This is a genomic window from Sphingomonas sp. 8AM (assembly GCF_902506455.1).
In the GTDB taxonomy this organism is placed as follows: Bacteria; Pseudomonadota; Alphaproteobacteria; order Sphingomonadales; family Sphingomonadaceae; genus Sphingomonas.
The window spans coordinates 660,415-714,822 of the sequence record NZ_LR733844.1; the positions used below are offsets into that span (position 1 = coordinate 660,415).

At 67.9% G+C, this 54,408-nt stretch carries 59 protein-coding genes, 1 tRNA gene, 1 other RNA gene and 2 riboswitches; of the genes, 27 read left to right on the top strand and 34 right to left on the bottom strand.

The genetic code is table 11. From position 1 onward, the window contains the following. Positions 1-109 precede the first annotated feature (109 nt). A complete protein-coding gene (gcvH, locus tag BACI71_RS03360; RefSeq protein ID WP_159755032.1) occupies positions 110-481 on the bottom strand; it encodes a glycine cleavage system protein GcvH in 372 nt (123 codons plus the stop codon). 3 nt (positions 482-484) lie between these two features. Further along, positions 485-1,648 carry a glycine cleavage system aminomethyltransferase GcvT gene (gene gcvT / locus BACI71_RS03365; RefSeq protein ID WP_159755035.1) on the bottom strand — a complete coding sequence of 388 codons (1,164 nt, stop codon included), beginning with the start codon at positions 1,646-1,648 and terminating at the stop codon, positions 485-487. A gap of 61 nt (positions 1,649-1,709) precedes the next feature. Further along, positions 1,710-1,815: riboswitch (glycine riboswitch) on the bottom strand. Beyond that, positions 1,816-1,918: riboswitch (glycine riboswitch) on the bottom strand. Positions 1,919-2,034: 116 nt separating this feature from the next. Here gcvT and BACI71_RS03370 point away from each other — a divergent pair. Next, entirely contained in the window at positions 2,035-2,298 is a 264-nt protein-coding gene (locus tag BACI71_RS03370; RefSeq protein ID WP_159755038.1) for a hypothetical protein, read from the top strand. Here the strand turns inward: BACI71_RS03370 and BACI71_RS03375 are convergent. Then, the gene (locus BACI71_RS03375) at positions 2,291-3,484 is read right to left on the bottom strand and encodes an MFS transporter (RefSeq protein ID WP_159755041.1); all 1,194 of its coding nucleotides are present in this window, start codon (positions 3,482-3,484) and stop codon (positions 2,291-2,293) included. The two genes, BACI71_RS03370 and BACI71_RS03375, sit on opposite strands and share 8 nt — an antisense overlap. A gap of 247 nt (positions 3,485-3,731) precedes the next feature. After that, positions 3,732-4,922 (bottom strand): PQQ-dependent sugar dehydrogenase, encoded by a 1,191-nt coding sequence (locus BACI71_RS03380; protein WP_443018492.1) that lies wholly within the window; start codon positions 4,920-4,922, stop codon positions 3,732-3,734. Between the two features lie 198 nt (positions 4,923-5,120). Between BACI71_RS03380 and rimP the strand changes: the two genes are divergently transcribed. From rimP to BACI71_RS03430, 10 genes are read left to right on the top strand one after another with little or no spacing between them, the layout of a single operon-like run. After that, a complete protein-coding gene (gene rimP, locus BACI71_RS03385; RefSeq protein WP_159755047.1) occupies positions 5,121-5,693 on the top strand; it encodes a ribosome maturation protein RimP in 573 nt (190 codons plus the stop codon). Further along, on the top strand, positions 5,693-7,324 hold the full coding sequence (nusA, locus tag BACI71_RS03390) for a transcription termination factor NusA (protein ID WP_159755050.1): 1,632 nt from the start codon (positions 5,693-5,695) through the stop codon (positions 7,322-7,324). The genes rimP and nusA overlap by 1 nt, the downstream gene beginning before the upstream one ends. Beyond that, a complete protein-coding gene (locus BACI71_RS03395; protein ID WP_159755053.1) occupies positions 7,324-7,554 on the top strand; it encodes a tautomerase family protein in 231 nt (76 codons plus the stop codon). The genes nusA and BACI71_RS03395 overlap by 1 nt, the downstream gene beginning before the upstream one ends. Next, entirely contained in the window at positions 7,535-8,269 is a 735-nt protein-coding gene (locus BACI71_RS03400; RefSeq protein ID WP_159755056.1) for a DUF448 domain-containing protein, read from the top strand. The genes BACI71_RS03395 and BACI71_RS03400 overlap by 20 nt, the downstream gene beginning before the upstream one ends. Beyond that, positions 8,270-11,092: a translation initiation factor IF-2 gene (gene infB, locus BACI71_RS03405; protein WP_159755059.1), complete on the top strand. Its 2,823-nt coding sequence runs from the start codon at positions 8,270-8,272 to the stop codon at positions 11,090-11,092. Positions 11,093-11,095: 3 nt separating this feature from the next. Next, entirely contained in the window at positions 11,096-11,482 is a 387-nt protein-coding gene (locus tag BACI71_RS03410; protein WP_159755062.1) for a glyoxalase superfamily protein, read from the top strand. After that, complete coding sequence (rbfA, locus tag BACI71_RS03415; protein WP_159755065.1) at positions 11,475-11,861, top strand: 30S ribosome-binding factor RbfA; 387 nt, start codon at positions 11,475-11,477, stop codon at positions 11,859-11,861. The genes BACI71_RS03410 and rbfA overlap by 8 nt, the downstream gene beginning before the upstream one ends. A 21-nt stretch (positions 11,862-11,882) precedes the next feature. Then, positions 11,883-12,161 carry an AbrB/MazE/SpoVT family DNA-binding domain-containing protein gene (locus BACI71_RS03420; protein ID WP_159755068.1) on the top strand — a complete coding sequence of 93 codons (279 nt, stop codon included), beginning with the start codon at positions 11,883-11,885 and terminating at the stop codon, positions 12,159-12,161. Next, positions 12,158-12,550, top strand: coding sequence for a type II toxin-antitoxin system VapC family toxin (locus BACI71_RS03425; protein WP_159755071.1), 393 nt, complete (start codon positions 12,158-12,160; stop codon positions 12,548-12,550). Before BACI71_RS03420 ends, BACI71_RS03425 begins: the two co-directional genes overlap by 4 nt. Then, positions 12,550-13,134, top strand: a complete 585-nt coding sequence (locus BACI71_RS03430; RefSeq protein ID WP_159755074.1) for a thymidine kinase — start codon at positions 12,550-12,552, stop codon at positions 13,132-13,134. Before BACI71_RS03425 ends, BACI71_RS03430 begins: the two co-directional genes overlap by 1 nt. Here BACI71_RS03430 and BACI71_RS03435 read toward each other — a convergent pair. After that, entirely contained in the window at positions 13,106-13,390 is a 285-nt protein-coding gene (locus BACI71_RS03435) for a hypothetical protein (protein WP_159755077.1), read from the bottom strand. The genes BACI71_RS03430 and BACI71_RS03435 overlap by 29 nt on opposite strands. A 159-nt stretch (positions 13,391-13,549) precedes the next feature. On the opposite strand from BACI71_RS03435, the gene BACI71_RS03440 reads away from it, so the two are divergent. The 4 genes from BACI71_RS03440 to pnp all read left to right on the top strand — a co-directional run bounded on the left by BACI71_RS03440 (position 13,550) and on the right by pnp (position 18,013). Further along, positions 13,550-14,242 carry a site-2 protease family protein gene (locus BACI71_RS03440; protein WP_159755080.1) on the top strand — a complete coding sequence of 231 codons (693 nt, stop codon included), beginning with the start codon at positions 13,550-13,552 and terminating at the stop codon, positions 14,240-14,242. Then, positions 14,206-15,138 carry a tRNA pseudouridine(55) synthase TruB gene (truB, locus tag BACI71_RS03445; protein ID WP_159755083.1) on the top strand — a complete coding sequence of 311 codons (933 nt, stop codon included), beginning with the start codon at positions 14,206-14,208 and terminating at the stop codon, positions 15,136-15,138. The genes BACI71_RS03440 and truB overlap by 37 nt, the downstream gene beginning before the upstream one ends. A 20-nt stretch (positions 15,139-15,158) precedes the next feature. Beyond that, entirely contained in the window at positions 15,159-15,428 is a 270-nt protein-coding gene (gene rpsO / locus BACI71_RS03450; protein ID WP_022686230.1) for a 30S ribosomal protein S15, read from the top strand. A 215-nt stretch (positions 15,429-15,643) separates the two neighbouring features. Further along, on the top strand, positions 15,644-18,013 hold the full coding sequence (gene pnp, locus BACI71_RS03460) for a polyribonucleotide nucleotidyltransferase (protein ID WP_159755089.1): 2,370 nt from the start codon (positions 15,644-15,646) through the stop codon (positions 18,011-18,013). A 523-nt stretch (positions 18,014-18,536) separates the two neighbouring features. Here pnp and BACI71_RS03465 read toward each other — a convergent pair. Next, the gene (locus tag BACI71_RS03465) at positions 18,537-20,477 is read right to left on the bottom strand and encodes a sialate O-acetylesterase (RefSeq protein WP_201297281.1); all 1,941 of its coding nucleotides are present in this window, start codon (positions 20,475-20,477) and stop codon (positions 18,537-18,539) included. Between the two features lie 60 nt (positions 20,478-20,537). Next, the gene (locus tag BACI71_RS03470; RefSeq protein ID WP_159755092.1) at positions 20,538-21,308 is read right to left on the bottom strand and encodes a class II aldolase/adducin family protein; all 771 of its coding nucleotides are present in this window, start codon (positions 21,306-21,308) and stop codon (positions 20,538-20,540) included. Between the two features lie 157 nt (positions 21,309-21,465). Here BACI71_RS03470 and paoA point away from each other — a divergent pair, with 157 nt between their 5' ends. From paoA to paoC, 3 genes are read left to right on the top strand one after another with little or no spacing between them, the layout of a single operon-like run. Further along, positions 21,466-22,104 (top strand): aldehyde dehydrogenase iron-sulfur subunit PaoA, encoded by a 639-nt coding sequence (gene paoA / locus BACI71_RS03475; protein WP_159755095.1) that lies wholly within the window; start codon positions 21,466-21,468, stop codon positions 22,102-22,104. Then, the gene (locus BACI71_RS03480; RefSeq protein WP_159755098.1) at positions 22,101-23,054 is read left to right on the top strand and encodes an FAD binding domain-containing protein; all 954 of its coding nucleotides are present in this window, start codon (positions 22,101-22,103) and stop codon (positions 23,052-23,054) included. The genes paoA and BACI71_RS03480 overlap by 4 nt, the downstream gene beginning before the upstream one ends. Then, positions 23,051-25,246, top strand: a complete 2,196-nt coding sequence (gene paoC / locus BACI71_RS03485) for an aldehyde oxidoreductase molybdenum-binding subunit PaoC (protein ID WP_159755103.1) — start codon at positions 23,051-23,053, stop codon at positions 25,244-25,246. Before BACI71_RS03480 ends, paoC begins: the two co-directional genes overlap by 4 nt. A gap of 201 nt (positions 25,247-25,447) precedes the next feature. On the opposite strand, the gene BACI71_RS03490 is transcribed toward paoC, so the two are convergent. The 12 genes from BACI71_RS03490 to BACI71_RS03545 all read right to left on the bottom strand — a co-directional run bounded on the left by BACI71_RS03490 (position 25,448) and on the right by BACI71_RS03545 (position 34,995). After that, complete coding sequence (locus BACI71_RS03490; protein WP_159755107.1) at positions 25,448-25,783, bottom strand: (2Fe-2S) ferredoxin domain-containing protein; 336 nt, start codon at positions 25,781-25,783, stop codon at positions 25,448-25,450. After that, on the bottom strand, positions 25,759-26,307 hold the full coding sequence (locus tag BACI71_RS03495) for a J domain-containing protein (RefSeq protein ID WP_159755110.1): 549 nt from the start codon (positions 26,305-26,307) through the stop codon (positions 25,759-25,761). The genes BACI71_RS03490 and BACI71_RS03495 overlap by 25 nt, the downstream gene beginning before the upstream one ends. Before the next feature lie 54 nt (positions 26,308-26,361). Then, positions 26,362-26,756: RNase P RNA component class A (gene rnpB / locus BACI71_RS03500), an RNA gene on the bottom strand. A 126-nt stretch (positions 26,757-26,882) separates the two neighbouring features. Next, positions 26,883-27,572 (bottom strand): N-acetylmuramoyl-L-alanine amidase, encoded by a 690-nt coding sequence (locus BACI71_RS03505; protein WP_159755113.1) that lies wholly within the window; start codon positions 27,570-27,572, stop codon positions 26,883-26,885. Between the two features lie 82 nt (positions 27,573-27,654). After that, positions 27,655-28,479, bottom strand: a complete 825-nt coding sequence (locus BACI71_RS03510) for a CheR family methyltransferase (protein WP_159755116.1) — start codon at positions 28,477-28,479, stop codon at positions 27,655-27,657. Then, positions 28,479-29,540, bottom strand: coding sequence for a chemotaxis protein CheB (locus BACI71_RS03515; RefSeq protein WP_159755119.1), 1,062 nt, complete (start codon positions 29,538-29,540; stop codon positions 28,479-28,481). Before BACI71_RS03515 ends, BACI71_RS03510 begins: the two co-directional genes overlap by 1 nt. A gap of 29 nt (positions 29,541-29,569) precedes the next feature. Further along, entirely contained in the window at positions 29,570-29,935 is a 366-nt protein-coding gene (locus BACI71_RS03520; RefSeq protein WP_159755122.1) for a response regulator, read from the bottom strand. A 71-nt stretch (positions 29,936-30,006) separates the two neighbouring features. Continuing rightward, positions 30,007-30,441, bottom strand: coding sequence for a chemotaxis protein CheW (locus BACI71_RS03525; RefSeq protein ID WP_159755125.1), 435 nt, complete (start codon positions 30,439-30,441; stop codon positions 30,007-30,009). Further along, positions 30,438-32,726 carry a chemotaxis protein CheA gene (locus BACI71_RS03530; protein ID WP_159755128.1) on the bottom strand — a complete coding sequence of 763 codons (2,289 nt, stop codon included), beginning with the start codon at positions 32,724-32,726 and terminating at the stop codon, positions 30,438-30,440. Before BACI71_RS03530 ends, BACI71_RS03525 begins: the two co-directional genes overlap by 4 nt. Before the next feature lie 114 nt (positions 32,727-32,840). Beyond that, on the bottom strand, positions 32,841-33,698 hold the full coding sequence (locus BACI71_RS03535; protein WP_159755130.1) for a hypothetical protein: 858 nt from the start codon (positions 33,696-33,698) through the stop codon (positions 32,841-32,843). Positions 33,699-33,883: 185 nt separating this feature from the next. Next, positions 33,884-34,531, bottom strand: coding sequence for a histidine phosphotransferase family protein (locus BACI71_RS03540; protein WP_159755133.1), 648 nt, complete (start codon positions 34,529-34,531; stop codon positions 33,884-33,886). A gap of 8 nt (positions 34,532-34,539) precedes the next feature. Beyond that, positions 34,540-34,995, bottom strand: coding sequence for a Mov34/MPN/PAD-1 family protein (locus BACI71_RS03545; RefSeq protein ID WP_159760804.1), 456 nt, complete (start codon positions 34,993-34,995; stop codon positions 34,540-34,542). Between the two features lie 16 nt (positions 34,996-35,011). Here BACI71_RS03545 and BACI71_RS03550 point away from each other — a divergent pair, with 16 nt between their 5' ends. From BACI71_RS03550 to mtgA, 3 genes are all read left to right on the top strand, one after another. Continuing rightward, positions 35,012-35,959, top strand: coding sequence for an RluA family pseudouridine synthase (locus BACI71_RS03550; protein ID WP_159755136.1), 948 nt, complete (start codon positions 35,012-35,014; stop codon positions 35,957-35,959). A 71-nt stretch (positions 35,960-36,030) separates the two neighbouring features. Further along, positions 36,031-36,933 (top strand): RNA polymerase sigma factor RpoH, encoded by a 903-nt coding sequence (gene rpoH, locus BACI71_RS03555; protein WP_159755139.1) that lies wholly within the window; start codon positions 36,031-36,033, stop codon positions 36,931-36,933. Between the two features lie 62 nt (positions 36,934-36,995). After that, positions 36,996-37,670: a monofunctional biosynthetic peptidoglycan transglycosylase gene (gene mtgA / locus BACI71_RS03560; RefSeq protein ID WP_159755142.1), complete on the top strand. Its 675-nt coding sequence runs from the start codon at positions 36,996-36,998 to the stop codon at positions 37,668-37,670. 93 nt (positions 37,671-37,763) lie between these two features. On the opposite strand, the gene BACI71_RS03565 is transcribed toward mtgA, so the two are convergent. From BACI71_RS03565 to BACI71_RS03585, 5 genes are all read right to left on the bottom strand, one after another. Further along, positions 37,764-38,369, bottom strand: a complete 606-nt coding sequence (locus tag BACI71_RS03565) for an ATP-binding cassette domain-containing protein (RefSeq protein ID WP_159755145.1) — start codon at positions 38,367-38,369, stop codon at positions 37,764-37,766. Further along, positions 38,359-39,042 carry a molybdate ABC transporter permease subunit gene (gene modB, locus BACI71_RS03570; protein WP_159755148.1) on the bottom strand — a complete coding sequence of 228 codons (684 nt, stop codon included), beginning with the start codon at positions 39,040-39,042 and terminating at the stop codon, positions 38,359-38,361. Before modB ends, BACI71_RS03565 begins: the two co-directional genes overlap by 11 nt. Continuing rightward, positions 39,039-39,803, bottom strand: a complete 765-nt coding sequence (gene modA / locus BACI71_RS03575; RefSeq protein ID WP_201297282.1) for a molybdate ABC transporter substrate-binding protein — start codon at positions 39,801-39,803, stop codon at positions 39,039-39,041. The genes modB and modA overlap by 4 nt, the downstream gene beginning before the upstream one ends. A gap of 35 nt (positions 39,804-39,838) precedes the next feature. Next, positions 39,839-40,960: an NADH:flavin oxidoreductase/NADH oxidase gene (locus BACI71_RS03580; RefSeq protein ID WP_159755151.1), complete on the bottom strand. Its 1,122-nt coding sequence runs from the start codon at positions 40,958-40,960 to the stop codon at positions 39,839-39,841. Positions 40,961-41,036: 76 nt separating this feature from the next. Beyond that, positions 41,037-41,113, bottom strand: a tRNA-Pro gene (locus BACI71_RS03585). A gap of 119 nt (positions 41,114-41,232) precedes the next feature. On the opposite strand from BACI71_RS03585, the gene pnuC reads away from it, so the two are divergent. After that, positions 41,233-41,811, top strand: coding sequence for a nicotinamide riboside transporter PnuC (gene pnuC, locus BACI71_RS03590; protein WP_159755154.1), 579 nt, complete (start codon positions 41,233-41,235; stop codon positions 41,809-41,811). Then, positions 41,808-42,323, top strand: a complete 516-nt coding sequence (locus BACI71_RS03595) for an AAA family ATPase (protein WP_159755158.1) — start codon at positions 41,808-41,810, stop codon at positions 42,321-42,323. Before pnuC ends, BACI71_RS03595 begins: the two co-directional genes overlap by 4 nt. Positions 42,324-42,393: 70 nt before the next feature. On the opposite strand, the gene BACI71_RS03600 is transcribed toward BACI71_RS03595, so the two are convergent. After that, the gene (locus BACI71_RS03600) at positions 42,394-43,218 is read right to left on the bottom strand and encodes a hypothetical protein (RefSeq protein ID WP_159755161.1); all 825 of its coding nucleotides are present in this window, start codon (positions 43,216-43,218) and stop codon (positions 42,394-42,396) included. Between the two features lie 350 nt (positions 43,219-43,568). On the opposite strand from BACI71_RS03600, the gene lepA reads away from it, so the two are divergent. After that, positions 43,569-45,380, top strand: a complete 1,812-nt coding sequence (lepA, locus tag BACI71_RS03605) for a translation elongation factor 4 (RefSeq protein WP_159755164.1) — start codon at positions 43,569-43,571, stop codon at positions 45,378-45,380. Positions 45,381-45,598: 218 nt separating this feature from the next. Here the strand turns inward: lepA and BACI71_RS03610 are convergent, their stop codons facing one another. Genes BACI71_RS03610 through BACI71_RS03625 form a run of 4 tightly spaced genes read right to left on the bottom strand, consistent with a single transcriptional unit; the run spans position 45,599 to position 48,157 of the window. Beyond that, positions 45,599-46,324, bottom strand: coding sequence for a ribonuclease T2 (locus BACI71_RS03610; RefSeq protein ID WP_443018446.1), 726 nt, complete (start codon positions 46,322-46,324; stop codon positions 45,599-45,601). Continuing rightward, positions 46,321-46,824 carry a hypothetical protein gene (locus BACI71_RS03615; RefSeq protein ID WP_159755167.1) on the bottom strand — a complete coding sequence of 168 codons (504 nt, stop codon included), beginning with the start codon at positions 46,822-46,824 and terminating at the stop codon, positions 46,321-46,323. Before BACI71_RS03615 ends, BACI71_RS03610 begins: the two co-directional genes overlap by 4 nt. Further along, positions 46,821-47,666: a carboxylating nicotinate-nucleotide diphosphorylase gene (nadC, locus tag BACI71_RS03620; RefSeq protein ID WP_201297283.1), complete on the bottom strand. Its 846-nt coding sequence runs from the start codon at positions 47,664-47,666 to the stop codon at positions 46,821-46,823. Before nadC ends, BACI71_RS03615 begins: the two co-directional genes overlap by 4 nt. After that, positions 47,663-48,157 carry an SH3 domain-containing protein gene (locus BACI71_RS03625; protein ID WP_236552794.1) on the bottom strand — a complete coding sequence of 165 codons (495 nt, stop codon included), beginning with the start codon at positions 48,155-48,157 and terminating at the stop codon, positions 47,663-47,665. The genes nadC and BACI71_RS03625 overlap by 4 nt, the downstream gene beginning before the upstream one ends. Positions 48,158-48,231: 74 nt before the next feature. Here BACI71_RS03625 and BACI71_RS03630 point away from each other — a divergent pair, with 74 nt between their 5' ends. After that, a complete protein-coding gene (locus BACI71_RS03630) occupies positions 48,232-49,230 on the top strand; it encodes a 2-hydroxyacid dehydrogenase (RefSeq protein ID WP_159755170.1) in 999 nt (332 codons plus the stop codon). A gap of 101 nt (positions 49,231-49,331) precedes the next feature. On the opposite strand, the gene BACI71_RS03635 is transcribed toward BACI71_RS03630, so the two are convergent. After that, on the bottom strand, positions 49,332-49,508 hold the full coding sequence (locus tag BACI71_RS03635) for a hypothetical protein (RefSeq protein WP_159755173.1): 177 nt from the start codon (positions 49,506-49,508) through the stop codon (positions 49,332-49,334). A gap of 185 nt (positions 49,509-49,693) precedes the next feature. Between BACI71_RS03635 and BACI71_RS03640 the strand changes: the two genes are divergently transcribed. Both BACI71_RS03640 and BACI71_RS03645 read left to right on the top strand, forming a co-directional pair. Continuing rightward, positions 49,694-49,885 carry a hypothetical protein gene (locus tag BACI71_RS03640; RefSeq protein WP_028965436.1) on the top strand — a complete coding sequence of 64 codons (192 nt, stop codon included), beginning with the start codon at positions 49,694-49,696 and terminating at the stop codon, positions 49,883-49,885. 78 nt (positions 49,886-49,963) lie between these two features. Further along, positions 49,964-50,281 carry an STY0301 family protein gene (locus tag BACI71_RS03645; RefSeq protein WP_159755176.1) on the top strand — a complete coding sequence of 106 codons (318 nt, stop codon included), beginning with the start codon at positions 49,964-49,966 and terminating at the stop codon, positions 50,279-50,281. Positions 50,282-50,338: 57 nt separating this feature from the next. On the opposite strand, the gene bla is transcribed toward BACI71_RS03645, so the two are convergent. From bla to BACI71_RS03665, 4 genes are all read right to left on the bottom strand, one after another. Then, on the bottom strand, positions 50,339-51,199 hold the full coding sequence (bla, locus tag BACI71_RS03650) for a class A beta-lactamase (RefSeq protein ID WP_236552795.1): 861 nt from the start codon (positions 51,197-51,199) through the stop codon (positions 50,339-50,341). A 93-nt stretch (positions 51,200-51,292) separates the two neighbouring features. Beyond that, positions 51,293-51,742, bottom strand: coding sequence for a hypothetical protein (locus BACI71_RS03655; protein WP_236552796.1), 450 nt, complete (start codon positions 51,740-51,742; stop codon positions 51,293-51,295). Next, positions 51,742-53,145 (bottom strand): NAD(P)H-dependent flavin oxidoreductase, encoded by a 1,404-nt coding sequence (locus BACI71_RS03660; protein WP_159755182.1) that lies wholly within the window; start codon positions 53,143-53,145, stop codon positions 51,742-51,744. Before BACI71_RS03660 ends, BACI71_RS03655 begins: the two co-directional genes overlap by 1 nt. Before the next feature lie 75 nt (positions 53,146-53,220). Next, positions 53,221-54,339, bottom strand: a complete 1,119-nt coding sequence (locus BACI71_RS03665) for a glycosyltransferase (protein WP_159755185.1) — start codon at positions 54,337-54,339, stop codon at positions 53,221-53,223. Positions 54,340-54,408: the final 69 nt, after the last annotated feature.

A 54,408-nucleotide genomic window follows, 5' to 3' on the forward strand; every position in this document is an offset into this window, starting at 1 on the left:
GGGGTGGGTTCGGTCCGGGGGTACGGGTCACGGCATCGTGTGGCGCTTGCCATCTACGAGCACGCTACCCACCCCAACCCCTCCCTCGAACGGGAGGGGCGATGTTACATCACAGCTTCGCGACGAAGGCGGCGTAGGCGGTTTCGTCCATCAGCGCGTCGAGCTCGGACGCATCCGACAGCGTGATCTTGAAGAACCAGCCCTCGCCCTCGGGATCGCTGTTGACCAGCGCCGGCTCGTCGGTCAGCGCCGGATTGCCTTCCAGCACCGAGCCGGAGACGGGCGAATAGACGTCCGACGCGGCCTTGACGCTCTCGACCACCGCGGCCTCGTCGCCCTTGCCGAGCGAACGGCCTGCGTCAGGCACCTCGACAAATACGATGTCGCCGAGCTGGCTCTGCGCATAGTCGCTGATGCCCACCGTGCCGGTGTCGCCATCGACGTCGATCCACTCGTGATCCTCGGTGAAATAACGGCTCATCTTTTACTTCACTCCTCGGAAGTAGCGGTGGGGAACGAACGGCATCGCGGTGACGGTGGCGCGGTGCGCCTTGCCACGCTGCGACAGGGTAATGACGGTGCCGGGTGCGGCATCGGCAAGCGGGACATAGGCCATCGCGATCGGCGCGCCGACGGTCGGCGCGAAGCCTCCGCTGGTCACGCGGCCGATGACCGCACCTGACGCGTCGAGCACGTCGGCGCCCTCGCGGACCGGCTGACGCCCCTCGACGAGCAGCCCGACACGCTTGATCGCAGGGCCGTTCTCGCGCTCGGCTAGGATACGCGCGGCGCCGGGGAAGTCGGCGGCCTCACGGCGGCGCTTGAACAGCGCGAAACCGAGATCGGCCTGCACCGGAGTGATCGCGGGATCGAGGTCGTGGCCATAGAGCGGCAGGCCGGCCTCCAGCCGCAGCGAGTCGCGCGCGCCCAGGCCGATCGGCTTGATCTCGGGTTGGGCGACCAGCGCGTCGGCGAACGCCTCGGCAGCCTCGGCGGGTACCGATATCTCGACGCCATCCTCGCCGGTATAGCCCGAGCGGCTGATCCACAAAGCATGGCCGTTCCACTCGAACGCGCCCGCCTGCATGAAGGTCAGCGCGTCGACGCCGGGCACGAGCCGCGCGACCGCCTCGACCGCCTTCGGCCCCTGCACCGCGAGCAACGCGTGCTCTTCCATCATGTTGAGCGTGATATCGTCGGGCAGATGCTCGATCATATGCGCGACGTCGTCGTATTTGGTCGCGCCGTTGACGACCATGTAGATGCGATCCGCGGCTTGCGGTGTCAGCATCAGATCGTCGAGCACCCCGCCCTCTTCATTGAGCAGCAGCGAATAGCGCGCCTTGTTGAGCGGCGCGTCGCTGATCGCGGCGGGCATCAACGCCTCGAGCGCGGTGGCGACATTGTCGCCGGCGATCGAGAGCTGGCCCATATGGCTGACGTCGAACAGCCCGGCGTTCTCGCGCGTCCAGAGGTGCTCGGCCATGATGCCTTCATATTGGACGGGCATGTGATAGCCGGCGAACTCGACCATGCGGCCACCGTGCGCGCGGTGCCAGGCGTCGAGCGGGAGCGTAAGGATCTCCAGCGGCTCGAAACCGTCGTCTTCCTGGGTGGTGCCATGGTGGAGAATGGGCGTGTCGCTCATCACAGGTCTTCCGTCGCAAGAGGCCGGACGCACACGGAGCCGAAACCCGCTGGCGATCCGAATGTCCCCCTCTGTCACGGAACCTGAGAGCTTTCCCCGGGCGCGCCGGGTTACCCCTTCGGTGGGCGCGCGGGCAAAAGCCCGCATGCCGCTTTCCAGAGTGTCGATCGGCCGGCGCGGTCCCTGCTGCCTGAGAGATTCCGGGGTGGTTGCTCCTTCGGCGGCGGCTGATGACCTGAAAGGCCGGCCGCGCTCTCCCGCGCCTGCCCATGCCCCTTGCGCGGCATCGACTGTACTGCCGTCTACGCGCGCCGGAGCCGGAGTCAATCGTTCAGTGGAGCCGTTGCACGCGCGGCACGTTTACGGTCGAGGAGAAGGAGAACGCCATGGACACTGCCACCTCCCCGGTCGTCGAGCGGATCGCGCGCGTGCTGGCCGCGCAGCACCTCAGCGCCAACGGTCACGGCACCGTCGAGTCGCCCAGCGCGCTGGTCGATGCGCAATGGAAGGATCACCGCGACGACGCGATCGCGGTGCTGCACACGATGCGCGCACCCAGCCCGGCGATGGCCGCGGCCGGCGACGTCGCGGTATGGGAGCGCATGGTGCTGGCGGCGATCGCAGAGGCGAAGCCGGGCATCATCATGTAGTGGCTGGTGCGCTGCGGCGCTGCAGAAGCCACGAGGCAGCGAGCACCACCAGCCCGGCGACGCCCAGCGCCGCACCGACCGGACCGGTCGAGGTCCAGCCCCAGCCGGCCGCGATTGCCATCCCGCCTAGCCAGGGCCCCAGCGCGTTCGCGGTGTTGAACGCCGAATGATTGAGCGCCGCAGCCAATGCCTGCGCGTCGCCCGCCACGTCCATCAGCCGGGTCTGGAGCACGGTCCCCAGCGATCCGCCGATCCCGATCGCGACCATTGCCACCAGCACGGTCGCGAAATGTTGCGCCGCAAGCGGCCAGAGCAGCAGCGCGACGATGCTCCACACCAGCACGGCAGCCGCGGTTGGCAGCAGTGCGCGGTCGGCGAACTTCGGGACGATCAGATTGCCCGCGGTCATGCCGACGCCGAACGCGGCAAGCGCGAACGGCACCATGCGCGGGCCGACCTGCGTCACATCGGCCATCGTGTCGGCCAGATAGGTGTAGACCGCGAACAGTCCGCCGAAGCCGATCGCGCCGATGCCAAGCGTCAGCCACACCTGCGGCCGCTTGAGCGCGCGCAGTTCCGCCAAGGGGCTCGCCGCCGGATCGCCGCGGTCGCGCGGCGCAAAAACCGCGACCAGCGCGACGGTGATCGCGGCCAGCCCCGCGACGACGATGAAGCACGAACGCCAACCGAGCAGCTGCCCCATGAAATTGGCGAGCGGCACGCCGACGATCGTCGCGACCGTCAACCCGAGCATGACACGCGCTACCGCCTGCGTCCGCTTGCCGGGATCGACCAGCGACGCGGCGACGAGCATCGCGATCCCGAAATAGGCGCCGTGCGGCAGCCCGGCCATAAAGCGGAACAGCATCATCCAGCCATAGGTCGGTGCGAGCGCCGACAAGGCGTTGCCGAGCGCGAACAGGGTCATCAGCGCGATCAGCAGGTGCCGCCGCGCCAGCCGCGCGCCGAGCACCGCGAGCAACGGCGCGCCGACCACCACGCCCAACGCGTAAGCGCTGATGACGTGCCCGGCAGTGGGCGCATCGACGCCGAGATCGCGCGCCATGTCGGGCAGCAGACTCATTGTCGCGAATTCGGTGGTGCCGATCGCGAACCCGCCGACGGCGAGCGACAAATGGATAACGCCGACGGGTGCATTGCGCACGTCGGCGATGGCGGCGGCCATACGAATTCCCCGATTTCGGCTGTTCTGGTGAACCGCCTAGCTGGCGATGCTGCGGTGCAGCGTCAAGAGGCCCGGTCCTCCTGCGGAGGCAGGAGCCTACGGCTGTCGGTGGAGGCTTGGAAGGTCTGACACAAGGCGCGAGGTGCGTGGGTCAGCCCGTTCGCAACATTCGACAGACGTGGGCCCCTGCCTGCACAGGGGTGACAGCGTGGGCTGGATGCTCACATGCCCATCTGTCGTCCCTGACCTACGAAGCCGGCGTCAACCGCAACAACCGCCCCTGCGAATCGCCGCCATCCTCCAGCACGTAGATCGCGCCGTCCGGGCCCTGCTCGACCTCGCGGATTCGCGCGCCCACCGACCATTGGTCGCCCTTGCTCGCGTTCGTCCCGTTCAGGTCGACCCGCACCAGCGACTGTGACGACAGCCCGCCGATGAAGGCATCGCCCTTGTATTGCGGGAACAGATCGCCCGAATAGATCATCAGCCCGCCCGGCGAGATCACCGGGTTCCACCACGCCTTCGGCGCTTCATAGCCGTCGCCGGGCGCGTGATCGGGGATGTCGCTGCCGTCGTAATTCGAGCCGTTCGAGACGTTCGGCCAGCCGTAGTTGCGGCCCGGCAGCACCAGATTCAGCTCATCCCCGCCCTTCGGTCCCATCTCCTGCTGCCAGAGATTGCCCTGCGCATCGAAGGCGATCCCGAGCAGGTTGCGGTGGCCATAACTCCACACTTCGGGAAGAAAGCCCTGCGCCGCGAGCGGGTTGTTCGCCGCCGGCTTGCCATCCGGGGTGAGCCGCAGCACCTTGCCGAGCGAACCAGTCTTGTCCTGCGCGGGCGTGAACTTCTGCCGCTCGCCGTTGGTGAAGAACAGATACTGGCCATCGGGTGAGAAAGCGATCCGTCCCGAATAATGGCCATCGCCGGTCACGAGCGGGGTGGCGCGGTACAGGGTCTCGATCGACGCGAGCCGCTCGGGCCCCGCATCGCCCGACAACACGCCGCGCGCGAGCACCACGCCCTTGCCGCCCTGCCCGGCCGCCGAATAGCTGAAATAAACGCGCTTGCTGGTCGCGAAATCAGGGGCGAGCACCACGTCCATCAACCCGCCCTGCCCGGCGGAACCGACGTCGATCGTCGCGATCGTGCGCCGCGTCGCGCCATCGGCGGCGACGAGCAGCAGGTCGCCCTTCTTTTCGGTAACGAGCATTCGCCGGTCCGGAAGGAACGTCATCGCCCAGGGCGCATCGAAATCGGCGATCACCGCGCGGGCGAACGGCGTGCCGGCGACCGGCGTGCCGCTGGGCGAAGGCGACGGGCTGGGGGTCGGTGCGGGAGCGGCGGGGGCGTCCGCGATCGGCTGCACCGCGGCCGAATCCTCACCATTGCAGGCTGCCGCGGCGCTCAGCGCGACCGCAGCGAACGCGAGACGATACAGCAACCCTTCTCTCCTTGTTCATGCGAATTTCATTCAACAAATCCGCGTGATCGGCATTGTTCCACCCCCGCGGGCTAGGCGCTTGCGACACTGGTGAAGTGGCGCTATATGGACCGTGCTTTCTCTTACATCGTCAGGTGATAAGGGGCTGCGGGGCTTGCTCCGCGGCGGCAAGAAACGCATGTGCGGTAGGTGCTTTTGAACGACATCACTCCCCTCGTCCGGTTGATCGAGCCAGAGGCCGATGCGCTCGGTTTCGCGCTGGTGCGCGTTCGGTTGTTCGGCAAGGACGACGAGCGCACGCTACAGATCATGGCCGAGCGGCCGGACACGCGGCAGCTCAACATCGACGATTGCGCCGAATTGTCGCGCCGCATCTCGGACAAGCTGGACGCACTGGAAGAGGCCGGCAAGGACCCGATCGAGGGCGCGTACCGGCTGGAAGTGTCGTCGCCGGGCATCGACCGCCCGTTGACCCGCAAGCAGGACTTCGCTGACTGGGCGGGGCATGAAGCGCGAATCGTGCTGACCGAGGCGGTCGACGGGCAGAAGCAGTTCAAGGGCGACCTCGAGGGCATCGACGCCGACGGAATGATCGCGATCCGCCACCCGCGCACCGGCGTGGTCGAGCAGGTGCCGTTCGCGTTGATCGCCGATGCCAAGCTGGTGCTGACCGATCGCCTGATCGAGGCCACCGTCCCGCTCTCGATGGAGGGCGCGGAAGAAGAGATTCAGATAACGTCCACGGACGAAGAAGAGGAAACCCACTGATGGCCACCGGCGTCACCGCCAACCGTGCGGAGCTGATCGCGATCGCCAATTCGGTCGCTTCGGAGAAGATGATCGACAAGGCGATCGTCATCGAGGCGATGGAGGATGCGATCCAGCGCGCCGCCCGCACGCGCTACGGCCAGGAAATGGACATCCGCGCGAAGCTGGACGCCAATAACGGCGACCTGCGGCTGTGGCGCGTCGTCGAGGTGGTCGAGCTGGTCGACGACATCTACAAGCAGGTCGACGTCGACGGCGCGCAGAAGCTGCAGCCGGGCGCGAGCGTCGGCGACTATCTGGTCGACCCGCTGCCGCCGATCGAGTTCGGGCGCATCCAGGCGCAGGCCGCCAAGCAGACGATCTTTCAGAAGGTCCGCGATGCCGAGCGCGAACGCCAGTATGAAGAGTTCAAGGAACGCGCCGGCGAGATCATCACCGGCGTCGTCAAGCGCGTCGAATTCGGCCATATCGTCGTCGATCTCGGCCGCGCCGAGGGCGTCATTCGTCGTGACGCGCAGATCCCGCGCGAAGTGGTGCGCGTAAACGACCGTATCCGCTCGCTGATCCTGAAGGTGGTGCGCGAGAACCGCGGCCCGCAGATCTTCCTGAGCCGCGCGCACCCCGACTTCATGAAGAAGCTGTTCGCGCAGGAAGTGCCGGAAATCTACGACGGCATCATCGAGATCAAGGCCGCTGCGCGTGATCCGGGCAGCCGCGCCAAGATCGGCGTCATCTCGCATGACTCGAGCATCGATCCGGTCGGCGCGTGCGTCGGCATGAAGGGCAGCCGCGTGCAGGCGGTCGTGCAGGAGATGCAGGGCGAGAAGATCGACATCATTCCCTGGTCGCCCGACACCGCGACCTTCGTCGTCAACGCGTTGCAGCCGGCGAACGTCGCGCGCGTGGTGATCGACGAGGAAGAGGATCGCATCGAGGTGGTCGTCCCCGACGATCAGCTGAGCCTCGCGATCGGCCGTCGCGGGCAGAACGTGCGTCTCGCCAGCCAGTTGACCGCCAAGGCGATCGACATCCTGACCGAGACCGACGCCAGCGAGAAGCGTCAGCAGGAGTTCGTCAAGAATTCCGAGACCTTCCAGAACGAGCTGGACGTCGACGAGACGCTGGCGCAGCTGCTGGTCGCCGAAGGCTTCGGCGCGCTGGAAGAGGTCGCCTATGTCGAACTCGACGAGCTGGCCGGGATCGAGGGCTTCGACGAGGATCTCGCGCAGGAGCTGCAGAGCCGCGCGCAGGAAGCGCTCGACCGCCGCGAACAGGCCAACCGCGAAGAGCGGCAGGCGCTGGGCGTCGAGGATGCGCTGGCCGAGCTGCCGTATTTGACCGAGGCGATGCTGGTCACGCTCGGCAAGGCCGGGATCAAGACGCTCGACGATCTCGCCGACCTGGCGACCGACGAGCTGGTCGAGAAGAAGCGCGCCGAGCCGCGTCGCCGCAACGACGATGCGCCGCGTCGCACCGATCGCCCCGAGAACAAGGGCGGCGTGCTGGGCGAGTATGGGCTGAGCGACGAGCAGGGCAATGAGATCATCATGGCCGCGCGCGCGCACTGGTTCGACGACGAGCCGGCTGCCGAGCAGCCGGCCGAGCAGGCTTCGGAGGATCAGGACGCCTGATGCCGTTCGTATCGATCCGACTGGCCGGCGCGGCGACGCGTGAGCAGAAAGCGGCGATCGTGGCCGACGTCACGACGTCGCTGATCACGCGGCTGGGCAAGAACCCGGCCGCGGTGCAGATCGTGATCGAGGAAGTGTCGACCGAGAATTACGGTGCGGGCGGCCAGTTGCTGGCCGATCGCGATGCGCCTGCTGCCAAGGGAGACGCACATGCGGACCCCCGACAATGAGACGCTAGACGGCACCCCCGAACGGTCCTGCATCCTCACCCGCGAGCGCGCGTCGCCAGCGGCGCTGATCCGGCTGGCACTCGCCCCTGACGGGCGAGTACTGCCGGACGTGCGCGCCAAGGCGCCCGGCCGCGGGGCGTGGATCGGGGTCGACCGCGCCGAACTCGAACAGGCGATCGCCAAGGGCAAGCTGCGCGGTGCGCTCGCGCGCGCGTTCAAGACTGGCGAGGTCACGATCCCCGACGATCTGCCCGCGCTGATCGCCGCCGCGCTGGAGCGCAATGCGCTCGACCGGCTGGGGCTGGAATCGCGCGCCGGCACGGTGCTGACGGGAGCGGAACGGATCGAAACGGCGGCACGTTCGGGCAAGCTGCGTGCGCTCTATCATGCCGCCGACGCGGCCGAGGACGGCTGCCGCAAACTGGCGCAGGCATGGCGCGTCGGGTCCGATCGCGAAGGTTCCGACGTCAGGGGCTTGGCACTGCCGGTGGCGCGCCCCATATTGTCGTTGGCGCTGGGCCGCGAAAATGTGGTACACATCGGCGTCATCGACCGCGCTGCGGCCAAACGACTCAGCGAAGCGCTCGATCGTTGGCTGCACTTTATCGGCCCTGATCTGAATACAGCACCTTGCGCTACGGCCGCGCAAGGCGCATCGGCGCCCGGCATTGCCGAGGCGACCACTACCGGCCGTGAGACTGCACGAGGAATTTGAGTGAGCGAGACCGACAACGACAAGCCGAAACTCGGAATGCGCCAGCCGTTGGGGCTCAAGCGCACGGTCGAGACCGGCAAGGTGAAGCAGAGCTTCAGCCACGGCCGTAGCAATACGGTGGTGGTCGAGGTGAAGCGTCGCCGCGTGCTCGGTCCGCAAGGCGGTGCGCCCGAAGCGGCGACCCCGGCACCCGAGCCGACCCCGGCGCCCGCGGCGCCGGTCGCTGCGCCGCGCGCCGCGCCGCGCCCGCCGGTCTCGAACGAGAGCGCGCAGGAGCGTCAGGCGCGTTTGCTGCGCGAGGCCGAAGACCAGCGGATGCACACGCTGGAGGAAACGCGCCGTCGCGAAGACGCCGGGCGTCAGCGCGCCGCCGAAGAAGAGCGTCGCCGCGCCGAAGAGCGCGCGCGTGCCGAAACCGAGGCGACCGTCAAGGCAGCAGAACCGACGCCTGCGCCCGCACCGACGGCGCCGGAACCGGTCGCCGCACAGCCTGCGCCCGAGCCGGCTCCGACGCCCGCCCCGGCCCCTGCGCCGGTCGAAGCGGCAACGCCGGCCCCGGCTCCTGCCGCTACGCCCGCGCCGACCCCGGCTCCCGCTCCGGCGGCGGTAACAACCCCGGCGCCGGTCGCCGCGGCGCCGAAGCCGGCTCCCGCGCCGCGTGCCGCGCCGCCCCCTGCCCCGACGCTCGGGCTGGGTCGTGATCCGTCGATGCCGGCGCCGCGTCGTTTCTCGCCGGTCGCGCGTCCCGAGATCCCCAAGCCGCAGCCCAAGCCGGCTCCGGCGCCCGCCGCCGCTTCCGCTCCTGCCGCGACGACGAATGCGTCGGCGCCCGGCAGCAGCAATGCGCCGCGCAGCCTGCCGAGTGGTCAGGCGACCCCGCGCAACAACAGCCCGGCGCGTCCGCAGCAGCGGGATCGCAAGGGTGACGAGCGCCGCGGCGGCAAGCTGACCGTCACGCGCGCGCTCAACGAGGATGGCGCACGCGCCCGCAGCCTCGCGGCGCTGAAGCGCGCCCGCGAAAAGGAGAAGCGTGGCTTCGGCGGCCCGCGCGAGCCGCAGGCCAAGCAGGTCCGCGACGTGCAGGTGCCTGAGGCGATCACGGTGCAGGAACTCGCGAACCGCATGGCGGAGCGCGGTGCCGATCTGGTCAAGACGCTGTTCAAGATGGGCATGCCCGTCACCATGACGCAGACGATCGACCAGGACACCGCCGAGCTGCTGGTGACCGAATTCGGCCACAACATCGTCCGCGTGTCGGACTCGGACGTCGATCTGGCGATGGACACCACCGAGGACGCCGTCGAGACGCTGCAGACGCGCCCGCCGGTCGTGACGATCATGGGCCATGTCGACCACGGCAAGACCTCGCTGCTCGACGCGCTGCGCGGCACCGATGTCGTGCGCGGCGAGGCCGGTGGCATCACGCAGCACATCGGCGCCTATCAGGTCACGCTGAAGGACAAGTCGAAGGTCACCTTCCTCGACACCCCGGGCCACGAGGCGTTCACCGCCATGCGCGCGCGTGGTGCGGACGTGACCGACATCGTGGTGCTGGTGGTCGCCGCCGACGACGGGCTGATGCCGCAGACGATCGAGGCGATCAACCACACCAAGGCGTCAGGCAAGCCGATGATCGTGGCGATCAACAAGATCGACAAGCACGAGGCCAATGCCCAGCGCGTCCGCGAGCGTCTGCTCGAGCACAACATCCAGGTCGAGATGATGGGCGGCGAGACGCAGGACGTCGAAGTGTCCGCGCTCAAGAAGATCGGGCTGGACGAGCTGATCGAGAAGATCCAGCTCCAGGCCGAATTGCTCGACCTGCAGGCGAACCCGGATCGCGCGGCCGAGGGCAGCGTGATCGAGGCCAAGCTCGACAAGGGACGTGGTCCGGTCGCGACGGTGCTGGTCACGCGCGGCACACTGAAGGTCGGTGACGTGTTCGTCGTCGGCGCGGAAAGCGGCAAGGTCCGTGCGCTGGTCGACGACAAGGGACGGCAGCTCAAGTCGGCGGGTCCGTCGATGCCGGTCGAGGTGCTCGGCCTGTCGGGCACGCCGTCGGCAGGCGACCAGTTGCAGGTCGTCGAGAACGAGCAGCGTGCGCGCGAAGTCGCCGAATATCGTCAGAGCGTGGTGCTGCAGAAGCGCACGACGTCGGCGCCGACCAGCCTCGAGAACATGTTCTCGGCGCTGCGTGCGAACGCCGCGATCGAATATCCGCTGGTCGTGAAGGCCGATACGCAGGGCACGGTCGAGGCGATCGTCGCGTCGATCAACAAGATCTCGACCGACCTGATCCGTGCGCGCGTGCTGCACGCCGGCGTCGGCGGGATCACCGAGAGCGACGTGACGCTGGCGGGGGCCAGCGGCGCGCCGATCATCGGCTTCCACGTCCGCGCCAATGCCAAGGCACGCGAGATCGCCGAGCGGCAGAAGGTGGCGTTGAAATATTACGACGTCATCTACGACCTGATTGACGAGATCCGCGCCGGCATGGCGGGCGAGCTCGGGCCGGAGGCGTTCGAAACCGTCGTCGGTCGTGCGGAAATCCGCGAGGTCTTCTCGGCGGGCAAGCATGGTCGCGCCGCCGGTCTGCTGGTCACCGAGGGCGTCATTCGCAAGGCACTCAAGGCCCGCATCACCCGCAACGACGTCATCATCTACAATGGTGAGATCGCGTCGCTGCGCCGCTTCAAGGACGATGTGCCGGAAGTGCGTGCGGGTCTGGAGTGCGGCGTCACGTTCACGCAGAACTTCGTCGACATCAAGGCCGGGGATTATCTCGAAACCTTCGAGGTCGAGCTGCGCGAGCGCACGCTGTAAGGAATGACGACGCTCGGTACGGTCACCCCCGTCCTGCGCAGCTTCGATGCGGCGCGGACGCGGGCCTTCTATCTGGACTTCCTCGGCTTCGAACTGGTGTTTGAACATCGGTTCGAGCCGGGGATGCCGCTCTACATGGGCGTCAAGTCCGGCGATTGTACGCTGCATCTATCGGAACATTACGGTGATGGTGCGCCGGGATCGTCGGTGCGGATCGCGTGCGATGATGTCGTGGCCTATGCCGCGACGCTGCGCGCGCGCGGATTCGACAATGCGCGTCCGGGTGAGCCGCAGCGCATGCCCTGGGGTACGCTGGAGATCGGCGTGCACGATCCGTCGCATAACCGGCTGACCTTCTTCACCCCTGTCGACGGTGACGACGATGAATGAGCAGAGCGGCGAACGCTCGGTCCGCACGCTGCGCGTCGGCGAACAGGTCCGTCACATCTTGTCGGAAGTCCTCCAGCGTGGTGACGTGCACGACGAGACGCTCGCCAGCCATATGGTGAGCATCACCGAAGTGCGGATGTCGCGCGACCTGCGCCACGCGACGGTGTTCGTTAAGCCGCTGCTCGGCAAGGACGAGGAAGCGGTGCTGAAGGCGCTGCGCACCAACACGGCCTATCTGCAACGCGAGGTCGCGACGCGCGTGAAGATGAAATATGCCGCGCGGCTGAAGTTTCTGGCCGACGAGAGCTTTGACGAGGGCAGCCATATCGATGCGCTGCTGCGCCGCCCGGAGGTGGCGCGCGATCTTGACGGGGAATGAGGTAAGACGCATTTTACCGACATGAACGCTTTTACGAAGCTTTCCGCCAAGGGGCAGGTCGTAGTTCCGAAAGCGGTGCGTGACCGGCTCGGATGGGCCGCAGGTATTGATCTCGAACTGATCGAAACCCGGGACGGGGTGACATTGCGCCCGCGACGCTCCGGCAAGACATTGAGCCCGACCGAAGCCGTGGCAATTTTCCAGAGAGTGTATCAACACCAAGGTCCGCCTGTTTCAGTGGACGATATGACAGTTGCGGCGCGGCGCATGGCGTCGGGCGACGATCTCATCGGCGAATGAAGGCCGTCGACACCAACATCCTTGTGCGATGGTTGACGCGCGATGACCCCGTACAAACGCCTGCGGCCGACCGCGTGATGGCACAACCGGTCTTCGTGGCGCACACCGTCTTTCTCGAACTCGCCTGGGTTCTTGCCGGGCGCACGTATCGCCTTGATCGCGCGCGTCTGGCTGTCGCCTTGCGAGCCCTGATCGACACGCAGACCGTGCACATTGCTGACGAAGAAGCGGTTCGCCGGGCTATCGAGCGGTTCGCAGCGGGTGGAGATATCGCCGATATGCTTCATCTGACCGCCGTTCATGGCTGTAGCGCGTTCGTCAGCTTTGAACGTGGTCTCGACGAGCGTGCGGGTCCGCACGCGCCGGTACCCGTCGAGCAACCCGCCTGATGGCCAAGCTCTATTTCTACTATGCCAGCATGAACGCGGGCAAATCGACCAATCTGCTGCAAGCTGACTTCAACTATCGCGAGCGCGGGATGGCGACGATGCTGTTCACCGCGGCGGTCGACAATCGCTTCGCGGCGGGGACGATCGCGTCGCGGATCGGATTGTCCGCGCCCGCGACCATGTTCGATCCGGCGACAGACATCGCAGCACTCGCCCTCACCCGTCATGCCGAAGCGCCGCTCGCGTGCGTGCTGGTCGATGAGGCGCAGTTCCTTACAGCCGCGCAGGTCGATCAACTCGCCGCGCTGGCGGATCGCGCCGGGATACCGGTGCTCGCCTATGGCCTGCGCACCGACTTTCGCGGCGCATTGTTCGAGGGTTCGGCGCGGTTGCTGGCGCTGGCGGACTCGCTCGTCGAGATCAAATCGGTCTGCGAGTGCGGGCGCAAGGCGACGATGAATTTGCGCGTCGACGCCGAGGGTCGCCCGGTGGCGGAGGGGCGGCAGACCGAGATCGGCGGCAACGATCGCTACGTTGCTTTATGCCGCCGCCATTTCAGCGAGGCGTTGTGCGACCACGCTTGATGGCGACGCCTGATTGTTCACGTCGGTAGACTTGTACCAGAAGAAGATAATGGGCGCCTCGACCCTTAACATCGCCGGCTACACATTCGAAGCCGACACGTAATGCTTCACCTGCATCCATGTCATCGAGGGCGCCCCCGTTCTTCTTTTTCTTCATGAGGCTGACGGTGATCTGCAATGCATGTGCGGCGCTGATGATCATGACTTCAACGAACATTGCCGTTTCGTACATGCTGCGCACGTGATCGCGTGGCATCCGAATTTGTTGTCGCTTCCGGTCGTGGATCCGGGACACATCGCCGAAAGGGCAGGCACGCGATCGCCTTGGATCGTCCTGCCACTACCAGAAGGTCCGTTGGGCGACTGACCACCTCGCGCCTAGCCATCCCCCCGCCCTCGCCCTATCTGCGCGGGCATGAACCCCAATGGCATCATCTGGTCGGCGGCGATCTGGATCATTCCCCTCGTCATCGCGATCGTCTTTCACGAGGTGGCGCATGGCCTGGCCGCGCGCGCGCTCGGCGATCCGACCGCTGAGGAGCAACGGCGGCTGTCGCTCAACCCGCTGCGTCACGTTGACCCGGTCGGCACCGTCATCCTGCCGCTGATGCTCGCGATCGCCAAGGCGCCGGTGTTCGGCTGGGCGAAGCCGGTGCCGGTCGACTCGCGCCGCCTCCCCCACCCGCGTCGCGACATGATGCTGGTCGCGCTCGCCGGGCCGGGATCGAACCTCGTGCTGGCGCTGATCGGTGCGGTGTTGCTGGGGCTGTTCACGCGCGACATCTACGGCGTCGCGCCGGGCAGTCTCACCGCGTTCGTCGCCGCCAACCTGCTCAACTTCGTGTTCATCAACGTCTTCCTCGCCATCTTCAACCTGATCCCGCTGCCGCCGTTCGACGGGGGGCACGTCGTCGCCGGGCTGCTGCCGGAGCGGCTGGCGCAGCGCTGGGACCGGCTCGCGCGGTTCGGCTTTCCGTTGCTGATCGTGCTGCTGCTGGTTCTGCCGTCGCTGGTGCCGGGGGCGAACATCGTTCAGCGGCTTGTCCAGCCGCCCGCGCAGGCGCTCGCCGAATGGTATCTCGCGCTGGCGGGGGCGATCGGCGCGTGACGCTGCACGGATGGCTGATCCTCGACAAGCCGCTCGAACTCGGCTCGACGCAGGGCGTCTCGGCGGCGAAGCGCGCGCTGCGCACCGGCGGCTATGCCAAGGCCAAGGTCGGGCATGGCGGCACGCTCGACCCGCTGGCGACGGGCGTGCTGCCGATCGCGATCGGCGAGGCGACCAAGCTGGCGGGGCGGATGCTCGACAGCGACAAGGTCTATGATTTCACGATCCGTTTCGGCGAACAGACCGACACGCTGGATGCCGAGGGCAAGGTGATCGCGACCAGCGAGGCGCGCCCGACCGCGGCGGCACTGGCGGAGCTACTGCCGCGCTTCACCGGCCCGATCGCGCAGATGCCGCCGGTCTATTCGGCGCTCAAGGTCGACGGGCAGCGCGCCTATGATCTCGCGCGCGCCGGCGAGGAGGTGGTGCTGACCACGCGTAACGTGACGGTCCACGCGCTGACGCTCGCCACCGCGCCCGGCGACGCTCCGCTCGAAACCGCGACATTGACCGCGCATGTCTCCAAGGGCACGTACATCCGCAGCCTCGCGCGCGACATTGCGCTGGCGCTCGCCACCGTCGGCCACGTCACCTATCTGCGCCGTACGAAGGCCGGGCCGTTCACGCTCGATCAGGCGATTACGCTGGACAAACTGGACGAAGTCGCTAAGGCGCGCAGCCTTGAACACATTCTCCTGCCATTGAGCGCAGGGCTGGACGACATCCCGGCTCTCGCACTCACGCCCGACCAGGCAGGGGCGCTCCGTCAGGGGCGTGTACTGGCCGGGATCGCCGCCGACGACGGTCAGGCCTTTGCCATGCTGGGTGAAATGCCCGTCGCACTGGTGGAGGTGGAGCAAGGCTCCGTTCGCGTCGTCCGTGGCTTCAATCTGTAGAAGATGTCGTAGGAAAACACATGACGATCACCGCTGAACGCCGCCAGGAAGTCATCAAGGACCATGCCCGTGCAGAGGGCGATACGGGTTCGCCCGAGGTCCAGGTCGCGATCCTGACGGAGCGGATCAAGAACCTGACCGAGCATTTCAAGGGCCACGCCAAGGACAACCACTCCCGCCGCGGCCTGCTGATGATGGTCAACAAGCGGCGCTCGCTGCTCGACTATCTCCGCAAGAAGGACGGTGACCGTTACGTGGCGCTCATCGCCAAGCTCGGCCTCCGCAAGTAACATCAAGGGGCGGCCCGCACGGTCGCCCCTTTTGTCATCCACACTTTTGTCATTCCGGTGTAAGCCGGATCCAGCATGAACGGGCGCCAGACGGCGCTCCCCGGCCCGCTGGAGCCGGAACGGAAGAGACGGCAATACGGCCATATCTTCCCGGGCCACTACCGGTCCGTATGCAGGCCCCCCGCGCATCTGGTGCGGGGAGTGAAGGAAATCAGATGTTCGATACCAAGAAGGTGGAAATCCAGTGGGGCGGCAAGACGCTGACCCTGGAGACGGGCAAGGTCGCCCGCCAGGCCGACGGCGCGGTGATCGCGACGCTCGGCGAAACGGTGGTGCTGTGCGCCGTGACCGCCGCCAAGAACGTGAAGGAAGGGCAGGACTTCTTCCCGCTCACCGTTCACTATCAGGAGAAATTCTCCGCCAGCGGCCGCATCCCCGGTGGCTTCTTCAAGCGCGAGCGTGGCGCGACCGAGCGTGAGACTTTGGTCAGCCGCCTGATCGATCGCCCGATCCGCCCGTTGTTCCCGGAAGGCTTCTACAACGAGATCAACTGCATCGCGCAGGTGATGTCGTATGACGGCGAGAACGAGCCCGATCTGCTGGCGATGATCGCGGCCTCGGCGGCGATGACGCTGTCGGGCGTGCCGTTCATGGGCCCGATCGGCGCGGCGCGCGTCGGCTATCAGGACGGCGAGTATATCCTCAACCCGTCCGACGCGCAGGTCGTCGAGGGCGAGCTGGACCTGATGGTCGCCGCGACGCACGACGCGGTGATGATGGTCGAGTCGGAAGCCAAGGAGCTGTCCGAGGACGTGATGCTCGGCGCGGTGATGTTCGCGCACAAGGCGTCGCAGGACATCATCAACGCGATCATCGACCTTGCCGAGCAGGCGGCGAAGGAGCCGTGGGAGCTGAAGGTCCAGGCCGACAGTGCCGCGGTGAAGACCAAGCTCAAGAAGCTGATCGGCAAGGATCTTGAGGCGGCCTACAAGCTGACCGACAAGCAGCAGCGCCAGACCGCGATCAACGAGGCGCGTGCCAAGGCGCGCGACGGCATGGCCGATCTGAAGGACAGCGATCCGCAGGCGTATCTCGCCAGCCTGAAGCTGGTGAAGAAGCTGGAGGCGGACATCGTCCGCACCGCGATCCTGAAGACCGGTCGCCGCATCGACGGGCGCGACACCACCACGGTGCGTCCGATCGAGGCGGAAGTGCACTTCCTGCCGCGCGCGCATGGCTCGGCGCTGTTCACGCGTGGCGAGACGCAGACGATCGCGACCACGACGCTGGGCACCCGCGACGCGGAGCAGATGATCGATGGCCTGAACGGTCTGTCGTACCAGCATTTCATGCTGCACTATAACTTCCCGCCCTATTCGGTCGGCGAAGTGGGCCGCTTCGGCGCGCCGGGCCGTCGCGAAGTCGGCCATGGCAAGTTGGCGTGGCGCGCGCTGCACCCGGTGCTGCCGACCAAGGAAGAGTTCCCGTACACGATCCGCGTTACCAGCGACATCACCGAGTCGAACGGCTCGTCGTCGATGGCGACGGTGTGCGGCGGCTCGCTGGCGATGATGGATGCGGGCGTTCCGCTGAAGCGTCCGGTGTCGGGCATCGCGATGGGGCTGATCCTCGAGGGCAAGGACTTTGCGGTCTTGTCGGACATCCTCGGCGACGAGGATCACCTCGGCGACATGGACTTCAAGGTCGCGGGCACCAGCGAGGGCATCACCGCGCTGCAGATGGACATCAAGATCTCCGGGATCACCGAGGAGATCATGAAGGTCGCGCTGGCGCAGGCGCATGAGGGCCGCGCGCACATCCTGGCCGAAATGGCCAAGGCGCTCGACTCGACGCGCACCGAGCTGTCGGCGCACGCGCCGCGCATCGAGACGTTCACGATCGACAAGTCGAAGATCCGTGAAGTGATCGGCACCGGCGGCAAGGTGATCCGCGAGATCGTCGCCACCACCGGCGCGAAGGTCGACATCGACGACGAGGGCGTCATCAAGGTGTCGTCGTCGGATCACGCGCAGATCGACGCCGCGATCAAGTGGATCAAGGGGCTGGTCGAAGAGGCCGAGGTCGGCAAGATCTACGACGGCAAGGTCGTCAACATCGTCGACTTCGGGGCGTTCGTGAACTTCATGGGCGGCAAGGACGGTCTCGTCCATGTCAGCGAAATGAAGAACGAGCGCGTCGAAAAACCGGGCGACGTCGTGACCGAGGGCCAGGAGGTCAAGGTCAAGGTGCTCGAGATCGATCCGCGCGGCAAGGTCCGCCTGTCGATGCGCGTCGTCGATCAGGAAACCGGTGCCGAGCTGGAAGACACCCGCCCGGCGCGCGAGCCGCGCGAGCGTAGCGATCGCGGCGGTGACCGTGGTCCGCGTCGCGATGGTGGCAGCCGTGACGGCGGTGGCCGTGGCGGCGCCGGCGGTGGTGATCGCGGCGGCGATCGCGGCGGCGATCGCGGCGGTCCGCGCCGCGAAGGTCGCGGCCCGCGTCGCGAGCGCGGCGAAGGCGGTGGCAAGGAAGAGGGCGACGCCCCGGCTTTCGCCCCGGCCTTCCTGACCAACGATCGCGACTGATCCCAGGTCGCTTTGCGTGCAGCAAGCGAATGGCCCCGGCAGCAATGCCGGGGCCATTTTCGTTTGTGGTTTCGTTCATCGCCCCGGTCCTGCAGTCCTGAGCCGGGGTGTCGCTTCTCCTCCGCGGAGAAGCGAGCGCTGCTTAGAGTGTGATGACATCTGGTTAACCCGTCATTGCGAGCGTAGAGCGTGATGACGTCACCTTAATCGTCATTGCGAGCGTAGCGAAGCAATCCAGAGCCGGACCAAGACGCCCTGGATTGCTTCGCTGCGCTCGCAATGACGGACGAAAAATTCAACTCGATGTCATCGCGCTCTAATCAAGCCCCGTCGTCACCCCGGCGAAGGCCGGGGGGATCACACACGTCCGAAGTGGGGGCCCCGGATCAAGGCTCTCCTGAGCAGCGCCGACGGATCCGGGGTGACCGGCGGAGGGGCAGTTCGTCATTGCGAGCGGAGCGAAGCAATCCAGAGCCGGACCCGGACGCCCTGGATTGCTTCGCTACGCTCGCAATGACAGAGATTACTCCACCACCCGCTCGAAGGGTGCCGCCGGGAGGTCCGCACCGTCGAACAGGTTCGTGAACGGCGCGTCGCTCCACGCGTAGCGAACCTTCGTGACGCCAGCGGCATTCGCACCCGGCAACACGACCGTATCGCCCCGCGCCTCCGCCGGCACATAACGGCACGCATCTCCAGCGCACGCCTCGAAGCCGATCGCCTGCCCCGCGCTATACGTGTGCAGCCCGCCAGTAACGTTGCGATAGCGCACCACCAGATCGCTACCGCTCCGCGACACGCCGGCCACCTCCGGCCCACTGCGCAGACCCGGCTGGCCATAGGCGATCACTCGCGCCAGCCGCGCCAGCCGCTCGCCGACCACCGTCTTCTGCGTCGGATGGATGTCGAAGCGGTCGCCGACATCCAGCGTCACCGCTAGCCCCGCGTGCGCATCCTGTGCGACCGCCTGCGCCTGCGCTTCACGGAGTTCCGCCCAGCCCGACTGAAGGGGCGCGGTCGGCGGCTTGCCGTAGGAAGTGAGCTGGACGACGAAGAACGGCAGCTCCGGCGCCGCGAACGTCCGCCGCCAGTCCGCCATCAACAGCGTCATCAGCTCGCGATACGTCGACGCCTCCCCCGCGTTCGACTCGCCCTGGTACCAGGCGGCGAGCTTCAGCCCGTAGCCGGCAAACGGCGCGATCATGCCGTTGTGGAGCGTCGCGAGGCTGTTCGGCACGTCCCATGGCGCTGGCGCGATCTTCTCACCGGTCAGCGCACGCCCCCGATAATAGCGCCACGGTCCCGCGAACGGCACCAGGGTCCCATCAGCCAGTTCCAGCCCGCGCGGCGCGGCACCGGTCAGCCCGCCGCCGTTTGCGCCGCCCAGCACGCGCATCGCGACGACGTTGCGCCCGACCTTCCACGTGCCCTTCGGTGCGTCGTAATGCCGCCACGCCCAGTTGACGCTGCCGCCGCCGACATAGCGGCCGTTGACCCACGTCTCCTCATATTGATCGATCGGACCGAGTTGCAGCGTCTTCGCGGCGGCAACCTGCCCGGCGGTCAGGTCGATCGTGCCCCGCAGCCACATCACGCCCTCGAAGGCCGCGAGCGCGGGCACGCCCGCCTCCTTCCACGCCGCGGTCGGGATCGTCGCCCATTTCGCGTCGTCGAAGTCGGAACGCCGGAACGCCGCCTGTCGTGCGGCGGCCGGGTCATGCGCCTTCCACCACGCCTCGCGCCGCGCGCCATCCTGCGCCAGCGCCCTGGCCGGATCGCGCCCGTAAAGATCGACCGCGGCGATCCCGTCCTTCAGCCGCGGGATCGTCGCGAGCGACGCCGGGCTGATCCAGCTCTCGATCCGCGTCCCGCCCCATTCGGAGTTGATGAAGCCGATCGGCACCTTCTCGGTCTGCCGCAGCGAGCGCGCCATGTAATAGCAGACTGCCGAAGCGTCGCCGACCGTCTCCGGCCCGACGCGCTGCCACTTGGCGGGGGCTTCCAGATCAGCGAGCGGCTGCGCACGGCTGGTGTCGGGGATCGTCGCATAGCGCAGGTCGGGGTCGGCCGGCGTCTGCAACGCGCCCCATGCGTTGGTCGATTGCTTGACCATGAACTCCATGTTCGACTGGCCGCCGCACAGGAAGACGTCGCCGACCATGATGTCGGTCAGCGTCTGCCCGTCCTCCACGGTCAGCGTGTACGGCCCGCCCGCCGCCTGCGCCGGCAGCGTCGCCCGCCACTTCCCCTGCGCATCGACGGTCGCGGTGGTGCTCTGCTGGCCGAGCCGCACCGTCACCGCGGCGTTCGGCGCACCCTGCCCCCAGACCTCGATCGGCCGGTCACGCTGGAGCACGGCATGATCGGCGAAGATGTGCGCGAAGCGCGGCGTCGCCTCCTGCGCCACCGCGGGCGCGGCAAGCGCCATCGCCGATCCCGCCATCAACATGCGCCACATCGCCATCATCCTCTCCATCGCTTTGTTAGCGCTCACGTATCGCACCCGGCCGGGGCGCGCCAAGCGTCAATCGCGATAGGAGCGATCGATCCGGTCGAGCTTGCGCAACAGCGCCGGCCACGCCAGCCCGCGCGCCAGCATCCCGATCCCGGCCGGCGGCGACTGGCGGGCGACCTTGTCCTCGACCCCCTGCGGCGGCGTGTGCAGCCCGTCAGGGCCGGCGGCGAGCATCAACACCTGCGCCTCGCACGCACGTTCAAGGAAATAGAGCCGCAGGAAGCACGATGCGACCGAGTCGCCCACGGTCAGCGTGCCGTGATTGCGCAGGATCATCGCATGGCGCGAACCGAGGTCGGCGACCAGCCGCTCGCGCTCCTCCAGGTCGGTCGCGATCCCTTCATACTCATGATAGGCGACATCGTGCGACGCGATCATCGCCGTCTGCGTATGCGGCGACAGCCCGCACGCCATCGCCGATACCGCCTGCCCGTGCGGCGTATGAAGGTGCATCACCGCCTGCGCGTCGTCGCGCGCCATGTGGATCGCGGAGTGGATCGTGAACCCGGCCGGGTTGACCGGATGCGCGCTCGCGCCGACCGGCTGCCCGTGGACATCGATCTTGACCAGCGAGGAGGCGGTGATCTCCTCGAACATCATGTCATAGGGATTGATGAGGAAGTGATGCTCCGGCCCCGGCACCCGCGCCGACAGATGCGTGAAGATCAGATCGTCCCAGCCATACAGCGCCACCAGCCGATAGGCGGCGGCGAGATCGACCCGCGCCTCCCACTCGCCCGGTGCCATCGCCGTGGACTCCACCATCGCCGCCGTCGCCATGCGCTTCCTCTCCGTGCTTTTGACACAGATGTTAATACAGGCGATGGCCGCCCGCCAGCGGTGCGTGTATCCTTGTGTTGCGGCCGGATATAACATGGATCGGGCGCGTTTCATCGGAGGGAGCGGCTTTCCTGCCCGCTCCCGCAGCAGGACCGACATGACCGACACCAACGGATTTAGCCTCACGCGGCGCGGCGCGCTCGTCAGCGGGGTCGCCGCCGCCTCCACGACCGCGCTGCCGCTCGACGCGCAACCGCTGCCGGCGGAGACGCCCGCCGCCACCGTGCCGGTGTCCTTTACCGTCAACGGCAAGAAGCGCGCGCTCGATCTCGATCCGCGCGTCACCTTGCTCGACGCGCTGCGCGAGCACCTGCATCTCACCGGCAGCAAGAAGGGCTGCGACCACGGCCAGTGCGGCGCATGCACGGTAATGGTCGAGGGCAAGCGCATCAACTCGTGCCTGACGCTCGCGGTGATGCACGACGGTGACAGCATCACGACGATCGAGGGGCTCGGCAAACCGGGCGACCTGCATCCGATGCAGGCCGCGTTCGTCAAGCATGACGGTTACCAGTGCGGCTATTGCACGCCGGGCCAGATCATGGCGGCGGTCGCGATGTTGCAGGAGGTGAAGGACGGCGTGCCGAGCTACGTCTCGACCGACCTCACCGCCGCCGGCCGCATCGACGCGCAGGAAGTGCGCGAGCGGATGAGCGGCAACATCTGTCGCTGCGCCGCCTATTCGAACATCGTCGCCGCGATCGCCCATGTCGCGGGTGCGGAGGACGTCGCATGAAGCCCTTCACCTACGAGCGCGCCACCTCCCCCGCCGCTGCCGCCGCCGCGGTCGCCGCCAGGCCGGGCGCGAAGTTCGTCGCGGGCGGCACCAATTTGCTCGACCTGATGAAGCTGCAGATCGAGGCGCCGACGCATCTGGTCGACGTCAACCGGCTCGCGCTCGACACGATCGAAGCGACGCCTGACGGGGGATTGCGCGTCGGGGCGCTGGTCCGCAACACCGCGCTCGCCGCCGACAGCCGCGTGCGCCGCGACTATGGCGTGCTCAGCCGTGCGTTGCTGTCGGGCGCGTCGGGGCAGTTGCGCAACAAGGCGACGACCGCGGGCAATCTGCTCCAGCGGACGCGTTGTCCGTATTTCTACGACACCAATCAGGCGTGCAACAAGCGCAAGCCCGGCTCGGGCTGCGCGGCGCTGGGTGGCTATAGCCGCGCACTGGCGGTGATCGGCACCAGCAAGGATTGCATTGCGACCCATCCCAGCGACATGGCGGTAGCGATGCGCGCGCTCGACGCGACGGTGGAGACCGTCGACGGCGGCGGGCGCACCCGCACGATCCCGATCGCCGACTTCCATCGCCTGCCCGGCAGCACGCCGTGGATCGAGACCGCGCTCACCCCCGGTGAGATGATTACGGCGGTCACGCTTCCCGCCCCGGTCCGCGGGACGCACATCTATCGCAAGGTGCGCGACCGCGCCTCCTACGCCTTTGCGACGATCTCGGTCGCGGCGATCCTGCCCGAAAGCGGCACGCCGCGTTTCGCCTTCGGTGGCCTCGCGCACAAGCCGTGGCGGGTGCCCGCTGCCGAGACGCGGATGGATGGCGGCGCGAAGGCGATCGCCGCCGCCGCGCTCGCCGGTGCCACGCCGACATCGCAGAACGCCTATAAGATTCCGCTGGTCGAGCGCACGCTGGCCGCGGTGCTCGCCGAAGGACGCGCAGCATGAAGTTCGACACCCCCGCCGGCCGCAACCCGATCGATCAGCAGAAGGTCATCGGCCGGCCCACCGACCGCATCGATGGCCCGCTCAAGGTCACCGGCACTGCGCCTTATGCCTTCGAGCGCAACGATGTCGCGCCGAACCATGCCTATGGTGTGATCGTCGGCACAGGCGTTGCCAAGGGGCGGATCACGCGGATCGACACCGCCGACGCGCAGCGCGCGCCCGGCGTGCTGTCGGTGGTGACCTATGAGAATGCCGGCAAGCTCGGCAAGGCCAAGGCGCATACCGCGACGATGCTCGCCGGGCCGGAGGTCGAGCATTACGATCAAGCGGTCGCGATCGTCGTCGCGGAAACCTTCGAGCAGGCGCGCGACGCCGCCAAACGCGTCCGCGTCGATTATGCCCGCGCCAGGGGCAAGTATGAGCTGAAGGCGGTCAAGGACGGCGCGCCGATCGCCAAGGGCGACAAGATGAAGACCGCGCGCGGCGACTTCGCCGGTGCCTTCGCCAGCGCCACGGTCAAGCTCGACGCAACCTATACCACGCCCGACCAGAGCCACATGATGATGGAGCCGCACGCGACGATCGCGGCGTGGAACGGCGACGAGCTGACGCTGTGGACCAGCAACCAGATGATCGCCTGGGCGGTGCGCGACATGAGCGAGACGCTGCTGATACCCAAGGAAAAGATCCGAATCGTCTCGCCCTATGTCGGCGGGGGGTTCGGCGGGAAACTGTGGGTGCGCTCCGACGCGGTGATGGCGGCGCTCGCGGCAAAGGCAGCAGGTCGTCCGGTCAAGGTCGCACTCGCCCGCCCGCAGCTGATGAACAACACCACCCATCGCCCGGCGACGATCCAGCGCATTCGCATCGGCGCGGACAAGGCCGGCAAGATCACGGCAATCGCGCATCAGACGTGGTCGGGCGACCTGCCCGGCGGTGGTCCGGAGACGGCCGCAAACCAGACGCAGCTCCTCTACGCCGGCGCGAACCGGCTGACCGAGACGCATCTGGCGGTGCTCGATCTGCCCGAAGCCAATGCGATGCGCGCGCCCGGCGAAGCGCCCGGGATGATGGCGCTCGAGGTCGCGATGGACGAAATGGCGGAGAAGCTGGGCATGGACCCGGTCCGCTTCCGCATCGTCAACGACACGATGGTCGATCCGGAGAAGCCCGAGCGGAAGTTCTCCGACCGCAACCTCGTCCGCTGCCTTGAGGAAGGCGCGGCGAAGTTCGGCTGGAACCGCCGCAACCCGAAGCCGGCGCAGGTGCGCGACGGCGACTGGCTGGTCGGCCTCGGTATGGCGGCGGCGTTCCGCGGCAACATGAACATGAAGTCCGCCGCGCGCGTCGGCGTCGATCGCAAGGGCGTGGTGACCGTCGCCACCGACATGACCGACATCGGCACCGGCAGCTACACGATCATCGCGCAGACCGCCGCCGAGATGCTCGGCGTGCCGCTCGACAAGGTCGTGGTGCTGCTCGGCGACAGCCGCTTTCCGGTGTCGTCGGGCTCGGGTGGCCAATGGGGCGGCAACAGCTCGACCGCGGGCGTCTACGCCGCCTGCGTCGACCTGCGCCGCCGCATCGCGCAGAAGCTCGGCTTCAACTCCGACGACGTGACCTTCGCCGACGGCAAGGTGTCGAGCGGCAACCGCTCGGTCGATCTCGCCAGGGCGGCGGGCGACGAGGGAATCAGCGGCGAGGACTCGATGGAATACGGCACGCTGGAGAAGGATTACGCGCAGGCGACGTTCGGCGCGCATTTCGTCGAGGCGGCGGTGAACATCTACACCGGCGAGATCCGCGTGCGGCGGATGTCGGGCGTCTATGATGCCGGGCGCATCCTCAACCCGAAATCGGCGCGCAGCCAGGTGATCGGCGGGATGACGATGGGGATCGGCGCGGCGCTGATGGAAGATGCGGTGGTCGACGCGCGCTTCGGCTATTTCGTGAATCACGATCTCGCCGAATATCACGTCCCCGTGCACCTCGACGTGCCGCATCAGGAGGTCGTGTTCCTCGACACGCTCGACGACAAGACCTCGCCGATGAAGGCCAAGGGCGTCGGCGAACTGGGGCTGTGCGGCGCGGCGGCGGCGGTCGCCAACGCGGTCTACAACGCCTGTGGCGTCCGCATCCGCGACTATCCGCTGACGCTCGACAAGGTGCTGGAGGGGTTGCCGGTGGTCTGAGGGCGAGCGCGGGCCACGTCCTACCCCCAACCGGTCATTCCCGTGAAGGCGGGAATCCAGACACGCAGGTCTATCGATAGAAGCGCCCGGTCAGACGTTCTGGATTCCCGCATTCGCGGGAATGACGGGGTTCACCGTCGTCCCGCGCTCGACCCGGGCCCCGCTTCTAGCCGGCGCTCGAGAAAGAAGCGGGGTCCCGGATCAAGTCCGGGACGACGGCGGGAGGCTCAACTGCCCCGCCAGCGCATCGACGTCCACCCCCGCTGGCACGATCCGCCAACACCCCGGCGTGCGACTGTCGACGATCGTCACCGCACCCTTCGGACAGATCCCGAGGCATTTCACCTCGACCACCCCGACCGCTGCCTTGCGCCCCTTGCCGAACCCCGGCTCAGCACGCAGCGCCTTGGCGAGCGACGTTTTCCCCTTCGCGCCAAACCCGCCGCCCAGCTTCTTGGAGCACTTCCCGCACACCAGCACCGCGCCGGTCCAGCCAGCACGCACCTGCTCCTTCAAGGCTCGGCGCGCGGCTTCCATGTCCGCGCCTCCTCGGCAACGCGCAGCACGTCATAGGCGGCCTGAATCGCCTGAAAGCGCGTCGCCGCATCCTTGTCGCCGGGCCGCACGTCGGGGTGGTTCGACTTCGCCAGCCGCCGCCATGCCAGCCGCACGTCGTCGAACGTCGCGTCTGTCTCCAGCTCCAGCACCTCCAGCGCGCGCATCTCGTCACGCGAACGCGAGCCGTCGCCCGACCCAGCCCATGCCTGATGCTTTGATTGCGAGAACCCGCCCGCATCGCGGCGTTCGTTCGCCTCGCGCTGCGCCGCTTCCTCGGCGGACAGACCCTCGAAATAATTCCAGCCGCGATTGTATTCGGCGGCATGCGCCTGACAGAAGTACCAGCGATCCGGGCTGTTCGGCGATTTGGGCGCCGGGCACGTCCCCGGCTCGGTGCAGCCATGCCGGTCGCACAGCCGGACGGTCGTCGCCTCGCGATTGGCACCATAGCCGCGCCAGCGGGGAAAGCCCCAGTCGTTCGATCGGGTAGGAATACGTGCCATTCCTGCGGCACATAAGGACGCGCCGCGCCCGCGCCAACCGATCGCGTCCGCGAATTTGCCAGAGGGCCTGTAAGCCGGGTTCTGTCCACCCCGCGAACGGGGATAGGCGACCATTCCTCTCGGCGCGCCGTTGCCGACGCGCTCCAGCAACCAACCCGGGCAGCGGGTGGGAACACACCCCGACGACGCGAACGCCGCCATGCCGCCCCTATTCGGTCTTGCTCCCGGTGGGGTTTACCGTGCCACGACCGTTACCGGCCGCGCGGTGCGCTCTTACCGCACCCTTTCACCATGACCGGGCCGAGGCCCAGGCCGTCTGCTCTCTGTTGCACTGTCCCTGACCGCGGGCTCGCGCCCTTGGCCGGCGGGCGTTACCCGCCACCGTTGTTCCGTGGAGCCCGGACTTTCCTCGGCACGCTCACGCGTGACGCGGCCGCCCGGCCCTCTGGCGGAGCCCTCTTAGTGAAGGCGACACCGATAGCAAAGCAGATCATCATTGCGAGCGTAGCGAAGCAATCCAGGCGTCATGGTCCGGCTCTGGATTGCTTCGCTCCGCTCGCAATGACGAAAAGGGGTCAATCATCCCCCTGCGGCCGGGGCAGCAGCAAGGCGAGCAGGATCATCCGGCATTCCGCATCCATCTCGCCGTCGATCAGTTCGGGGCGAAAGCGCCGCTGGAAGGCCATGATCGCCGCCATCCGGTCGCTCACGTCATAGCCGAACCGCTCCAGCGCGAGGCAGAACGCCGCCTCGCCCCACATCGGATCGACCAGATTTTTGGTCGGCCGCGGCAGCGCCAGCCGCAACCGCGCGAGCCGATGCCACGGGAACAGCTCGCCCGGATCGCGCTTGCGCAGCGGCGCGACATCGGAATGGCCGACGATATTGCCGCGCGTGATCTCGTACATGTCCTTCAGATGCGCGACGAGCCGGATCACCGCCTCGACCTGCGGCTCGGGGAAGGCGCGATAGCCGTGTTCGTGGCCGGGGTTGACGATCTCGATGCCGATCGACGCCGAATTGACGTCGGTCACGCCGCGCCAGTGCGCCGCGCCGGCATGCCAGGCGCGCTTGTCGTCCGGTACCAGCCGCGTGATCGTGCCGTCCTCGTCGACGAAATAATGGCACGACACTTCGGCCGCGGGGTCGCAGAGCCGGTCCAGCGCCTCCTGCGCAGTCTTCATGCCCGTATAGTGCAGCACGATCATCGAGATCGGCAGCAATCGCTCGTTGCAGTTCGGCGACGGTCGTTCGCGACACCTCATGCGCCCGATCCGCCCGTCCGACGCTCCCTGCCTGTCACCATCGACCTCGCCAACGTTACCCGATGGAACGTCGTTCGCGAAATCAGCGTCCTGTGTAAACCCGGTTGCTATCACCGGTGTCGGGAACGCGCTCGTACAAACCCCGTGCACGCGTGCTGGGGCGGAGCCGTTCCGATTGCCCGATCACCGTTTCCCCCGCTCCCAGCAGCAGGAAGCCATCCGGCCTGAGCGCCCCCGCCAGCCGCGCCAGCACCTGTTCGCGCTGATGCGGGGCGAAATAGAACAGCAGGTTGCGGCACAGGATCAGATCGAACTCACCGACCGGCGGCGCGTCGACGATCAGGTTGTGGCGCCGATAATGAACGGCACCGAGCAATGTCCCCGACGCGCGCCACTGATTGTCTGCGGCGGGCTCGAACCAGTTGACCATACGCCGAACCGGCAGCCCGCGCTGGATCTCGAACTGCGAATAGGTGCCCGTGCGCGCGCGGGCGATCGCGGCGGCGGACACGTCCGTCGCGACGATCTCGGGCATGGCTCCCCCGGCCTCGGCAAAGATCATCGCCAGCGACAAGGGCTCCTGTCCGGTCGCGCAGGCCGCGCACCACACGCGCAGCGGCACGCGTCCGGCCACCGCTTCCGCCGCGCCCTCGATCACGCCGGCATCGCGGAAGAACGAGGTTTCCTGATTGAGCAGCGCGTCGACGATCCGGTCGGCCAGTTGCTTGTCCTTTCCCTCGATCAGCCGCGCCGCGAGCTGGTCGACCCGGTCGAACGCATGCGCCTGCAACAGCGGGCCGAGCAACGCCTCGAACCGCCAGCTGCGACCGACCGCGATCCGTTGCCCGGTGCGCGCCTCCAGCAAGGCCGCGAAGACGCGGGCGGAGCCCGGATCGATCTCCGCCATCAGCCGCGCGTCCCCAGGCGGCGCGCCGCGATCATCGCGCCGATCTCGCGCGGGGCGAGCACCGCATCGGCAAGCCCCGCCTCGGCCACCGCGCCAGGCATCCCCCACACGACCGACGACTCGCGATCCTGCACCACGATCGTCCCTCCGGCGGCACGCACGGCGCGTGCGCCCTCGAGGCCGTCCCGTCCCATGCCGGTCAACACCACCGCGAGCAGCCGGGTGCCGTAGGTCTGCGCCAGGCTGGTGAACATCGGATCGACCGACGGCAGATTTCCGGTCGGGCTCGGCGACTGCGACAAGCGTGTGGCGATACGGCCATCGGCCTGCGTCGCGGCGAGCAGATGGGCGTCGCCGGGCGCGATCAACACCTCGCCGAGGCCGACGTGACGGCGCTCCTGCGCGATCGACGACGGCCGTTTCGCCACTGCCCCGACCTGCGCGGCAAAATAGGGCGAGAAGGACGGCGGCAGATGCTGGGTGACGAAGATCGGCTGCGTCATCGTCGCGGGCACCTGTTCCAGCAGCGAGGCGAGCGCGTGGATGCCGCCGGTCGACGCCCCGATCGCGATCGCGTCGAAGGGCGGCGGGGTCATGATCGTCGCGCGCCGTGGCAGCGGCCGGTTCTCGCCATGTGCCGCGAGCAGGTCGAGCCGCGCCAGCAACGTCTCGCCGAACCGGCCCGCGAAGGCACCGATACTCGGCTTCACCAGCGTGTCCGCCGCGCCCAGCGCGAGCGCATGCATCGTCACCGCCGCGCCTTCCGCCGCGGAACTCGACACGACCAGCACGCGCGCGCCCTTGCCCGCGGCCAACAGCTCGGGCAGCGCGTCGATGCCGCTTTGATAAGGCATGACCAGGTCGAGCAGGATGAAGTCGACCGGCTCCCGGCGCAGGAACGCCAGCGCGCGCTGCGCGTCCGGCAGCGCGCCGGCCAGCTCGAAACGGCCGCTGCCCGTAATGAAACGCGACAGCGCGGCGCGCGCGACCGCCGAATCATCGACGATCAGGACGCGGGGTCGCGGCCGTTCCGCCCCGGCCGGGTCTGGGCGCTGAATCATGGCAGGGTCCGGCACGGGTCCGTCCGGGATCAGGCGACGCCGACGATCTGGAGCTTGCTGTGCAGCGTCTCCCGGTCGAACGGCTTCATCACATATTCGTCGGCGCCCGCCTCGATCGCGGCACGGATGTGCGCCATGCCGTTCTCGGTGGTGCAGAACACCACTTTCGGACGACGCGGCATCGGCTCCTCGCCCAGCGCGCGCAGGAACTCCATCCCGCTCATCACCGGCATGTTCCAGTCGAGCAGGATGACGTCGGGACACGACTGCCGGCAATGCGTCAGCGCCTCGCGCCCGTCGCCCGCCTCGGACACCGAAAAGTCGAGCGCCTCCAGGATGTGGCGCGCCACCTTGCGGATCACCTTCGAATCATCGACGATCAGGCAAGTCTTCATGATTTTTCCGATATTTCTGGTGCTGCCGCATCTTGGCCGCGGCGCAGTAAGGATGGGGTTAACGGCGACGCTCAGCCCAGCGCACCGGCGCGCGCGACCAGCCGGTCGAGATCGACCGCCATCAACGTCTCGCCATCGCCCTCGGCGACGCCGGTGACGAAATCCCACTCGCCCGCGCTGCCCTGCGCGATCGGTGCCGGGGCGAGCGTGAACGTTGCGACATCCTCCAGCGCGTCGACCGCGATCGCGTAGAGATGCCCGTCGACCAGCGTGGCGACCGCGCGGCCGCCCTTGCCGTCGCGCACCATCGGCGTACCCCCGAACAATTCGCGCACGTCGATGACCGTGGCGACGCGGCTGCGCATCGCGGCCAGCCCGACCACGGCGGGGGCGGCGCCGGGCGCCGGAACGGTGCTGTGCACCTCGACAACCGAATCGACACGCTCGGCGTCGAACAACAGACCCCGGTCGCCGACCCGCGCGACCAGATGCAGAGCGCCCTTCATGCGGCATATCCCTTCAGCGCGGCGATCAGCGCGACGCGGTCGAATCGGTACAGCGGCTTCCCGCGCTCGCGGCTCAGCCGCAGCGCGGGCACCGGTGGCGTGTCGGCATCGTCCTCCATCGCCAGCGCCAGAGCGACTGGCGTATCCGGCGGCGCACGCCGCACGACGCGGTAACCGGCCTGCTCGATCGCCGGCTTCAGGAACGCTTCCATCCAGCCGCTCTCCGCGCCGTGCAACAGGCACAGCGGACGCTCGGCAATCGCGGCAGCGTCGCCGAACAGCGCCAGCGGATCGACCAGCTCGATCGGATCGCCGTCGATCACCGCCAGCCCGGCGATCACGCCATGCGGATCGGCGGCCGGCGCGATATCCTGCGGCAACGGTACGATCTCGATCGGGTCGGCGATCGGGTAAGCGAGTTCCTGATCGTCGAGCTGGAGGCGCAGCACCTTGCGCACCTCGCCGGCGACCGCGCCGGTGCCCGCCCATACCGGGATCGAACGATCGCCGATCGTCAGCCACAGCCCGCCTGCCAGCGCACGCACCGCACCCGCCGCAACCCCCTCGATCCGGTCGACCGCGTCCGACACGATCATCCGGCGCGCGCCGTCGATATCGTCGAACAGCAAGGCCCGGACCGGCTCGACCATCTCGGCCTCGACGACCGCGGCATCGGGCCGCTCGAACACCAATGCCGCTCGCGCCGCGATCGCCGAGCAATCAAGCAACAGGATCGGCGCGCCATCGTCGGGCAGCATCTGCCCGGCATAGATCCCCGCGCACATCACCGCCGGCGCGGCGGGCTTGACGACCAGTTCCTGCGTGTCGCGTACGCCGTCGAGCGCGAGTGCGAACCGTCCTTCCCGCAGCGACACGATCGCGAGGAAACCCGGTGCCGCCTGCGCCTCGCCCTGTCCGAGCAGCGTCGGCAGCGAGACCATCGGCAAGCGTTGCCCGCGCAGCAGCACGACCGCGCCCGCCGCGACCCGGTCGACACGCACCGAACCGCCATCCACCGCGACGATCTCGTCGACCGACTGACGCGGGATGGCGAAACGCGTTCCCGCGGCATCGACCAGTACCGCATTGAGGATCGCCAGCGTCAGCGGCACCTCCAGCGAGATCACCAGCCCCTGCCCCGGCCGGCTGGTCAGCGAGATACGCCCGCCGGCCTGTTCGACATTGGCCTTCACCACGTCCATACCGACGCCGCGCCCCGACAGCGCGGTCACCTCGTCGCGCGACGACAGCCCGGCTTCGAAGATCAGCTTCAGCCGACCCTCTTCGTCGAGCGCGGCCAGTTCGGCGGCGCGCTCCGGCTGCGCGCGCAACGCCTTGGCGAGCAGCCGCTCGCTGTCGATCCCGCGCCCGTCGTCGGCGATCTCGATGATGATCAGGTTGCCCGCCTGCCGCGCGACGATCCGCAGCTGCCCGGCCACCGGCTTGCCGGCGCGCATTCGTCCCGCGCGATCCTCGATCCCGTGGTCGACCGCGTTGCGGACGAGGTGCACGAGCGGATCGCGCAGCAGCTCGATCATCTCGCGGTCCAGTTCGACGTCGCCGCCCTCGATTGTCAGCGTCACCGACTTGTCGAGCGCCGCCGCCGAGTCGCGCGCCAGCCGCGGAAGCGCCGAGAACAGCGACTCGACGCGCTGCATCCGCGTCCGCGTCACGGTGTCGCGAAGTTCGTCGACCGAGATGCTCAGCCGCTCGAGCATCGATTCGAGCCGCGGATCGTCGATCATCCGCAGGTGCCGGGCGAGCTGGTTGCGCGCCAGCACCATGTCCGACACCCCGCTCATCATCCGGTCGAGCAGATCGACCGACAGCCGGACCGAGCGTTTCGGCGCGACCCGGCTGGCATGCGCCACCGCGGGCGTCTCGGCCGTCTCGACCGCGGCGACGACCTCGCCCGCGATCGCGCCGTCCAGCGCCGCGATCAGCATCGCCTCGCCAGCCTCTGACAGTGACTCCCCCGCGTCGATCGCCTCGACGATCTCGCCGATCCGGTCGATGATCGCGAGGATCACGGTCACCAGCGCCTGATCCGGCGCGCGCTCGCCGGCGCGCACCGCGGCCAGCGCATCCTCCGCGGCATGGCTCAGCCGTGCGAGCCGCGGCAGATCGAGGAAGCCGCAGCTGCCCTTGATCGTGTGAACGAAGCGGAAGATCGCATCCAGCCGCGATCGATCGCCGGGGTCGGCCTCCCACCCCACGATCTCGCCCGAAATCGCCTCAAGCGTCTCGCGCGTTTCGGCAATGAATTCCTGCAGAAGATCGTCCATGCGGTCCCGTCGCGTCGTGTCGCTACGGACGGCATGGCATGTCAGCAGTTAAAAGGGTCTTTACTGAGGGGAGCGCGGCACCGCCCCGCTGGAGGAGTGCCGCACGGTCCTTCGTTACTGCTGGAGCGAGGCGGTGAGATGGGCCTGCTGGAGCGTACCGTCCGCTTCCTTCAGCACGATCACCAGTGCCAGCTCCTTGCCACCGGGGCCGAACGGCCGCCCGCGGTATTCGCCGGTCAGCTTGCCGTCCACACTTTGCAGCGTGCCCTTGATATGCTTGGCCGCATCGATCGTACCGGTAAGCGTCATGTCCAGTGCATCGCCGTCGTCGAACATCGGGACGGTTCCCGAGACCACGCTCTTCGCCAGATCGACGGTCAGCGACGCAGGCTTCGCGCCGGCCTTCTTCTCTTCCTCATTGATCATCGCACTATAAGTCAGCTTCGCGATGCCGTTCAGTTCCGCTGGGTTCGTCGGAGAGCCGATGACAAACGACCGGTACTTGCTGCTATCGCCATATTCGGCGAACGTGAAATACTGGTAGTCAGGCAACTTGTCGGGCAGCTCCAGCGCCACCAGCCGGGTTGTGGTTTCAATGCGCAGCCCGGTGCCGGCGCTAATGTTGGGGAAAGAATACACCCCGCCGTCCGGCAGGTCGGCGCTATCGGCGAAGGTTATTTTCGATTCGGCCTTTCCCCAGCTCGTCACGGCAGTGTCGGAAGAGCTGAATTCGACCGTGGTGAATTTCCCGTCGGTTCCGGTCGACGAAAACCGGTCGTAACCGGTGAAGGTACGATCGACCTTGAGATTAGCGGCCTTCTCGTAGGTATAGGACGGCGCCGCCGGCGTCGGCGTTGGCGTCGGCGCGACCGCGGCAGTTCCGGTGCCGGCCGCGCCGGCAGACGAAAGCTGCGCCCCGTTTTCATCACTGCCGCACCCGCTGAGCATCAGTATCAGCGCCACCGCGGTCATCGTTCTTCGCGTCATAACTCGCCTCATAACAGAACATACACCCCCCAAGCGGATGCACATCCTATTCTAGGCCAGACACAAACTAATCCGTTGGTTAATCGACGATATACTTCGTCAACGTTACCGTGGGACGTCAATCAACTCATCGCGAGGTTCGCCAGATCGGGTTAGCCTTGCACGAAGACTTACCGGTTCGGCAGCGCCGCGCCGAACAGCAGCGCGCCGTCGACCGGCTCGCTGACCACCACCGATCCGCCAGCCTCCTTGACCAGCTCGTGGACGAGGAACGCCGCCGCCGCGCGCGGCGCGACCGCGCTGTCGTCGGCAGGGCCGTCGGTCAGCGTCGTCCGCAGATCGGGGTCGAGCACGATCCGCGGTCCCTCGGCGCGCAGCACGATTTCGGTGGTCTCGGCGCCTTCCTCGGTGCCGATCGTCACCGTGCCGCCGCGCACCAGCGTGTCGCCCGCGATCAGCGCGAGGTTGAGCAGCACCTTTACCGCGGTCTTGGGCAGCTCGGTCGCCTCGACCATCCACTGCAGGTTCAGCCGCTTGTTGTCGCCGAGCAGCGCCTCGACCGCCTGTCGCGCCTCCCGCACGTCGACCCGCTCGCCGAACCCGCCCGCTGCGCCGAATGCCAGCCGGAAGAACTTGAGTTTGTTCGCCGAGGTCCGCGCGCTTTCGTTCAGCAGCTCGAGGCAGCGCGCGCGCATGTCGGGGTCGGTCTCATCGTTGAGCAGCTCCAGCCCGTTGTTGAGCGCGCCGACCGGCGAGAGCAGGTCGTGGCACAGCCGCGAGCAGAGCAACGAAGCGAAATCGACCGGGCTGATGGTCATCGGTAAGGCTACCTCGGCGGGATGGCGTTACGGCCTTGTGGCGAGTCGCCGGAGCCTGTGCAACCGCTTACCTCCACCGGTAGCGGATCGAACCGCCCGTGCATCGCACCGCCGGCCACCGCCCGCCACCCGGTCACCACCGCGCCCGCGACGATCAGCCAGATGCACCCGTCCGGCGCGGCATCGGCGGCGTCGCGCGGGGATGGCGCCGCAACGCCCGACGGATGCGAATGATAATGACCGATGATCCGGTCGCTTCCTCCCCTCGCCGCGCGATGCGCCGCGATCAGCGCCGCCGGGTCGATCTCGAACCGGATGGCCGGGTCGGCGGCGACATTCCGGCACGGCACCAGCCGCGTGACGATGTCGCCGTCGCCGAGCAACAGCCCGCAGATCTCGTGCGGCGTGGCGGCGGCCATGGCACACAGCTCGCGGCGCTGGGCGATTGTAATCTTGACCATCATCGCCATTTAGCAAGCAATGGACCGGGGGGTCATCATTCTCGAAGCGACGATCGCACCGGCAGCGGACGGCTGGCGGGTGGACCGTGCGCTCGCCGATGCGGTCCCGACACTGTCGCGCGAACGGCTGAAGGTGCTCATCAACGCCGGGCAGGTCACGCAGGGCGACACCGCGATGCGCGACCCCTCGCGCAAGGCGCGTGGCGGCGAACAGTTCGCGGTCGCCGTTCCTGCCCCCGCCCCCGCGCATAACGAGGCGCAGGACATTCCGCTCGTCATCGCCTTCGAGGACGAGCATCTGATCGTCATTGACAAGCCCGCCGGGCTGGTCGTCCACCCCGCCGCCGGTAATTTCGACGGGACCTTGGTCAACGCGCTGCTTCACCATTGTCAGGGATCGCTGTCGGGCATCGGCGGGGTCGCGCGGCCGGGGATCGTCCACCGGATCGACAAGGACACGTCCGGGCTGATGGTCGCGGCCAAGACCGATCGCACCCACGAAGGCCTCGCAAAACAATTCGCCGCGCACAGCATCGACCGCCGCTATCGCGCGATCGTCGGCGGGCGCCCGATGCCGGCGGCAGGATCGGTCGACGCCCCGCTCGCGCGGTCGCCCACCAATCGCAAGAAAGTCGCGATCGTGCAGGGTGGCAAGCGCGCGGTGACGCATTACCGCACGCTGGAGCCGCTCCGCGAGGCGACGATGGTCGAATGCCGGCTCGAAACCGGGCGCACGCATCAGGTGCGCGTCCATATGGCGTCGATCGGCCACGCCTTGCTGGGCGACCCGGTCTATGGTAGAACAAAACATGCTCACAAGCAGGTGCTGGACACGCTGAATTTCCGCCGACAGGCGCTTCATGCCGCGCATCTGGGGTTCGTGCATCCGATCACCGGCGAAACGCTGGGTTTCGACAGCGCGATGCCTTCGGACATGCAGGAACTGTTCAGTCAGCTTATCGTATAGAAACGGAACGCGGGTCGGCGTCGCCAGCGGGCACGTCGCGCGTATTCCGCAAGGAAGGGAGACTTAGGATCATGGCAACCCGCAGCAACGTCCCCGCGACGATTCCTGCGCTCGGCGGGGAGCAGAGCCTCAATCGCTACCTGTCGGAGATCAAGAAGTTTCCGATCCTGGCGCCCGAGCAGGAATATATGCTCGCCAAGCGCTTTCAGGAGCATGGCGATACCGACGCCGCGGCGCAGCTCGTCACCAGCCACCTGCGGCTCGTCGCCAAGATCGCGATGGGCTATCGCGGCTATGGCCTGCCGGTCAGCGAGCTGATTTCGGAGGGCAACATCGGCCTGATGCAGGGCGTGAAGAAGTTCGAGCCCGATCGCGGCTTCCGCCTCGCCACCTATGCGATGTGGTGGATTCGCGCCTCGATCCAGGAATTCATCCTGCGCTCGTGGAGCCTCGTGAAGATGGGCACCACCGCGGCGCAGAAGAAATTGTTCTTCAACCTTCGCCGGATGAAGGCGCGCCTCGATGCGTTCGAGGACGGCGACCTGACGCCCGAGAACGTCCAGAAGATCGCCACCGATCTCGGCGTGACCGAGGCAGATGTGGTCAGCATGAACCGCCGCATGGCGATGGGCGGCGACACATCGCTCAACGTCTCGATGCGCGAGGATGGCGAGGGTCAGTGGCAGGACTGGTTGCAGGACGATGCACCGCTTCAGGACAGCGTCGTCGCCGACCAGCAGGAGAAGGATGTCCGCCACGACATGCTCATGGATGCGATGGGCGATCTCAACGATCGCGAGAAGCACATCCTGACCGAGCGGCGGCTGACCGACGATCCCAAGACGCTGGAAGAACTCAGCCAGGTCTATGGCGTCTCGCGTGAGCGCGTCCGCCAGATTGAGGTGCGCGCGTTCGAGAAGCTCCAGCGCGCGATGATGCGGCTGGCGGGCGACAAGCGGATGCTGACCGCCTGATCTGCGATGCGGCACCGGCGGGGGGTTGAGCGACCCCGCCCGGTGCCGGTACGACGCAGCGCATGTTCACTGCGCTGCGCCTGCTCATCAAGATCGTCCTCGGCTTCGTCGTGCTGTCGCTCGTCTGGGTCGGCGTGTACGCGATCGTGCCCGTTCCCTTCACGATGACGATGATGGGCGACCTCGTCGGCGGTCATTCGGTGACCAAGGACTGGACGCCGCTGTCGCGGATCGACCCCGACATGCCGCGCGCCGCGATCGCGGGCGAGGATGCGCGCTTCTGCAGCCACCACGGCTTCGACTGGCGCGCGATCGCCGGAGCGGCGGCGCACAATGCCGGGGGCCAGCGGATCCGCGGCGGCTCGACGATCAGCCAGCAGACTGCCAAGAACGCCTTTCTCTTTCAGGGCGGCGGCTATCTCCGCAAGGCGCTGGAGGCGTGGTTCACGCTCCTGATCGAGACGATCTGGGGCAAGAAGCGGATCATGGAAGTCTATCTCAACATCGCCGAAACCGGGATCGGCACCTATGGCGCGGAGGCGGCGTCGCAACGCTACTTCCACCACAGCGCCGCGACGCTCAGCCCGGTCGAGGCAGCGCGGATCGCCGCCGTCCTGCCGCTGCCGAAGAAGCGGGAGGCGGTCGCCCCGACTGGTTTCGTCCGCCGCCGCGGCAACCAGATCACGCGCTATGTCGGGATCGTGCGGCGGTCCGGACTGGACGCCTGCCTGCGCTAACCTACTCGTCATTGTGAGCGTAGCGAAGCAATCCAGGGCGTCCTGGTCCGACCCTGGCTTGCTTCGCTGCGCTCGCAATGACGGACAAACGCCCTACCCGATCGTAATCACCCGATCCCCAAGCCGCTCGGCCTCGGCGGCATCATGCGTCACCATCAGGATCGGCACCGCGCGCGCATCGCGCACCCGCTCGATCGCGCGCATCGCCTCCTCGCGCCGCGCGGGGTCGAGCGACGACAGCGGCTCGTCGAGCAACAGAAACGCCGGCTCGCTCAGCAACGCCCGCCCGATCGCCACCCGCCGCGTTTCGCCCCCCGACAGGGTCCGCGGCCAGCGCCGCAGCAACGGCGCGATGTCCAAAGTCGCCGCCACCTCGGCCAGCCGCGCGGCATCGCGCGCGCCGTAAAGCAAATTCGCCTGCACACGCCGATGCGGAAACAGCCGCGCATCCTGAAACACATAGCCCGCACGCCGCTGCTCCGGCGGGAAATCGACCCCAGCGTCGGCATCGAACAACGTCCGCCCGCCGACCCGCACATGCCCGCGCACCGGGCGCAGCAAGCCGGCGATCATATCGAGCAGGCTGGTCTTCCCCACCCCCGACGCGCCGACCAGTACCGTCAGCCCGTCGCCCGCGACGAAGCGCGCGCCGACCATCGCCTCGCCGCGCCGCGCCGCCACATCGACGTCAAAGGACATGCACGCCCCGCCCCGCGCGCCGCACCAGCGCCTCCGACACGATCAGCGCCACCAGCGACAGCGCCACCGACACCGCCGCCAGCCGCCACACCTCGCTCTCGCCGCCCGGCCGCTGGAGCGCGGCATAGATGGCGAGCGGCAAGGTCTGCGTCTCGCCCGGCACGTTCGACACGAAAGTGATCGTCGCCCCGAACTCGCCGATCGCACGCGCCAGTCCGAGCACCAGCGCCGCCGCAATCCCCGGCGCAGCCAGCGGCAGCGTCACGGTCGCATAGGCCCGCCAGCGCGTCGCACCCAGGGTACGCGCCGCCTGCTCCAGCCGCCGGTCGACCGCCTCGATCGACAGCCGCATCGCGCGCACCATCAGCGGCAGCGCCATCACCCCCGCCGCGATCGCCGCGCCGGTCCAGCGGAACAGCACGCTGACCCCGAATCCAGCCTCCAGCACGCGCCCGATCGGCCCGGCCGGCGCAAAGGCGAGCAGCAGCACCCAGCCCGTGACAACCGGCGGCACCACCAAAGGCAGATGCACCAGCCCGTCGAGCAGCACCTTGCCCGGAAACCGCCACCGCGCCAGCACCCACGCCAGCGCGAACGCGACCGGCAGCGCGCCCAGCGTCGCGGTGCCGCCGACCAGCAGGGTCAGGCGGACGATCGGCAGCAGCTCGCTCAACGCGTCGTGAAACCGCGCCGCGCGAGGATCGCCTGCCCGCCGCGCGACAGCAGGAAACGGCGGAAACCCTCCGCCTCCGGGCTCGCCCCGGCGGTCAGCCGCGCGATCGGATAGACGATCGGCGCATGGCTGCGCGGCGGGAACACGCCCGCCACCTGCACGCCCGTCGCGGCGCGCGCGTCGGTCGCATAGACGATCCCGTACGGCGCCGCCCCGCGCGCGACGAGCGCCAGCGCCGCCCGCACATTCTCCGCCCGCACCACATGCGGCGCGACCGCCTCCCATGCACCCAGCCGGGTCAGCGCCTCGCGGCCATATTTGCCTGCCGGCACGCTGTCGGGATCGGCCATCGCCAGCGCCCCGCTACCCAGCAGCTTGCCAAGCGCCGCGCCCTTGGTCGCGACGACGCGCGGCAACCCGGGCCGCGACACCACCACCAACCGGTTGCGCACCAGCACCGCGCGCGTCCCCGCCACGACCAGCCCGCGCCCCGCGACATCATCCATCCAGTCGGCGTCGGCGGAGACGAACAGATCGGCCCGCCCGCCTGCCGCGATCTGCCGCGCGAGTGCCGACGACGCCGCGAACGACAAGCGCGGCCGCTCATGCCCCGCCTCGACCCACGCATCACCCGCGTCGGTCAGCGCCTCCTGCATGCTCGCCGCCGCCAGCACCAACGGCGCGCGCTCCTGCGCAGCCGCGGGTCCAGCCATCAGTACAAGGGCGAGCAGCGAAAGCAGGAAGCGCATGGCAATGCTCATGGCACCCGCCCCCCGCGAAGACAATCGCGCCGCCCTCAATCCTCCCCTGAACCGCTAATGTCGAACAGGTGCTTGTACTGGCGTGGCTGCGAGCGGAGGTACTGGTCGGGTGCCTTCACCCGCGCGCCCAGCTCGGCGGCGGCGTGCCACGGCCAGCGGGGATCGTAGAGGATCGTCCGCGCCAGCGCGATCAGATCGGCCTCGCCGGTCGCGACGATCGCCTCGGCCTGCTGCGGCTCGGTGATGAGCCCGACCGCGACGACCGGGATCGACACCGCCTGCTTCACCGCGCGTGCCAGCGGCACCTGATAGCTCGGCCCGACCGGAATTTCCTGCCGCGGATCGAGCCCGCCGCTCGACACGTGGATCGCCGCACACCCGCGCGCCTCCAGCGCCTTGGCGAAGGCGACGGTCTGCTCGGCATCCCAGCCGCCCTCGACCCAGTCGCTCCCCGACACGCGCACCGTCACCGGCCGCTCCGCCGGGAACGCCGCGCGCACTGCGTCATACACCTCCAGCGGAAAGCGCATCCGGTTCTCCAGCGACCCGCCATATTCATCTTCGCGATGGTTGGAGAGCGGCGACAGGAACTGGTGGAGCAGATAGCCGTGCGCGGCATGGATCTGGATCAGGTCGAGCCCGAGCCGCGCCGACCGTTTCGCCGACTCGGCAAACGCGTCGCGGATGCGCGCCAGCCCCGCGCGGTCGAGTGCCACCGGCGCGGGGTTCTTGGGATCATAGGGCAATGCCGACGGCGCGACCGTCTCCCAACCATGCGGATCGCTGGCCGGGATCTGCCGCTCACCTTTCCACGGCAGGTCGGTCGACGCCTTGCGGCCGGCATGGCCCAGCTGGATCGCGACCGGCATATCCGAGTGACGCCGTACCGATTCGAGCACGCGCGCCATCGCGGCCTCGGTCGCATCGTCCCACAGCCCGACGTCGCCATAGCTGATCCGCCCGATCGGCTCGACAGCGGTCGCCTCGATCGTCAGCACGCCCGCGCCCGACAGCGCGAGATGGCCGAGATGGATCGTGTGCCAGTCGGTCATGCCACCGTCGACCGCTGAATATTGGCACATCGGCGCGATGACGATGCGGTTGGCGAGCGTCAGGCCGCCAATTGCAAGTGGCTGGAATAACCGGGGTCCGCTCATCGGAAACACGCTCCTGAAGGTGAGCGGTCATTACGCATCAGCGGAAGAATGGTGCCGCGCGGCCGCGGCGGATAAATGGTCGGGGAAAGAGGATTCGAACCTCCGGCCCCTGCCTCCCGAAGGCAGTGCTCTACCAGGCTGAGCTATTCCCCGACCAGGGTGCCGGTCGGATGTACCGTCGACAGGGCGCGGCTTATATCAGCGGAATTTCGGAGCGCAAGCGGGGAATCACCGCTGTTGTTACGCGAAGCGCGCGGCTAGGTTTCGCGGCGATGTCGCTTGCCGAATGGATCGCCACCGCCCTCGGGATCGCCTGTGTCGCGCTGGCCGCGCGGCGCAGCATCTGGACCTTCCCGACCGCGATCGTCTCGGTCGCGCTGCTCGGCCTCGTGGTGTTCCGCGCCCGACTATATTCGGACGCGCTGCTCCAGCTCTTCTTCGCCGCCGCCAATTTGTACGGCTGGCTCAACTGGCGGCGCGCGCAGGCACGCACCGGCGATGTCCCGGTCCGCTCGCTCGACACCCGCGCCCGCGCCGCGTGGGTCATCGGGATCACGCTGTGCTGGCTGGCATGGGGCAGCGCGATGCACCGGCTGACCGACGCCGCGCTGCCGTGGTGGGACGCCGGCATCGCCGCCGCCAGCGTTGCGGCGCAACTGCTGATGGCACGGCGCGCGATCGAGAATTGGTGGCTGTGGATCGCCGTCGATCTCGCCTCGGTGCCGCTGTATCTCGCCAAGGGCCTCTATCCCTTCGCCGCGCTCTACCTCATCTATCTCGCGCTCGCGGTCTGGGGCCTGATCGACTGGCGCCGCGCGCTCGGCAGCGGCTGGCGGATGGTGCCGGCATGACCTTGCGCACCGTTTGCCTTCACGGGCCGGAGAGTACCGGCAAGTCGACGATGGCGCCGCGGCTGGCGCAGCAATTCGACTCGGTCTGCGTGGCCGAGTTCGGGCGGACCTATTGCGAGACCTATGGCACCGATCTGACCATGTCCGACCTTGTCGTGATCGCGCAGACGCAGGACGCCAAGGCGCGCAAGGCGGTCGACAGCGGCGCGCGGCCCGTGATCCTCGATACCGATCCGCTGATGAGCGCGGTGTGGGCGGACATGATGTTCGGACGACGCGATCCGTGGTTCGACCGCTGGCAGGGCACCGCCGACCTCTACCTGCTGTTCGACATCGACCTGCCGTGGGTCGAGGACGGCACCCGCCTGTTCGGCTCGCAGCGCGAACGCGAGCGCTTCTTCGACCTGTCGCGCCGCGAGCTGGAGCGCCGTGGCGTGCCGTGGGTGCTGATCCAGGGCGACGGCTCGCGTCGCTATCTCAACGCCCTCACCGCGATCCGTGCGGCGCTGTAGCCGCCGCCCGGGTTGATGCCGTCGGCATGGCTCAGGCGCGCGACAACGAGCGTCGCCGGACCGGCCGGACTCACTCGGCCCGGTAGGGACGGCCGGACTGGATCAGTCGCTGCCGCGATGTGTTGCCGGGCACCGCAATATGGGTCGCCGGATCATATTCCTTCCCGATCCCCGGCGAACCTTCGGGCACCCAGAGTTCGACCACGGTGTTCGAGTAGCTGTTGGGAAGGTAGCGGATCCAATAGCCGTCGGGATGGTGGCTCCAGCGACCGGTCGGCACAGCGATGCTCCCCGGACCGGCCGGTGCCATGCCGGCGAGCACGGCGACGCGCTCCAGCTCGCCGAAGCTGGTCCCGGGCGTGGTCAGCATCCGCCGCAGGTCGGCTTCCGCCTGCATGACGGTCCTGACTTCGCGCGGCAGATTGTCCGCGATCGGCCCTGACGACAGCATGTCCACGACGTTGCGGTTCAGCCCGGCGAGTTGCCGCGGCGTCAGCAGCTGCGACGCGGCAATCTTTTGCTCGCCCGACAGATCCTCGATCTTGGCCCGCGACAGGATCGCCCAGAGCAACGCCTGGATGACATGCTGGTCGATCTCGGGATGCTGGACCGAGCCGCGAACGATCGTGATCACCGCATCCCTGGCGGCACCAAGCGGCGGCGCATAGAGGTACCCGTCTCCGCCGCCTGGCCCGTGCGTCCCCGCGTGCAGGCAGTAGCTTTGATCGTGGAAGCGATAATAGCCGGCCTGAAGCAGGAAGCCGCCGTTGCCGGTTCGCTGCAGCTGGGTCAGCTCCCGCTTGGGAGACGGAGGCGTGAAATTGTCCTGCGTGGGGTCGCCCCAGCGCGCATCGGGCAGACTGGTCGAGATCGGCTCCTTACGCAGGCTCGGCATGGAGATGCCTGCCCGTTTCGCAAGATCGCCAAGTTTGAGTCCGCCGAACTGCGCCCCTGCGGGGGTCCCGCACCAGGAAAGCGCCACGGCCAGCGCCGCTGCGCGAAACACATGCTGCTTCATCGTCGTCCCACCCCAAAAACGTGCACTTTGACCGTAACGCTAGCGTATCGAGCGGAGAAGCTCGAGTTGTATTTCAATCACGTGAGTTACCCGCCAGACTGATCCGTCTACCCGGCGAATGTGTAGCGAAAAAGTCGCCGATCGCGCGGGATGGCGGAGCGTGCGGTGCGCAGGAAATCGCCGCCCCCCTATCGCTTGCGCCAATGCTGCGCTAGTCGCGCGAGGATATGACGACCCCGCTCAACACGATCCGCAATTTCTCGATCATCGCTCACATCGATCACGGCAAGTCGACACTTGCCGATCGCCTGATCCAAGCGACCGGCGGGCTCACCGACCGCGAGATGAGCGAGCAGGTGCTCGACAATATGGACATCGAGAAAGAGCGCGGGATCACCATCAAGGCGCAGACCGTCCGCCTGTCCTACAAGGCGAACGATGGCGAGACCTATACGCTCAACCTGATGGACACGCCCGGCCACGTCGACTTCGCCTATGAAGTGTCGCGGTCGCTGGCGGCGTGCGAGGGCGCGTTGCTGGTCGTCGACGCGGCGCAGGGCGTCGAGGCGCAGACGCTCGCCAACGTCTATCAGTCGATCGAGCACGATCACGAGATCGTGCCGGTCATCAACAAGATCGACCTCCCCGCCGCGGAGCCCGAAAAGGTCCGCGCCGAGATCGAGGACGTGATCGGCATCGACGCGTCCGACGCGGTCCTCGCCAGCGCGAAGTCGGGGATCGGCATCCCCGACATCCTCGAGGCGATCGTCCGCAAAATTCCTGCTCCCAAGGGCGACGCGGATGCACCGCTCAAGGCGATGCTGGTCGATTCGTGGTACGATCCGTATTTGGGCGTCATGATTTTGATCCGGGTGGTGGACGGGACGCTCCGCAAGGGGCAGCAAGTCACGTTCATGCAGGCCGGAACGACGCACCTGATCGACCGCGTCGGCTGTTTCCGCCCGAAAATCGAGCAACTGACCGACCTCGGACCCGGCGAAATCGGCTTCATCACCGCCCAGATCAAGGACGTCGCGCAGGCCCGCGTCGGTGACACGCTGACCGACGCCAAGCGCCCTGCCACCGAAGCGCTGCCGGGGTTCAAGGAAGTCCAGCCGGTCGTGTTCTGCGGGCTATTTCCCGTCGATGCCAACGACTTCGAGAAGCTTCGTGAGAGCATCTCGAGGCTGCGGCTCAATGACGCGTCGTTCAGTTTCGAGATGGAAACCTCCGCGGCGCTCGGCTTCGGCTTCCGCTGCGGCTTTCTCGGGCTGCTGCATCTGGAGATCATCCAGGAGCGGCTGACGCGCGAATACGATCTCGACCTCATCACCACCGCGCCGAGCGTCGTCTACCAGATTGAATTGTCACACGGCGCGGGTCAGATCGACCTCCACAATCCCGCCGACATGCCCGATCCCAACAAGATCGAGTCGATCAGCGAGCCGTGGATCGAGGCGGTGATCTACGTGCCCGACGAATATCTCGGCAGCATCCTGAAATTGTGTCAGGATCGCCGCGGTATCCAGAAGAACCTTACCTATGTCGGCGGACGCGCGCAGGCGACGTATGAACTGCCGCTCAACGAAGTGGTGTTCGATTTCTACGACCGGCTGAAGTCGCTGTCGAAGGGCTATGCCAGTTTCGACTATCACCAGATCGGCTATCGCGAAGGCGACCTCGTCAAGATGAGCATCCTCGTCAACGAGGAGCCGGTCGACGCGCTGTCGATGATCGTCCACCGCGGCACTGCGGAAACGCGCGGGCGCGGCATGTGCGAGCGGCTCAAGGAACTGATCCCGCGCCATTTGTTCAAGATTCCGATCCAGGCGGCGATCGGCGGCAAGGTGATCGCGCGCGAGACGATCAGCGCGATGCGCAAGGACGTTACCGCCAAATGCTACGGCGGTGACGCAACCCGTAAGCGCAAGCTGCTGGACAAGCAGAAGAAGGGCAAGCTGAAGATGCGCGAGTACGGCAGCGTCAGCATCCCGCAGGAAGCCTTCATCGCGGCGCTGCGCATGGGCGACGAGAGCTGATCCGCCCGGCGGGTTTGCTACAGATGTAGCTCCCGCCGCGAACCCGACGAGTACGCGCTCTACGAGAGCCGGCGGGATCGGTCCGACGCGCTGATCGTGTCGACGCCGCGGCGCGATCAAAGGACCAGCGCGCCCCCAATCCTGCCACAGCTGGTATCGCAATACAGCGATGAATCAATCGTCAGCGACCGCCGCGAAACGTCCGCGAACACGCGGCCTTACCGCAGCGGGGTGATCGTAATTCGCGCCGCCGGGTCGAGGCCGCCCTGATGCGCCGGGCAGCGCGCATAGCGGAAGCTCTTGTCGGTGCACAGCCACACCTCGTCAAGCGCTCCGCCCTTTGTACCCGTCACGCGCATCATGTCCGCGCGCAGCCCCGGGTTGGCGGCAGCGATCGCCGCCGCCAGTCGCCCGGCGGTCAGCGGCGTCTGCGCCAGCCGCGCCATGTCGGGGAAGCGCAACGCATGGAACATCGCGTTCGATTTGGAAAAATAACGCTCCGGCGTGTAGCCGGCCATACAGGTGCCGTGCTTGGACCATTCGTGCTGGAGCAGCTGCGGCGATGGTGTGGTGCAGACGTGGCGGCGGATCACCTGCCGCGACAGGATCGGCGTCGCCCGGCAATATTGCGGCCAGTCCTTGCCGATCCCGTCCGGCCACAATCCGTGCAGCACGAAGCCAAAGCGGTTGCTGCCTCCACACTGGAAGCGCGCGTTCGGCCGGTCGCCGCTGGTGCGGCAATATTCGGGGCTCCAGCTGATCGCGAGCGTGTAGCTGCCGATCGGCAGCCGTCGCGCCGGCTGGCTGGCGGTCGGCAGGTCAGGGTGGGGGCGCGGCAGCTCCGTGGGGATCGCACACGACAGCGCCTGCGCCGCCGCGACGCCGGGCGCCGCCACCGCCATCAGCGCACCCACCATCGCCGCGCGCTTCGTCATGATCGTCATGCGTCGTCTTCCTCGGGCTCCAGCCCCTCGCCGAACCAAAGCTGCGCGTCCGGCCTGAACAAATGCACCACCGCTGCGACGCTGAGGATCAGGATCGCCGCCGACAGCAACAGCGCCGTCACCGGCACCTTGCCCTTCGCCACCACCATCAAATTAATCGCGAAGCGCACCGCCGCCAGCCCGGTCAGGATCGTCACCACCCACTTGGCGGCGAGGCTCGCCTGGCGCGCCACCAGATACCAGAGCGCCAGCGTGATCGCGCAGCTCAGCAGCAACGCGGCCGGCAACAGCCAGGTATAGCTCGCGGTCTTGGGATCGATCGCCAGCCGGTCGGCGGTCTGCTGCCAACTGAACGCCCAGCCGATCAGCGACATGACGAAGGACGCCAGATACAGCCGCTCGAACCGTACGATCGACGGCGGCCGGCCGTCCGCCCCGAAATACGCCAGCGGCGACTTCTTCGCCACCGGCGTGGCCGTCTTCTTCCTGCGCTCGCTCATAGCTCTGCAAAGTCCAGCCCGATGTCGGCGGCGGGAGCCGACTGGGTGATCCGCCCGACGCTGACGTAGCGCACGCCGCTGCGCGCGATCGCCCCGATCGTCTCCAGCGTGACCCCGCCCGACGCCTCGGTCGGCACGCGACCCGCGACGATCGTCACCGCCGTGCGCAGCATGTCCGGCCCCATGTTGTCGAGCAAGAGGTGCGTCGCGCCCGCCGCGATGGCCGGCTCGATCTGGTCGATCCGGTCGACCTCGACGATGATGGTCGCGATCCCGGCGGCCTTCGCCAGCGCCGCCGCCGGGCCGACCCCGCCCGCCACCGCGACATGATTGTCCTTGATCATCGCCGCGTCCCACAGCCCCATGCGATGGTTCTGCGCGCCGCCGGTGCGGGTCGCGTATTTCTCGATCCGCCGCAGACCGGGGATCGTCTTGCGCGTGTCGAGCAGCGTCGCCCCGCTCCCCGCGATCGCGTCGACATAGGCGGCGGTCAGCGTCGCGATGCCCGACAGGTGCTGAACGGTGTTGAGCGCCGACCGCTCGGCGGTCAGCAGCGCGCGGGCATTGCCGGTGATGCGCATCAGCGCGGTGCCCGGCGCGACACGGTCGCCGTCCTGCACCAGCGAGACGACCTCTGCGCCGGGATCGAGATGCCGGAAGAATGCCGCCGCGATCTCCAGCCCGCAAACGGTGATCGCGTCGCGGCTGTCCATCACCGCCTCGAACCGCGCGTCGGCGGGGATTACCGCGGCGGAGGTGACGTCTCCCACCACCCCCACATCCTCGGCGAGCGTCGCGGCGACGAACGCGTCCAGATCGAAGCCGTCGAGCGTGAAGGTCATGGCAATTGCTCCGTCGGCTCGACACCCCAGATGCGGTCGGTCTGGATGAACCCCGCCTGCCCCTTCACGTCGAACCGGCACCAGCCGTTGCCACAGCGCGTGACGCGCCCGACGACACCCGGCTGCACCCGCCACACGATCGTCGGCCCGCCGGGCCGGTCGCGCAGCTCGGCCGGCTCGGTCCCGCGCACGATCGCGGTGCGACGGCTGCTGAGCAGCGCGTTGAGCATCCAGCCCTGTGTGCCGTCCGGGTCCTCGACGCGGCGCCATTCCTTGAACGCTTCCAGCACGCGCACCGGCAGATCGGCGCGGACATAGATCCAGCTCGCCGGAAAGTTGCGCCCCGGCCCGGTACGCATCCGCGCGCGCGAGGCGGCGATCGAGCCGACGAACGGCGGTGTCTTCGCCTCGCTGGCCGCCGCGGCGGGCATGGGGGCGAGCAGCACCAGCGCCGCCGCGCCCGCCACGATCGTAAGAAGGTCCCTGTTCACATCCACCCTCTAGCCATGCGGACCCTGCCGCATCAACCGTTGACGCACGCCCGCGGCTTCGCCAATCCCGGCGCATGGCCGATACGCGACGCTGCGCCCATCCCAAGGTGATCGTGACGCGGGCGCTGCCCGACGTCGTGATGCAGCGGCTGGACGAGTTGTTCGACGTGACCGGCAATGCCGACGACGTGCCGCTCTCGCGCGACGCGCTCGCCGCGGCGATGGCGGCATGCGATGTGCTGGTGCCTGCCGTCACCGACACGATCGATGCCGGGTTGATACAAGGCGCCGGCCCGCGACTGCGGCTGATCGCCAATTACGGCGCGGGCGTGAACCATATCGACCTGACGGCGGCCCGCGCGCGCGGGATCATCGTCACCAACACCCCCGGCGTGCTGACCGAGGATACCGCCGACATGACGATGGCGCTGATCGTCTCGGTACCGCGGCGGCTGGCGGAGGGCGAGAAGCTGGTCCGCTCCGGCGAGTGGAAGGGCTGGAGCCCCGGCGGGATGCTCGGCTACCGGATCGGCGGCAAGGCGCTGGGGATCGTCGGCATGGGCCGCATCGGACAGGCGGTGGCCCGGCGCGCGCGCGCATTCGGGCTGTCGATCCACTACCACAATCGCCACCGGCTGCCGAAGGTGGTCGAGGCGGAGCTGAACGCGGTCTGGCACCCGAATCTCGACGAACTGCTGGGTGCGATCGACATCCTGACGATCCACACGCCGCTCAACAGCGACAGCCGCGAGTTGATCGACGCGCGCCGCATCGCGCTGCTGCGCCCGCACGTCTATGTCATCAACGCCAGCCGCGGCGGGATTTTGGACGAGAATGCGCTGGTCGACGCGCTCGAAAGCGGGCGGCTCGCCGGCGCCGGCCTCGACGTCTGGCGGCACGAGCCCGAGATCGACCCGCGGCTGCTCGCGCTGCCGAACGTCGTGATGACGCCGCATATGGGATCGGCGACCTGGGAGGGGCGCGTCGCGTCTGGCGAGAAGGTGATCGCCAATATCCGCATGTGGGCCGACGGCCACCGGCCGCCCGATCAGGTGCTCGAAGGCTGGGCGTAACGTTCGCCCTCACGCCGTCGCCCCGGACCTGATCCGGCGCCCAGCTTCTTCTCGACAGCGGAGAAAAGCGGAGCGCCGGATCAACGGCGAGGCGACGAAAGTCAGTCCATCCCCTTCCCCACCGCGCCGAGGATGAGCGCGGCAATCACACGTCCGCTATAGCGCAGACATAGCTCCTGATGGATGGCGGCGGCGTCAGTGCTGCTGGCACCGATCGCGCGGACAGCTTCGCTGCGGGCGCGTTCGGCGTGATAGGTGGCGTGACGATCGTGGGACATCGGGCTCTCCGTCATGGCCCGTCTGGCGTGGGAGCACGACGTTGCGGACGGATGTCGACCGCATTGCCGCGCCGCAATTTGTGTCGCAGCGCGATTTCTTCCGGCCGGTGACGAAGCATGTCCGCCCGGAACCGTGCCGCGGGCGCCGCATTGACGCCGCATCGCGTAACACAGGAAATAAACTAATGAAAAAGATCGCACTCTCCGCCCTGCTCGTCGCCGCGGCGGTATCGACCTCGGCCTGTTCGACGCTGCGCGGCGCGGCGATCGGCGGCGCGGGCGGCGCGGGTGTCGCTGCGGCGACCGGCGGCAACGTCGAGAAGGGCGCGGCGGTCGGCGGCGTCGGCGGCGCCGTCGTGGGTACCGTGGTCGACTGACGCGAAGCACGCATCGCGCTATGATGATGGCGCGTCGCCCGGCCGGGCGGCGCGCCGTTTCGTGTGGGGGGAAGAGCGATGATCGGGATCGTGGCGATGGCGGCGGCGATGAGCGCGACCTGCCCCGCGCATCGCGGCGGCGCGCCGCTCCATAATGTCGATATCTACGACGGCCCGACCGCCGACAATGCCGTGCTCGCCCCCGATGCGACACGCCGTCTGAATCGAACGACGGTGCAGGTGTGGCGGGTGGAGGGCGTCTATCGCGCCGGGCGCTCGCTCAACGTCCGGTGCGGCTATGCCGCCGGCGGGTCGGTTATGGTGCCGGTGACCCAGCCGGTTCGCGAATGTCGCCTGTCGCGGCGCGGGAGCGTGCGCACGTTCCGGTGTGCCTGATCGCCATCGTCATCCCATGAGCGCGGCAAAGAGCAACACCGACGATTGGCCTTCAGGCTAGGCCACGCTGCCCGCGGCAATCCGCCCCACGGCCGCCAACACCGCCTCCGCGCCAGCCGCCGATGCGGTACCGACCGGCTTGTAATAGACCGCGACGATCAATGGCGCGCGACCGCGTGGTCCACCGAAGGCGAGGTCGACATAGATCGGCCGCCGCGCGCCACCGCCGGTCCCGGTCTTGTCGCCCGCGTGCCAGCCTGCCGGGAAGCCAGCGCGCAGCCGGTTGCGCCCGGTGTCCGCCGCAACCATCCACTCGACCAGCAGCGCGCGGCTCGCCGGTCGCAGCACGTCGCCGCGCACGATCCGGGACACGGTCGCCGCCATTGCGGCCGGGGTCGTCGTGTCGAGCACGGTACCCGGCGGGGTCACGTTCAGCGCCGGCTCGTAGCGGTCGAGCCGGCTGATCCGATCGCCGATCGCCCGCCAGAACGCGGTCAGCCGCGCCGGCCCGCCGATCTTGCGCAGCAGGACGTTGGCGGCGATATTGTCGCTGGTCACAACGGCGGCGCGCGCCAGCTCGCGGATCGGCAAGGTCATCGCGGCGCTCGCGGCCGTGATCGGGCTGTGCGGGAGGATGTCGCCCGCCGACCAGCCGAGCCTCTCGCCCAACCCAAGCCGGCCACCGTCCGCTTCGGCGAGGATCATCGCGGCCAGCGACAGTTTGAACGAACTGGCCTGGGTGAAGCGCTCGTCCTGTCGCCAGCCGGTCGTCGTTCCTCGAGCCGTATCGACGATACAGACGCCCAACCGGCCACCGGCGCGACGTTCGAGCGCGGCAAGCGCGTCCTCGGTCGACGGGCGCGGAGCGGTTCCGGTCAGCGCGAGCGCGCCGCCGACCAGCAGATGACGTCGAGACACTTGGCTGCGCATCACCGGCCTATAGCAGCGCCGAGCGACGGTGCGAGTGGCAGCGCGGGCGGGAGACTGTCGTTCCCGATGCCACCCCGCGCATCAACGTCGGGCCAAATTGGCGTCCGGCGGCTCAAGCAATCCCGCCCGCGCAAGGTCCTTGTCGCGCCCGAACGCGCGCAGGATCGCGCCGAGTTCGTCGCGACCCGGCACGAACACGCCCGCGAGTGCCACCCGCGTGGCTGGCGACACCCGCCGCCACACGCCATCGGTGCACAGTTCGAGATCGGCCATCACCTCGATCGGCAAGGCCGCACCGTCCAGTCGTGCGAACGGGTGCGAGCGGAAGCGGTCGCTCGCCGCGCCGATCGTCACCGCGCCCGGCCAATCGCCGAGCAGCCGCGTCGCATCGCGCGCACTCACCAGCACGTCGATGTCGTCAACCGACGTCTCCGCCCCATGCAGCCGCACCGCCGCACTGCCGATCACCCACCACGGATCGCGCGCCGGGCGCAGCGCTGCCGCCACCTGCGCCAACGCCGCGTCGAACATCAGTCGCCGGTCAGGATGCGATCGACGAGTTGCTTCACCGTCGGCACGAAGCCATTGGAATAGAACGGATCGCGCTTGAAGTTATAGGCAGCGTGGCCCGCGAACATCAGGTTCGCATCGGTGTCGCCGCCGTGTGCGATGTCCTGCAGCGTCTTTTGGATGCAGAAGCTGCGCGGATCGGCGAGCCGCCCGGTCGAGTTGGTCTCGGTATCCGCCCAGCTCGAGAACAGGCACTGGCTGAGGCAGCCCATGCAATCGGCCTGATCCTTGCGGATCTCGGCCTTTTCCTGCGGCGTCACGAAGACGAGCGTGTTGTCCGGCGTCTTTAGCGCGTCCGTGAAGCCCGCGCCGAACCATTCGCGCGCGCGCAGCAGGTCGTTGCGCGTCACCCAGAAGTTCTTGCCCTTCACCCCGACGTCGAGCTGGAAGACATGGTCGCCCGCTTCCTGGGTCGAAAACGCGATCTGCCGCTCCGACCGTGCTTCGAGCGAGCGCAGGAACGGATTGCGGACCGCCGACGAATAGAAACCGGTCGGCGAGAAGCGGTGCAGCAGCACCTCGCCTTCCTCGATCTGCGTCAGCTTGGCCTTCCACTCCTCAGGGATCGGGCTTTCCTGCGTCAGCAGCGGGCGCGTGCCGTACTGGAAGGCGATCTGGCCGAGTTCGGGGTTGTCGATCCACTCGTTCCAATCGCGCAGGTACCAGACGCCGCCCGCCATGATGATCGGCGTGGTATCCGGGATGCCGCCCTCGCGCATCGTCTCGCGCAGCGCCTTGACGCGGGGATACGGGTCCTCGGGCTTCAGCGGGTCCTCGGCGTTCGACAGGCCGTTGTGCCCGCCCGCCAGCCACGGGTCCTCGTAGACGACCGCCGCCAGCCACTCGCTCGCCTTGGAATAGGCGCGCTTCCACAGCGCGCGGAACGCACGGCCGGAGCTGACGATCGGCAGGTAATTGACGTTGTACGACGCCGCGATCTCGCTGAGCTTGTACGGCATCCCCGCGCCGCAGGTGACGCCCGCCACCAGCCCGCGCGTCCGCTCCAGCACGCCGTGCAGCACGCGCGGCGCGCCGCCCATTTCCCACAGCACGTTGATGTTGATCGCGCCCTTGCCGCCCGCGATCTCCCACGCGCGCTGCACCTGCTGCACCGCGCCCTCGATCGCATAGGCGATCAGCTCCTCGTGGCGTTCGCGCCGGGTCAGCGCGCGATAGATCTGCGGGATGATCTTGCCGTCGGGATCGTAGCTGTCCGCATTGACCGCCGAGACCGTGCCGATCCCGCCCGCCGCCGCCCAGGCGCCCGCGGAAGCGTGATTGGTGGCGGCAACGCCCTTGCCCCCTTCCACCAGCGGCCAGACCTCGCGGCCTGCATAGACGATCGGCTTCAACCCCTTGAACACGCGATTTCCCGTTTTCACCAATGATGCAGCGGCCTCATATAAAGCAATCGGGCCGCAACGCGACCGAAATGCGACTCACCCGAGCAAAGCCGGCCTCCCGATCGCTTCCGCATAAACGGCGGCAGAACGCGCGATCATCGCCGCAGCGTCATGCGTCGCCAGCGCCTGCGCGCGATTGGCCGCGCCTGTCGCCGCCCGCAGCGTCGCATCGGTGGCGAGCGGCTGGAGCGCATCACGCAGCGAAACCTCGGCGGCATGTGCCGACAACAGCGCGCGGTTCTCCGGCGCGAGCAGCGCCTCCACCGCCCCGCCGCGCAGCGCCATCACCGGCACGCCGACCGCCATCGCCTCCACAACGATCGGCGGCGCGGCACCACGCCGCATTGGCAGCAGCAGCACGTCGACCCCGCCGAGCCACGCCGATGTCGGTGTCAGCCCGCCGGGCAGCACCAGCCGGTCATCGATCCCCATCGCCAGTGCCGCGCGCTCGACCGCCGCCCGCCCCGCGCCCTCGCCCACCACCACCAGCCGGAAGCGCGCCGCCAGCCCCGCGACCGCGCGCACCAGCAGCGTCAGCTCCTCATCGCTTGCGCCGTCGAGGGTCACGCCGATCGCCACCTCGCCGGGCTTGCGGCGGAACCCGCCGACCGCTTTGGCATCCGGCGCACGCGCGAACGCCGCCAGGTCGATGCCGTCGGGGATCGCGTGCAGCCGAGCGCCCGCGACCTTCCACCGCGCTGCGGCGGCCTCCGCCGCACCGTAAACGGTGACGACCAGCCCCGCCGCCGCGCCCAGTGCGATCCGACGGTAAAGCCGAGCGCTTCCCCCGCTGGTGGCGTCCGAAGGGTCCTCATGGTGGACGATCGGCGGTGTGTCGCGTGGAAAGGCGCGCCGTGCCATTACCGCGTCGATCGCGCCTGCGCCGAAACTCAGCACCAGATCATGCCCACGCATAGCCCGCGCGATCGCCTCGTAGCGCGCGACCGACACCGGACCGGAAAGCGGCGGCGGGTTCTGCGCGAGCGTCGCGGAGACACCGCCCGGCAGCGCGCCCTCGCAATGGTCGGCAGCGACGACCTGCCGCGCACGATTGCCGAACGCAGTCATCAGCTGCAGCGCACGCCGGCTCCACGGATCGGCGGCGGCGGGGGAGAACGAGCCGAACAGGTAAAGAAGGGACAGCGACTGTGACATACCAGCCACATAATACGGCAAACGCGACCGCGCACCATGTTCCGCTTTCCCTGCGGCAAGGAACAGGAC

Bases quoted from the DNA above. Each gene is read 5' to 3' on its own strand.
- gcvH (WP_159755032.1), bottom strand. From the start codon at position 481: ATGAGCCGTTATTTCACCGAGGATCACGAGTGGATCGACGTCGATGGC.
- gcvT (WP_159755035.1), bottom strand. From the start codon at position 1,648: ATGAGCGACACGCCCATTCTCCACCATGGCACCACCCAGGAAGACGAC.
- BACI71_RS03370 (WP_159755038.1), top strand. From the start codon at position 2,035: ATGGACACTGCCACCTCCCCGGTCGTCGAGCGGATCGCGCGCGTGCTG.
- BACI71_RS03375 (WP_159755041.1), bottom strand. From the start codon at position 3,484: ATGGCCGCCGCCATCGCCGACGTGCGCAATGCACCCGTCGGCGTTATC.
- nusA (WP_159755050.1), top strand. From the start codon at position 5,693: ATGGCCACCGGCGTCACCGCCAACCGTGCGGAGCTGATCGCGATCGCC.
- BACI71_RS03395 (WP_159755053.1), top strand. From the start codon at position 7,324: ATGCCGTTCGTATCGATCCGACTGGCCGGCGCGGCGACGCGTGAGCAG.
- BACI71_RS03400 (WP_159755056.1), top strand. From the start codon at position 7,535: ATGCGGACCCCCGACAATGAGACGCTAGACGGCACCCCCGAACGGTCC.
- BACI71_RS03410 (WP_159755062.1), top strand. From the start codon at position 11,096: ATGACGACGCTCGGTACGGTCACCCCCGTCCTGCGCAGCTTCGATGCG.
- rbfA (WP_159755065.1), top strand. From the start codon at position 11,475: ATGAATGAGCAGAGCGGCGAACGCTCGGTCCGCACGCTGCGCGTCGGC.
- BACI71_RS03420 (WP_159755068.1), top strand. From the start codon at position 11,883: ATGAACGCTTTTACGAAGCTTTCCGCCAAGGGGCAGGTCGTAGTTCCG.
- BACI71_RS03425 (WP_159755071.1), top strand. From the start codon at position 12,158: ATGAAGGCCGTCGACACCAACATCCTTGTGCGATGGTTGACGCGCGAT.
- BACI71_RS03430 (WP_159755074.1), top strand. From the start codon at position 12,550: ATGGCCAAGCTCTATTTCTACTATGCCAGCATGAACGCGGGCAAATCG.
- BACI71_RS03435 (WP_159755077.1), bottom strand. From the start codon at position 13,390: ATGCCACGCGATCACGTGCGCAGCATGTACGAAACGGCAATGTTCGTT.
- BACI71_RS03440 (WP_159755080.1), top strand. From the start codon at position 13,550: ATGAACCCCAATGGCATCATCTGGTCGGCGGCGATCTGGATCATTCCC.
- truB (WP_159755083.1), top strand. From the start codon at position 14,206: ATGGTATCTCGCGCTGGCGGGGGCGATCGGCGCGTGACGCTGCACGGA.
- rpsO (WP_022686230.1), top strand. From the start codon at position 15,159: ATGACGATCACCGCTGAACGCCGCCAGGAAGTCATCAAGGACCATGCC.
- pnp (WP_159755089.1), top strand. From the start codon at position 15,644: ATGTTCGATACCAAGAAGGTGGAAATCCAGTGGGGCGGCAAGACGCTG.
- BACI71_RS03465 (WP_201297281.1), bottom strand. From the start codon at position 20,477: ATGGCGATGTGGCGCATGTTGATGGCGGGATCGGCGATGGCGCTTGCC.
- BACI71_RS03470 (WP_159755092.1), bottom strand. From the start codon at position 21,308: ATGGCGACGGCGGCGATGGTGGAGTCCACGGCGATGGCACCGGGCGAG.
- paoA (WP_159755095.1), top strand. From the start codon at position 21,466: ATGACCGACACCAACGGATTTAGCCTCACGCGGCGCGGCGCGCTCGTC.
- BACI71_RS03480 (WP_159755098.1), top strand. From the start codon at position 22,101: ATGAAGCCCTTCACCTACGAGCGCGCCACCTCCCCCGCCGCTGCCGCC.
- paoC (WP_159755103.1), top strand. From the start codon at position 23,051: ATGAAGTTCGACACCCCCGCCGGCCGCAACCCGATCGATCAGCAGAAG.
- BACI71_RS03490 (WP_159755107.1), bottom strand. From the start codon at position 25,783: ATGGAAGCCGCGCGCCGAGCCTTGAAGGAGCAGGTGCGTGCTGGCTGG.
- BACI71_RS03495 (WP_159755110.1), bottom strand. From the start codon at position 26,307: ATGGCACGTATTCCTACCCGATCGAACGACTGGGGCTTTCCCCGCTGG.
- BACI71_RS03505 (WP_159755113.1), bottom strand. From the start codon at position 27,572: ATGAGGTGTCGCGAACGACCGTCGCCGAACTGCAACGAGCGATTGCTG.
- BACI71_RS03510 (WP_159755116.1), bottom strand. From the start codon at position 28,479: ATGGCGGAGATCGATCCGGGCTCCGCCCGCGTCTTCGCGGCCTTGCTG.
- BACI71_RS03515 (WP_159755119.1), bottom strand. From the start codon at position 29,540: ATGATTCAGCGCCCAGACCCGGCCGGGGCGGAACGGCCGCGACCCCGC.
- BACI71_RS03520 (WP_159755122.1), bottom strand. From the start codon at position 29,935: ATGAAGACTTGCCTGATCGTCGATGATTCGAAGGTGATCCGCAAGGTG.
- BACI71_RS03525 (WP_159755125.1), bottom strand. From the start codon at position 30,441: ATGAAGGGCGCTCTGCATCTGGTCGCGCGGGTCGGCGACCGGGGTCTG.
- BACI71_RS03530 (WP_159755128.1), bottom strand. From the start codon at position 32,726: ATGGACGATCTTCTGCAGGAATTCATTGCCGAAACGCGCGAGACGCTT.
- BACI71_RS03535 (WP_159755130.1), bottom strand. From the start codon at position 33,698: ATGACCGCGGTGGCGCTGATACTGATGCTCAGCGGGTGCGGCAGTGAT.
- BACI71_RS03540 (WP_159755133.1), bottom strand. From the start codon at position 34,531: ATGACCATCAGCCCGGTCGATTTCGCTTCGTTGCTCTGCTCGCGGCTG.
- BACI71_RS03545 (WP_159760804.1), bottom strand. From the start codon at position 34,995: ATGATGGTCAAGATTACAATCGCCCAGCGCCGCGAGCTGTGTGCCATG.
- BACI71_RS03550 (WP_159755136.1), top strand. From the start codon at position 35,012: ATGGACCGGGGGGTCATCATTCTCGAAGCGACGATCGCACCGGCAGCG.
- rpoH (WP_159755139.1), top strand. From the start codon at position 36,031: ATGGCAACCCGCAGCAACGTCCCCGCGACGATTCCTGCGCTCGGCGGG.
- mtgA (WP_159755142.1), top strand. From the start codon at position 36,996: ATGTTCACTGCGCTGCGCCTGCTCATCAAGATCGTCCTCGGCTTCGTC.
- BACI71_RS03565 (WP_159755145.1), bottom strand. From the start codon at position 38,369: ATGTCCTTTGACGTCGATGTGGCGGCGCGGCGCGGCGAGGCGATGGTC.
- modA (WP_201297282.1), bottom strand. From the start codon at position 39,803: ATGAGCATTGCCATGCGCTTCCTGCTTTCGCTGCTCGCCCTTGTACTG.
- BACI71_RS03580 (WP_159755151.1), bottom strand. From the start codon at position 40,960: ATGAGCGGACCCCGGTTATTCCAGCCACTTGCAATTGGCGGCCTGACG.
- pnuC (WP_159755154.1), top strand. From the start codon at position 41,233: ATGTCGCTTGCCGAATGGATCGCCACCGCCCTCGGGATCGCCTGTGTC.
- BACI71_RS03595 (WP_159755158.1), top strand. From the start codon at position 41,808: ATGACCTTGCGCACCGTTTGCCTTCACGGGCCGGAGAGTACCGGCAAG.
- BACI71_RS03600 (WP_159755161.1), bottom strand. From the start codon at position 43,218: ATGCCGAGCCTGCGTAAGGAGCCGATCTCGACCAGTCTGCCCGATGCG.
- lepA (WP_159755164.1), top strand. From the start codon at position 43,569: ATGACGACCCCGCTCAACACGATCCGCAATTTCTCGATCATCGCTCAC.
- BACI71_RS03610 (WP_443018446.1), bottom strand. From the start codon at position 46,324: ATGACGATCATGACGAAGCGCGCGGCGATGGTGGGTGCGCTGATGGCG.
- BACI71_RS03615 (WP_159755167.1), bottom strand. From the start codon at position 46,824: ATGAGCGAGCGCAGGAAGAAGACGGCCACGCCGGTGGCGAAGAAGTCG.
- nadC (WP_201297283.1), bottom strand. From the start codon at position 47,666: ATGACCTTCACGCTCGACGGCTTCGATCTGGACGCGTTCGTCGCCGCG.
- BACI71_RS03630 (WP_159755170.1), top strand. From the start codon at position 48,232: ATGGCCGATACGCGACGCTGCGCCCATCCCAAGGTGATCGTGACGCGG.
- BACI71_RS03635 (WP_159755173.1), bottom strand. From the start codon at position 49,508: ATGTCCCACGATCGTCACGCCACCTATCACGCCGAACGCGCCCGCAGC.
- BACI71_RS03640 (WP_028965436.1), top strand. From the start codon at position 49,694: ATGAAAAAGATCGCACTCTCCGCCCTGCTCGTCGCCGCGGCGGTATCG.
- BACI71_RS03645 (WP_159755176.1), top strand. From the start codon at position 49,964: ATGATCGGGATCGTGGCGATGGCGGCGGCGATGAGCGCGACCTGCCCC.
- BACI71_RS03655 (WP_236552796.1), bottom strand. From the start codon at position 51,742: ATGTTCGACGCGGCGTTGGCGCAGGTGGCGGCAGCGCTGCGCCCGGCG.
- BACI71_RS03665 (WP_159755185.1), bottom strand. From the start codon at position 54,339: ATGTCACAGTCGCTGTCCCTTCTTTACCTGTTCGGCTCGTTCTCCCCC.